This window comes from Bacillus sp. BHET2 (assembly GCF_005938125.1).
Lineage (GTDB): Bacteria > Bacillota > Bacilli > Bacillales > Bacillaceae_B > Rossellomorea.
Map to the genome: position 1 here is coordinate 1 of NZ_VCQN01000010.1, position 57,671 is coordinate 57,671.

A 57,671-nucleotide genomic window follows, 5' to 3' on the forward strand; every position below is an offset into this window, starting at 1 on the left:
TTTCCCATCACGTAAGTGAGTAAGATCCCTAGAAGATGACTAGGTAGATAGGTCAGAGATGGAAGCATGGCGACATGTGGAGTTGACTGATACTAATCGATCGAGGACTTAACCACAAATGAACAACGATTGGTCGATATTCGGCTTTCTTGACATCAATTCTTTATCTAGTTTTGAAGGAACAACCCTTCAATTAAATATTCGTCTGGTGATTATGGCGAAGAGGTCACACCCGTTCCCATGCCGAACACGGAAGTTAAGCTCTTCAGCGCCAATGGTAGTTGGGGGATCTCCCCCTGTGAGAGTAGGACGTCGCCAGGCAATATGTGAAAGAGTAGCCCGTTGTGGTTACTCTTTTTTTGATTTTCATTAGATGGAATGTTGGTTCGAAGATCATGTGTTTGTTATTTCTCCTCGACAGCACTGCGAGGGTAGGGAGGAGCAAGAAGGTCGAGGACGCGAAGGAGTGAAGACCGGAGTGTGGTTTCCACACGAGGATCTGAACGAGTGAAGCGGACGAAGAGATTCGCCGCTCATCACTAGCCGCAGCTTTCAGCGCCAATGGTAGTTGGATCTCCCCCTGTGAGAGTAGGACGTCGCCAGGCGATATGTGAAAAGAGTAGCCCATGTGGTTACTCTTTTTTTGATGGAATGGTCAGCTTTTGAGATGGGGATCATGATGGGTATAATTGGTAAAATACGCATAAGTGGATCAGAATGACGCAAAAATGAAAAAAACGACGCATAAACGGTTGGAAATGACGCATAAAATGAAAAACTGATGTAATAACACGTGAAACTGACGCATAAACACCTCAAAACGACGCAATCCTCACAAAAGAGAGTCTAAGTTTCAACGCAACCAGATGTTCAAAAGTCGAGAATAGGACCCATTCACCCCTTTCCCGATCCACCCCATCTTAATAACATCCCATTTAACTGATTCGTATCCTAATTCAGCACATTTACCACAGTACATTTTCATCTCTCAAACTAATACATTCGCAATCAACCATATCCGATAGTGAGTATACCAACATCTTTTCACAATCTTTTTTATGGAGACATACACAGATGGGGGAATTGTAACATAAGATAAATTACACTTGATTATTCTGTCAGTTTAAATGTTTTAAATTATGTATACAATTCGTTAATTTGAGGCAGAATAGATTGTATGGAGGTGGAGAGCCCTATATGGTAAATCCGGAACGTAAGGCGGCTTTAGAAGAGTGTATCGTTTGTCACGTTGAAAAGAAGGTCGGAATCCATCTATACACATCGTTTATCTGCACAGAATGTGAAAAAGAAATGGTTCAAACAGAAACAAATGATCCTTTGTATAAAACGTTCATCCAAAGATTAAAAAAAGTGAATACTCCTCAAATCTACTCATAACCAGATCGTATACATGGTTATGATTTTTTTTGCTCTGATTAGTTGTGAGGAGTGAATCAAAACGAAAAAGGCATTCCATTGTATAGGTTAAGATTTTACTAGCCTACAGGCAAAGCTTTTATGCATTCTCTGAAACATGGAATCCCGTTGTTATGGTACGATATGAATGGATAATTTTTGTTGAGGAGATTGAATGAATGAAACGAGATCATAGGAGAACCCCTCTTATAGAAGCGATAGAAACTCACCGATCCGTCAAGCCAATTTCTTTTCATGTGCCTGGCCATAAAAATGGTCTGTTGATGGTGAATCAACGATTTTATCAATATGATCTTACAGAATTGACCGGGCTGGACGATTTACATGATCCCCGTGAGGCGATACAGGAAGCGGAAGAGTTGCTGAGGGATGTATATGGGTCGTTGAAGAGTTATTTTCTAGTGAACGGAAGTACCGTCGGGAATATGGCGGCGATTCTTGCTTCTTGTTCTCATGGAGATGTAGTGTTTGTTCAAAGGAATTGTCATAAGTCGGTGTTAAACGGAATCAAGCTTGCAAAGGCTGTTCCGGTCTTTATAGAAACCGAGTGGAATGAAGAGGGAACTGCCCTCGGGATACGGTTCGATGCAGTAAAGGAAGCATTGAATGTCTATCCTCATGTAAAGGCATGTGTTCTCACGTATCCAACTTATTATGGATTTACTTATACTATTGATCGAATCATAGAAGAGTTACATAAATATGATGTAACATGTATCGTTGATGAGGCTCATGGGGCTCATTTTACATTAGGCTCACCGTTTCCCCCTTCTTCCATTGAGTGCGGGGCAGATATTGTCATTCATTCGGCTCATAAGATGCTCCCGGCCATGACGATGGGTTCGTATTTACATATCATAAACCCGGGGATTAGTGAGCATAAGGTGAGTGAATACTTATCGATGCTTCAATCAAGCAGTCCGTCGTATCCAATTATGGCCTCATTGGATTATGCAAGATCATATGTTGGAACGTTCACGAAAGAGGACCTGGATGAAAATCTATTGGAAATTTGCGCATTTGTACAAGCCATTGGAGTCATCCATCCTCAACTGAGTGTCAAACGGACTCATGACCCATTAAAACTCATCATTCAGTTGGAGGGAAGGACAGGGTATTATCTTCAAAGACTATTAGAGTCAGAGGGCATATATTCAGAGCTTGCTGACCCAGCTAATGTATTGTTGATTTTACCTTTAGTGAAGAGAGGACTTTTGTTTCCTTATAAAGAGGCAATCAGCCGATTCGAAAAGGCTTTAGAGGGTGAGGGGGTGCTTGAAGTGATCCCTAAGAAAGAGACGAGTGTATCAAAAAGGGAAAACTATTTTTCTTCTTTGGCTTTAACCTTCGAGGAGATGGATGGGAAAGAAGAAGTTCTAGTTTCGATTGATGTAGCAGTAGGAGGTATTTCCGCCGGGATGGTTACCCCCTATCCACCAGGTATTCCTCTATTGGTACCAGGAGAACAAATAACGCCTGATGCGATTGAGCGATTAAAGGAATATGTAGACAATAAGGCAAGCATACAGGGTCATCATCGCTTGGATGAGCGCTGTGTGTATGTGTATCGATAAGCAAGTGGAGGGAAAGACATGACAAAAGGATTATTCATTACAGTTGAAGGGCCGGAGGGAGCCGGTAAATCAACGATATTAACTAAATTATATCAGCAATTACTAGAAGATGACTTTGATGTGATTCAGACGAGGGAGCCTGGGGGCATTTCCATCGCTGAACAGATAAGAGAAGTGATTCTAAATACAGAGAACACAGAAATGGATAAACGGACAGAAGCACTATTATATGCTGCTGCAAGAAGACAGCATTTAGTGGAGAAAGTGATTCCAGCTCTAGAAGCAGGGAAAATGGTGATTTGTGATCGTTTTATTGATAGTTCCCTTGCTTACCAAGGGAATGCACGTGGGATCGGGATGGAAGAAGTCATGAAAATTAATCAATTTGCGATTGAGGATAAGATGCCAGATCTGACCCTTTATTTTGACATCGACCCTGAGGAAGGCTTAAAGAGGATTGCCAAGCATAGTGGAAGAGAAGTGAACCGATTGGATCTTGAGTCGATAGAATTCCATACAATGGTCCGGCGGGGATATCAGGAATTGATTAGTAGGTACCCTGATCGAATTCAAATCATCGATGCCAGTCAGTCTATAGAAACTGTATTCGCTGAAGCTTATAAAGTAATGACAGAATACTTAAAGAAGATGGACTGTACAACTTGAAAAAAGGGAGAGGCGTACTTCTAAGCAAGAATGATTGCCAAGAAGTATGCCTCTTTTTTAGATGAAACATGTATGCAGAGTCTGTTCAATGATATAATAGAAGGAAGTAAATGGTTGTTAAACGGAGGAATTCATTCATGAAGGTAATTATGGCAGTTGTACAAGATAAAGATAGCAATCGTTTGTCTAATGCACTGATGGATCATAATTTTCGTTCGACAAAATTAGCGAGTACAGGCGGATTTTTAAAGTCTGGAAATACCACTTTTATTATTGGTACAGATGATATCCGAGTAGATAAAGCATTACAGGTTATTAAAGAAAACTGTCAGACACGTGATCAAATGGTTGCCCCTGTATCCCCTATGGGCGGGAATGCAGATTCCTATGTGCCATATCCGGTCGAAGTAGCCGTTGGTGGAGCGACCGTATTCGTGCTACCTGTTGAACAATTTCATCAGTTTTAAAGTGAGGATATAAGCTATGAAAATTAACCAAGATCACCGAGTGTCCTTAGATAATGTATCAAAAGATCAGAGAACAGGTGGAACTGGACAAGCTAAATTCGGTCAGCTTGTTCAGAAACAAGATCAGAAAATGCAGATGGACCAGCTCAATAAGCTCCTTGGAACTATAGAAGATGCCGGTAATCGTTTAGCCCAATCGAGAACATTCAAAGATCTTGCCAAGTATAAAACGTTGGTCAAGAAGTTTGTCCGGGAAGCTGTAGATTTCGGAATGGACCTGAAGCAATCCCATACATGGAATCAATATGGTGAGGGACGGAAGCTCAATATTGTGGAAACCGTTGACCGAGAGCTTGTCGGATTAACTGAGGATGTAATGGATAAAGAAAAGAAGTCCATTGATATATTAGGGAAAATTGGAGAAATAAAAGGATTACTTATTAATCTTTATATGTAAGAGAGTGATGTTAAGACATGTTGTTTGAAGAGATATACCCATTTCAGCCCATCGTCCTTCAGATGCTTCAGAATAGCATTTTGAAGCATCGAGTTGCTCATGCTTATTTATTTGAGGGGGAAAAAGGGACACGGAAGAAAGAGATGAGCATCCTGTATGCGAAAGCATTGCTATGTGTAAATCGCGTAGAAGGAAAGCCGTGTGAAAGCTGTTCTAACTGCAGGCGGATCAATAACGGGAATCACCCGGATCTGCATATGGTGGAGCCGGACGGACTTTCCATTAAGAAGGATCAAATTAAAAGTTTACAAGAAGAATTCTCGAAAACAGGTGTAGAATCCAAGAAGAAAATCTACATCATTGTGCATGCAGATAAAATGACGGCAAATGCGGCGAACAGCCTGCTTAAGTTTCTTGAAGAGCCGTTAGCGGATACAACTGCGATCCTGATTACAGAAAATATTCATCGGATCCTCCCTACAATCATTTCCAGGTGCCAGACGATCTCATTTAAGCCTTTGCCGAAAGAACAGCTGGCCAAACAATTACTGGAAGAGGGAATTCCACCTCATTTAGCCATGTTAGCGGCCAACTTGACGAACCATTATGAGGACGCTGTAGAAATATGTCAAAATGAGTGGTTTGCACAAGCAAGAATAATAGTGTTAAAATTATATGAAGTCCTCCAAAAAAGTCCCTTCCAAGCAATGGTCAAAATACAAGAGGATTTTGTACAGCACTTCAAAGAAAAAGATCAAGTCGATCGAGCATTAGATCTTTTACTTCTAATATATAAAGACTTACTTCATATCCAGTTAGGAAAAGAAGGACAGCTCGTGTACCCGGACCAAAAGGAAAACTGGAAATCCAACGCACTTCAAGTATCAACAAATCGTCTTTCTACTAATATGACGGTGATCCTTGAAGCGAAAAGAAAATTAAACGCCAATATGAATTCGCAGCTGCTAGTAGAACAGCTTATGCTAAAACTGCAGGGGTGATGGTCCTTTGTACGATGTTGTAGGAGTTCGCTTTAAAAAAGCGGGTAAAATCTATTATTTCGATCCCGGAGAAATGGACATTCAGAAAGATTGCTATGTAATCGTTGAAACCGTCCGCGGAGTCGAATTTGGAAAAGTAGTCGTAGAGAGAAAGCAAGTTGGAGAAAACGATGTAGTGCTTCCATTGAAAAAAGTGATTCGAATCGCTGATCAAAAAGATCGTTTAATCGTAGATGAGAACAAGTCATCTGCAACGGAAGCGTATAATGTATGTTGTGATAAAATCAATCAGCATCAATTAGATATGAAACTGGTAGATGTAGAGTATACATTTGATCGTAATAAAGTCATATTCTATTTTACTGCTGATGGACGAGTTGATTTCCGAGAGCTGGTGAAAGATCTAGCTTCCATTTTCCGTACGCGCATTGAACTTCGTCAGATTGGCGTTCGAGACGAAGCAAAAATGCTGGGTGGTATTGGTCCATGTGGCCGTATGCTATGTTGTTCGACCTTTTTAGGAGATTTTGAACCGGTATCCATTAAAATGGCGAAGGATCAAAATTTATCCCTTAATCCAACAAAGATTTCAGGTTTATGCGGACGATTAATGTGCTGTCTTAAATATGAGAATGACGAGTATGAAGCAGCCAAAGAAGAATTACCTGATATCGGGGAAGTGATTAAGACACCTCATGGAAAAGGAAAAGTGGTAGGTCTTAACATTCTGGAACGTATTCTTCAGGTCGAAATCAAAGAAGAAGAACAGGTCCTGGAATTCACATTAGATGAAATCAAGAATGCGGGTGCCGTATCATTCCAAGCCACAGAGTAACGGGGTGTAGTGTCGTGGATAAAAAAGAGTTCTTTGATTCAGTCAGTAACATGGAACAACAAATCGGTGATTTATATCATCAATTAGGTGAGCTCAAACAATGCCTAGCTGAAATGTTAGAAGAGAATAACTCTCTTAAGCTAGAAAATGAACATTTGCGCCGTAGACTGGAACAAACAGAGAACTCACCAAAAAAGGTACAAACAACAAGCGATGCGGGTACGACGAGCGAGTCAGACTTAGAAGATAAAACACTGGATATTGGAGAGGGCTATGACAACCTTGCTCGATTATACCAGGAAGGATTCCATATTTGTAATATACATTTCGGAAGTCCACGGAAGGATGAAGACTGTTTATTCTGCCTTTCTTTCTTAAACAAGAAATAAAGAATATCTGTTATCCTTCATTTTAAAAAAGAATACAGATTAAAAAGGGCTGATCCAAGAAAAAGGATTGGTCCTTTTTAATCGAAAAGCTAGGGGCTTATGGCCTCGAGCACCTAAGCTCTAGAGCTGGACAAATTGAAAAGCGTAACCACATATAATAGAAGGAAAAATGGAGGAAAGGCATGGTTCAGTTAAAAGAAGATGAACGTTTAGATTATTTATTAGCTGAAAATATGAGGATCATTCAAAGTCCTTCTGTTTTCTCATTTTCAACAGATGCGGTTCTTTTAGCTCACTTCAGCTATTTACCGATACACAAAGGGAAGGTAGTTGATTTATGTTCGGGTAACGGCATTATTCCTTTATTACTTAGTGCAAGAACAAACGTCCCTATCACAGGTGTGGAAATACAAGAGCGGCTATTGGATATGGCACAAAGAAGTGTCGAGTATAATAATCGTCAAAATCAGATTTCCATGAAATTGGGAGACGTGAAGGAGATTGATCGACTGCTCCATCATTCACATTATGATGTGGTCACATGTAATCCACCCTATTTCAATACTCCTCCTGGAGATAAGAGAAATGTGAACGAGCATTATGCAATTGCCCGTCACGAAATCTTATGTACCCTTGAGGACACCATTAAAGCATCAAGCTACCTGTTGAAACAGGGAGGGAAGGCTTCCTTCGTTCATCGTCCAGGTCGTTTGATGGATATTCTCTCATTAATGAGGAAGCATCGTCTTGAGCCGAAACGATTGCGCTTTGTCTATCCAAAGCCGGGAAGAGAAGCGAACACCATATTAATAGAAGGAATAAAAGATGGGAAGAAAGACTTGAAGATACTGCCACCCCTCTATGTATATGATGAACATAACCAATACTCACAGGAAGTACATGACATGCTTTTTGGAAACAATGAAAATGAACAGTCTACAAAAGGAAACTAGGAGGTGAGCTGTACAATGAATCAACAGAAAAGCTTTCAAGAAAGTGATAAAGGAAGTCTGTATCTTGTCCCAACCCCTATTGGAAATTTAGAGGATATGACATTTCGCGCCATTCGAATGATGAAGGAAGCGGCAGTGATTGCGGCTGAAGATACGAGAAACACTAAAAAATTATGCAACTACTTTGAAATTGATACGCCGATCATCAGTTATCATGAGCATAATAAAGAAACGAGCGGACAGAAACTGATTGAACGGATGGAAAAGGGTGAGCTCATTGCCCTAGTTAGTGATGCAGGGATGCCATCTATATCGGACCCGGGATACGAACTAGTGAAGGAAGCGATTGATCATTCCATAGCTGTCATTCCCCTGCCGGGAGCCAATGCTGCTCTTACTGCATTAATTGCATCAGGGTTAGCTCCACAGCCATTTTATTTCTATGGATTTTTACATAGAGGAAAAAAAGAAAAGCGGGCAGAATTAGAAACTCTGAAAAAGATTGAAAATACATTTATCCTCTATGAATCACCGCACCGACTTAAAGAGACGTTAAAAGAGTTACATGCCTCTCTCGGAAATAGAAAAATGGTCATCTGCCGAGAACTTACGAAGAAATTCGAGGAATTTATCCGAGGATCAATTGAAGAAGTAATGGAATGGGCAAACACCGGGGAAGTACGTGGCGAATTCTGCTTATTGATTGAAGGAGCAGGTCCATTGGAAATAGAAGAAGGAGACGCGTGGTGGAGCAGTTACTCCCTTCAAGAACATGTCGAGTACTATGTGAATGAAAAAAGCATGTCCTCCAAAGAAGCCATCAAAGAAGTCTCAAAAGAACGTTCCCTCCCAAAACGGGAAGTGTATCAGGCGTACCATGTAGAATAAATAAACTGATGGCGTCTTGATTGCAGCGGAAATCACCACCTACCTTTAAAAAGAAACAAACCTTACGAAAACACCCTTTTAATAAACGCATAGAGCCCAAATAAAAAAAGGTCTGAGTCAATTCGACTCAGACCTTTCATATATAAACAACAAATTATTTTGATTGTAATGAATCTTGGATTTCTTTTAGTAATTGATCTGCACCTTCACGGCTAAGAACCAATTTACCATTAGCAAGCTTGATGTTGTCATCTGAAACTTCTCCAGTGATTTGGCAAGTCATGCTTGGCTTATATTTCTTTAAGATGATTCTTTCATCATCAACATAAATTTCTAAAGCATCTTTCTCAGCAATACCTAATGTACGACGTAATTCGATTGGAATAACGACACGACCTAATTCATCAACTTTTCTTACAATACCTGTAGATTTCATTTGAAAATCTCCTCCAAATAAATATTATTTATCTCTCTCTAGTTCGTCAATATTCGACAAATTTCTTTTACTGCTACTATCATACCAACGATTGGGAATAACGTCAATAATTAAATCTGTAAATTATTAAGAAAAAATGGATAAATAAACACTGTGTTCATAAGCTTTACGCATTGTTGTAAAAAATTGTATTACCAATTAAATATTATTGCAATAAAAGTAATAGTAAATCAATTTGTCGAATTTCCTTTAATAGATGACTTCATTCGACTTATTTCGACAAAAAACTGCCTGGATTTCGACAAATTGGAAGGATTGCATTGTTTAGTTGCAGAAACCCTATATTTTAGGTATATTTTGATGAGATAAGAGGTTAAGATGATAGGTAAGACAATCCTGCAGAGAGACTGGATGTTTATAGAAACAATACCACTAAAGACCATTCGTGAGCTTGTATGGCTTTATGGGGGTAAATGAAAAAGAGGAGGAATAGAAAGTGGAAGAAAAGTTGAACACCTTCTATATTACAACACCGATTTATTATCCAAGTGGAAATTTACATATTGGACATGCCTACACCACGGTTGCTGGTGATGCCATGGCCCGTTATAAGAGAATGCGTGGATTCGACGTCATGTACCTAACCGGAACGGATGAGCATGGCCAGAAAATTCAGCGTAAAGCTCAAGAGGAAGGAATCACTCCCCAAGCATATGTGGACGGAATTGTGAGCGGAATTAAGGATTTATGGGGGAAATTAGATATTTCTTATGACGACTTCATCCGTACGACTGAAAAGCGTCATAAGGATATCGTAGAAAAGATTTTTAATCAGCTTGTAGAACAAGGCGATATTTATTTGGACCAATATGAGGGATGGTATTGCACACCGTGTGAGTCCTTCTTTACAGAAAGACAATTAGAAAACGGAAATTGCCCTGATTGCGGGCGACCAGTTGAAAAAGTGAAGGAAGAATCATATTTCTTCAAGATGAGTAAATACGTTGATCGACTTCTTGCTTATTATGAAGAAAACCCTGAGTTCATTCAACCTGAGTCACGCAAAAATGAAATGGTGAATAATTTCATAAAGCCTGGTTTGGAAGATTTGGCTGTTTCCCGCACGACCTTTGATTGGGGAGTGAAGGTGCCCGGTGATCCAAAGCATGTGATTTACGTGTGGATCGATGCGCTTTCTAACTATATTACCGCTTTAGGCTATGGCAGTGACAAAGATGCGAATTACTTGAAGTATTGGCCTGCAGATGTTCATTTAGTAGGGAAGGAAATTGTACGTTTCCATACGATCTACTGGCCAATCATGTTAATGGCTTTAGATCTTCCTCTTCCTAAGAAGGTCTTTGCTCATGGTTGGCTTCTGATGAAGGATGGGAAAATGTCTAAATCCAAAGGGAATGTCGTCGACCCTGTTACCTTGATCGATCGCTACGGCCTTGATTCTCTTCGTTATTATCTGTTAAGAGAAGTACCATTCGGATCTGATGGCGTTTTCACTCCAGAAGGTTTTGTTGAGAGAATCAATTTTGATCTTGCCAATGATTTAGGAAATCTGTTAAATCGTACAGTGGCCATGATCAATAAATACTTTGACGGAGTCATTCCAACCTATGTTGATTCTAATGGTGAATTTGATCAAGCTCTGCTTGATATGAACAAAGAAACCTTACGGAAATATGAAGATGCGATGGAAAACATGGAATTTTCAGTTGCGTTATCTAGCCTTTGGCAGTTGATCAGCCGAACGAATAAATACATTGATGAAACTCAGCCATGGGCTCTTGCGAAAGACGAAAGTAAAAAGGATGAACTAGGAAGCGTAATGAGTCATTTGGCTGAATCATTACGCAGAGTTGGTGTGCTATTACAACCTTTCTTAACGAGAACGCCTAAGAAGATTTTTGAACAACTGAACCTTCATGATGAAAAGATGCATACATGGGAAAGCTTGGAGAGTTTCGGAGCGATACCAGGAGGCACTGAAGTAGTCAAAAAAGGGGAACCGATTTTCCCACGTCTTGAACTTCAAGACGAAGTAAACTTCATTAAGGAAAAAATGCAGGGGTCTGCTCCTTTTGTGGAAGAAACGAAGGAAGAATCAGTGGAGGCGAAATCCGAAGAGATCGGCATTGATGATTTCATGAAGGTTGAGCTTCGAGTAGCTGAAGTTATAGGAGCGGAGCCGGTTAAAAAAGCGGATAAGTTGTTGAAGCTGCAATTAGATCTTGGATTTGAAAAGCGTCAAGTTGTATCAGGAATTGCTAAGTTTTATCAACCTGACGATCTGGTTGGAAAAAAAGTGATTTGTGTGACTAACTTGAAGCCGGTGAAATTACGTGGAGAGCTTTCTCAAGGGATGATTCTTGCTGGAGAAGAAAATGGTACACTTTCTCTTGCATCTATTGATCAGTCTTTACCAAATGGAACGAAAGTAAAATAAATGTATTTAGTTGATTTCATCCTTAAAGGGATGTTCCACGTGGAACATCCCTTTAGTATTTCCGTATAATGTTTTACGTTGCTTCATAAGTGTTTCGCCTGTATTTTTATTATATTTAAATAATGAAAGAAGAGTAAGAAACAGATTGTTTTGGATCTCAGGTAAAAATCGATAAAATGAATGGTAACTGTGAGTGAAACACCGTAAATAAAATTTACCCATTAAAACCATAATATGTAATATGAATGTTACATGGCTGTGATGCTTGTCATCCTTTTTTATATTAAACTTATCTTTATTACAAGGAGTGTCTTTACATGCTATTTGATACACATGTTCATTTGAATGCTGAACAATTTGACGAAGATCTGGAGGAGGTAATTTCAAGAGCAAGAGAAGCTGGAGTTGAACACATGGTTGTAGTTGGCTTTGATCGTCCCACGATTAATCGGGCGATGGAACTCATTGGTCAATATGAATTTTTATATGCCGCAATTGGATGGCACCCAGTGGATGCAATTGATATGAAAGAAGAAGATTTATCTTGGATAGAAGAGCTTTCCGCTCACCCTAAAGTGGTTGCATTAGGGGAAATGGGCCTTGACTATCATTGGGATAAATCACCGAAAGATGTTCAGAAAGAAGTATTCCGGAAACAGATTCAATTAGCTAAGAAAGTGAAGCTCCCGATCGTGATTCACAACCGTGATGCCACACAAGATATCGTGGACATCCTTAGGGAAGAAAGAGCAGAAGAAGTTGGGGGAATCATGCATTGCTTCAGCGGAAGTCCTGAAATCGCTCAAGAATGTGTAGAAATGAATTTCTATATTTCTCTAGGTGGTCCCGTCACCTTTAAAAATGCTAAAAAGCCAAAAGAAGTAGCAAAAGAGATTCCGTTAGAAAAGCTTCTGATTGAAACAGATTGTCCTTATTTAGCGCCACATCCGAATAGGGGGAAGAGAAATGAACCTGCTTATGTCAAGCTTGTAGCTGAACAAATCGCTGAACTGAAAGAAATGTCAATAGAAGAAGTAGCGAACATTACAACAGAAAATGCAAAAAGAGTATTCAACATAAACTGACAGCAGGTTTTGTCGAGAATTGAGAGAGCTTGTCCTAATAGCCAACAAAAACAAAAAGTTCTACATAGGATTCTTGTTTCATAGGATAACCATGTCGACAACTCTCTCTTTTCTTTTTGACTTCTTTTATGCATAATATGTTTTATGTTCCCTGGGTTGCAATATTTTGCTAGATTAGGTTGAGAGAAGTAAGGGTTGACAGTCACTGGATTACTCTATATAATCACTCCGAGAAAAGGAGGCGTTTTTCATGAACTTTAAAACCATGAAAAGCCTGTTTTCCAAGTCTTTGAGTCGAAGGAAATGGATTGTTACAATCGGAACATTGGTAACATCTGCAGCTGTATTTGGAATTCTTTTTTATGAAGGATCAAAGAACACTGTAGCATTGACCCTAGACGGCGAGCAAAAAGAGATTAGGACGCATGCAAACACGATTCAAGATATATTAAAAGAATTAGAGATTTCACCCCGCTCAGAAGACTATTTGTACCCCTCGGGGAATACGAAGGTCTCAAATAACATGAACATTGTTTGGGAACCGGCAAAACAGGTAGGGATCGTAGTAGGAGACCAGAAGAAAATGATCTGGACTAATGCTGATACAGTAAAAGAGTTACTCTCTGAAAATGAAATTAAAGTAGGAGAACATGATAAGGTCCAACCCGGCTTATCAGAAAAAGTAACAGGGAACATGAACGTAAAGATTGATACAGCATTTTCACTGAAGTTTGTAAACGGTGGAAAAGAACAAAAAGTATGGTCTACTTCGACTACGGTCGCTGACTTTTTAAAGCAACAAGGAATTACACTAAAAGATTCAGACCGTGTTGAACCAAGTTTAGGCGAAATTGTGAAAGCAAATGATGTCGTAAATGTCGTTCGAGTTGAAAAAGTCACCGATGTAGTGGAAGAGACAAAGAATTTCACCGTCATTTCCAAAAAGGATTCTGATCTTTCGAAAGGGAAAGAAAAGGTTATCCAAGAAGGGAAACACGGGAAGATAGAAAAGAAGTTTGAAATTGTAAAAGAAAACGGTAAAGAGGTTTCGAGAAAATTAGTGAGTGAAAAGGTAGTCGAAGAAAGCCAGGATAAAATCGTCAATATCGGCACAAAGGTTCTAGTGGCTCAGGTTTCACGTGGAAGTTCATCGTCCAGTTCATCAGCATCGGCAGCCCCGAGTGACGGAAGAGAATTCTATGTGAGCTCCACAGCTTATACTGCCTCATGTAACGGGTGCTCTGGTCGTACAGCTACAGGCATTAATTTAAAATCGAATCCTAATGTAAAAGTGATTGCGGTCGATCCGTCTGTTATTCCTTTAGGAACGAAAGTATATGTAGAGGGATATGGCTACGCAGTAGCAGCGGATACAGGTGGGGCAATCAAAGGTAATAAGATTGATGTATTCTTCTCGTCTAAATCAGACGCTTATCGTTGGGGAAGAAAAACAATCAAAGTGAAGATATTGAACTAAGTGCAGGGGTATTCTCCTGCTTTTTTTTATTTCTTGATAAAAACCGTTATAATAACTTTAGGTCTTCACTTATTAGACGAAATGGAAATCAAAAATGTTTCAACTTTTTTGGAGGAATTATGAAAATCAAAGAAATCATCGTAGTCGAAGGCAAGGATGATACGGTAGCCATTCAGCGTGCTGTAAATGCAGATACGATTGAAACGAATGGTTCGGCGGTGTCTCCTGCTACTATAGAGAAAATCAAACATGCTCAGGAAAAAAGGGGCGTTATCATATTTACGGACCCGGATTACCCAGGGGAGCGGATTCGAAAGATTGTGAGCGAAGCGGTACCGGGCTGTAAGCATGCCTTTGTTCATAAGAGGGATGCCCTCCCAAAATCGGGGAGGGGGATAGGCGTAGAACATGCCGCACCCGAGGTTATACGAGAATCTTTAAGCGAGGCTCATGTATTGGATGTAGAGCAGGAAGAGCTCATTTCAAAAGAAGATTTAATCGATGCAGGTTTAATCGGAGGGGCTCAGTCAAAGGAACTGAGAATGGCTCTTGGAGAGAAGCTTAGAATCGGATACACTAATGGAAAACAGCTGCATAAGCGATTACGTATGTTCAATATACAAAAAGAAGAGTTTAGGCAAGCTTTAATGGAAATTATTCAGGAGGAACAAAATGCATAAAGATATTGCAACACCGATACGTACGAAAGAGATATTAGGTAAGTATGGTTTTTCGTTTAAAAAGAGTCTTGGTCAAAACTTTTTAATTGACCCCAATATCCTACGAAACATAACCGAATACGCAGGGTTATCTGAGAAGACAGCTACAATTGAAATCGGACCCGGCATTGGAGCGCTAACAGAGCATCTCGCCCGTACTTCAGGTAAGGTGGTTGCATTTGAAATTGATCAACGTCTGATTCCGATCCTTGGAGACACGTTATCCCCTTACGATAACGTGAAGATTATTAATGAAGATATCTTGGAAGCAGATGTCGAATCCATTATTAATGAAGAATTCGCAGGGTTTGAGGACATCATGGTGGTAGCCAATCTCCCTTATTATGTGACTACACCTATTATCCTGAAACTGCTTATGGAGCGACTTCCGATCAGGGGAATATGCGTCATGCTTCAAAAAGAAGTAGGTGACCGCATTTCAGCTCAGCCAGGGACAAAGGCATACGGATCTCTTTCGATTGCAATCCAGTATTACACAGAGGCTGAGATGGTCATGACTGTCCCGAAAACGGTCTTTATGCCACAACCGAATGTGGACTCAGCCGTCATCCGTTTAACGAAGCGTGAGAAGCCTCCTGTCGAGGTGATCAGTGAAGACTTCTTCTTTACTGTTACCCGCTCTTCCTTTGCCCAGAGAAGAAAGACAATCTTGAACAACTTAACGAGCCAGCTTCCTCAAGGGAAGGAAAAGAAAGAACTAATTCTCGCAGCTTTATCCGCGGCCGGCGTTGAACCTACCCGACGTGGAGAGACACTGAGTATTCAGGAATTTGGTCTGTTAAGCGATGAGTTATACCCGAATTTTAATTAAACCTGATTGGATGACTAAACGCTCCTATGCGTTTAGTCATTTTTTTATTGGGTGACTGGGCGAAGCCCCTCCGCTTTTCATTGTCCAGCTCCAGCGGCTAGTCCCTCGAGGTCATAAGTCAAAAACCCCAAAAAGGCAAAGAACGCCTTTCCGGTGTTCTCGCCTTATGCTTGTCGGGCCTGAGCAAGCCGCCTCCGCTTTTCTAATTGTCCAGCTCCGGGGCTTAGAGGCTCGAGGTCATAAGCTAAATAGACCAAAAAGGCAAAAAGCGCCTTTCCGGTCTATTCATCTTATGCTTGTCGCCTCTGGGCGAAGCCGCCTCCGCTTTTCTTGACACCGAATTCTCATGGCTTGCATAGGTTATCACAGGGAATATTTACTTAATTGATGATAAGGAAAGGGTGGAGAAGGGTTTGGCGGAAGCTGATCCTCCTCGGTTTATTCATTTCCTTTTTTGATTTTTTAACGAATGTTTAGCCTATGGGAGTGACTGATGTGAATATCGAAATCAATGATGTCGTAGGTCGCCTTTCGTATCAATGTGATATCTTATTCAGGGTAATAGATATCCGCATGATAGATGGTCATAAAACGGCAGTACTGTATGGTGAAGATTTTCGATTAATAGCGGATGCTCCTTTTCATGATTTGAAGAAGATGAACCCTAGAGAGCAGAATCGTATTACGGAGGAGTTTCGTTCCAAAGAGGAACAATCTCTTGGCCTATTTCGACAGGATATAGAGTTACTCAAGTATAAGCAAGAGTACAAGGTGACGAATGCTTATCGAGACGATTATAACTATTTCCAAGTTCCAGGGAAAGTTCTTCATCTTGACGGAGACCCTAGCTATTTAAGAAAGTGCCTAGATCTTTATGAGAAAATTGGTGTACCGGTAAAAGGCGTTCACTGCAGTGAAACAGAAATGCCTCAACAAATCGGACCCCTTATCGATAAATATAGACCGAACATTATCGTATTAACAGGTCATGATGCTTATTCAAAGGCAAAAGGGGCCAAGGGAGATATTAACGCTTATCGACATTCAAAGTATTTTGTTCAAGCAGTGAGGGAAGCACGGAGTAAATCCCCTCACTTAGACCAGCTTGTAATCTTTGCAGGGGCTTGTCAATCTCACTTTGAATCCCTGATTCATGCCGGTGCTAATTTTGCCAGCTCTCCTTCGAGAGTCAATATCCATGCACTGGATCCGGTGTATATTGTGGCTAAGATTTGTTTTACAGGCTTTAAAGATTCTGTGAATGTGTGGGATGTTATTCGAAATACGCTGACAGGAGACAAAGGATTGGGTGGAATTGAAACGAAGGGTGTCCTCCGTACAGGGATGCCTTATAAAATTTCTGAAGAAGAATAAGGAATGTTCGACAAAAACCAAATGACTTTGCCATATTCAAAATAATGGCAAGGTCTATTTAGTTTTTTTGAGCATACACTGATAAGGTGGAGTTTTTTTCCGGTACTAAAAAGTCTAAAATGCCTGTCTGGTGTCCTTATCTTTTGCCTGTTGGGCCTAAGCAATCTATCTCCGTTTTTATTGTTTACATAATTTTTCAATATCTGGGGAAAGGTAGGGATGTAGAAAAAACGTATTTTTTGTTGAATAAAATATATTGACAGGTGTTCATGATTCTTGATAAAATAATAAATTTATTTGACTAAAATTACATAATGTGTTATATTTGATTATAGTGAGGTGGAAGCGAAATGCCAAAAACATTAGCCGACATTAAAAGATCCCTCGATTCTAATCTTGGGAAACGTTTAATGCTTAAAGCAAACGGTGGACGTCGAAAAACAATTGAACGTTCAGGCGTTCTAGCCGAAACGTATCCTTCTGTATTCGTAGTTCAACTGGATCAAGAAGAGAATGCGTTCGAAAGAGTTTCTTACAGCTATGCAGATGTTCTCACTGAGACAGTTCAATTAACATTTTATGATGAAGCAACAGGAAATCTCATCTTTAGCCAGCAGTAGACAATCGTTTGCTGCTTTTTTATTTGTCTAAAAATACATGTTTTACATATTATTCTTTCCTCATTTTTTCACCTCTCGTACACATACTAAGCATGTGGTACATCTAAAGGAGGTAGACGATGAGTAGAAGAAGAGGAATCATGTCGGATCAATTAAAAGCGGAAATCGCTCAGGAATTGGGATTCTACGATGTTGTTCAGAAGGATGGTTGGGGCGGAATCACGTCTCGGGATGCTGGGAGTATGGTGAAGCGGGCAGTTGAAATCGCAAGCAGACAGCTTTCTCAAAATCATCCACACTAACTCTTTTCTTACAAACAGGATTACATCTTTGATCAGTACCATATACAAGGGTCGTCTAAAAAGTGCAGAGCTTTTATGGCGGCCCTTATTTAGTATGGACAAGACATTCTTTCCTATCACTCAGTTACATGGTAAAATAACTTACTTGTAAGAGTATGTTTAGAAGTTAACACTCTCAATAATAAGGGTATGATACAATATAACAAAGAGTATTGGTAAGAAGGTGATGAGATGAGGTTATTAGTGAAGGCGCCGGCAAAAATTAACCTATCACTTGATGTTTTACATAAACGTTCAGATGGTTACCATGAAGTTGAGATGGTTATGACGACAATTGATTTAGCGGATAGAATTGAACTTACGAATCTTTCTGATGACACGATAAAGATTCTTTCGCATAATCGATTTGTCCCGGACGATGGAAGAAATCTTGCCTATCAGGCAGCCCAGCTTTTAAAGACGAGACTGAATATCAAAAAAGGAGTAGCGATCTCCATTGATAAAGTCATTCCAGTCGCAGCAGGTTTAGCAGGTGGAAGCAGTGACGCTGCTGCCACTCTTAAGGGATTGAATCGCTTATGGGATTTAGGCCTTAGTATGGACGAACTGGCTGATTTGGGTGCTGAAATTGGTTCTGATGTATCCTTCTGTGTCTATGGAGGTACTGCATTAGCATCGGGTAGAGGTGAGAAGATCAAGCATCTTCCTGCCCCGCCGAATTGCTGGGTAATACTGGCGAAACCTACAATAGGTGTTTCAACAGCAGATGTTTATAAAAATTTAGATCTGAAAAACGTTAACCACCCGAATACAAACGGGATGGTTTCTGCTTTAGAACATGGAAATTATCATGATATATGCTCCAATCTAGGGAATGTACTCGAATCGGTCACTCTGGATATGCATCCTGACGTGTTACACATCAAAGATCAAATGGAGAGGTTTGGCGCAGACGCTGTGTTAATGAGCGGCAGTGGCCCGACGGTATATGGATTAGTGCAATATGAATCAAGACTTCATCGAATCTATAATGGTTTAAGAGGTTTTTGTGATCAAGTGTTCGCTGTACGAATGCTAGGAGATTAACAACTCTTGCCGAAATCCGTATATTAATGATATATTTACATTATAATATTCGGATTTAGGAGGTTTATTTGGTGAAGTTTAAGCGTAGTGAACGATTAATTGATATGACCCATTATTTATTGGAACGTCCCCACCAACTCGTTCCTTTAACTTTTTTCTCTGAACGGTACGGTTCTGCAAAGTCTTCGATCAGTGAGGATTTAACGATTGTTAAGGAAACATTTGAAGGTCGGGGTGTTGGTACGGTTCAAACGGTCCCTGGCGCAGCAGGTGGTGTGAAATATGTTCCAAAGGTAAATAATCAGGAAGCGAAAGAAATGATTGAAGAGCTTCGAGTGAACTTGGAAAGCTCAGACCGTTTGCTTCCAGGTGGTTATTTATATATGACGGACCTACTTGGCAACCCCCAGCTTATGAAGAGTGTCGGGAAGTTACTGGCTTCAGCCTTTGCTGAGAAAGATATTGATGTCATTATGACAGTGGCTACAAAAGGGATACCGATTGCGAATGCGATTGCCTCCTACCTCAATGTTCCAGTGGTGATCGTGAGACGGGACAGTCGCGTAACGGAAGGATCGACTGTGAGCATTAATTATGTATCTGGTTCATCGAAGAGAATTCAGTCTATGGTTCTTTCTAAGAGAAGCTTGAAAGAAGGGTCCAAAGTATTGGTCGTCGATGATTTCATGAAGGCAGGGGGAACCATCAATGGTATGAAAAACCTATTGGATGAGTTCTCTGCTACATTGTCCGGAATCGGTGTACTTGTTGAATCCAATAGTATGGATGGTCGACTTGTGGACGATTATGTGTCGTTGTTAAAACTGTCAAATGTAAATGAAAAAGACAAACAGATTTCATTGACTGAAGGAAATTATTTTCAATCCAATGTAACATTTCTACCATAAGGGGAGGCATTTACTATGCGTGTAGTTTCTACTAAGCAAGCACCAGCAGCAATTGGTCCTTATTCTCAAGGTATTGTCGTTAATAATCTGTTCTATAGTTCAGGTCAGATCCCATTAACAGCAGAGGGCTCGATGATTGAGGGGGATGTTGCAGAACAAACCCATCAAGTGTTTCGTAATTTGCAAGCCGTATTATCGGAAGCAGGCGCGTCACTCGAAACGGTTGTAAAAGCGACGGTCTTCATCAAGGATATGAATGATTTTGGTACGATCAATGAAGTGTACGGGGAATATTTTAGTAGTCACAAGCCAGCTCGCTCTTGTGTAGAGGTGGCACGCTTACCTAAAGATGCCAAAGTTGAAATCGAAGTAATCGCACTCGTGAAGTAATTTTCACGGGTGTTTTTTTGTATCACAAAGGGAGTATAGTTCAAATGAAACAGAAGAAAAGATGAGAAAAATAAAACTTTTCAAAAAATTTTACAATTTAAGAAGGAATATGTAAATAATTCGTTGAATACATAGAGTAGATTTCATCTAGGGAAAAAGGTGGTGAACAGAATGGAAGTAACAGACGTAAGATTACGCCGAGTAAACACCGACGGTCGCATGAGAGCTATCGCATCTATTACGCTGGATAATGAATTTGTTGTTCATGACATTCGCGTTATTGATGGTAACAACGGCTTATTCGTAGCGATGCCAAGTAAGCGGACTCCTGATGGAGAATTCCGTGACATTGCTCACCCAATTAATTCAGGGACTCGCGGCAAGATCCAAGATGCCGTTTTAGCTGAATATCATCGATTAGGTGAGTTAGAAGAAGTTGAGTTAGAAGAAGCTGGGGCTTCCTAATAGAATCTGTCGCATCAAGAGCCTACTTTTGTAAGGCTCTTTTTTTTGTCTATAGAGCCCTTCAGTTCTTACGTTTTTTGTATACCCCGAATTTGAGAGGGTTGAAACCTTACAATTACAATTATTTTGCAAGTTTAGTAAAAAATCTTCAAATAACAATGAAATCCTCATCAAAGTCAATGTTTGGCATGATGGAGAGCACATTTTTAGGTTGGAAAACAACCTTATTGGGCCACTTTTGGACTTAATCGGGCCACTTTTACGATTTATTGGGCCATTTTCGGCATTTATCGGGCCACTTTTCCAATTTATTATGCCAAAATGTGAACGACTATAATGATTATCGCTAAACTAGGAGAAGAGGCCTAGATAGAAATATGCTCCTCTGGCCTGACCGAGCCCCTTCCGCTTTTCTAATTGTCCAGCTCCGGCGGCTAGTCCCTCGAGGTCATAAGCTAAATTGACCAAAAAGGCAAAGAGCGCCTTTCCGGCCAATCAATCTTATGCTTGTCGGGCCTGAGCAAGCCGCCTCCGCTTTTCTACATGTCCAGCTCCAGGGGCTTGGGGCTCGAGGTCATAAGCCAAGTAACCCAAAAAGGCAAAGGACGCCTTTCCGGGTTACTCGTCTTATGCTTGTCGCCCCAGGGCGAGCCCCTTCCGCTTTTCTACATGTCCAGCTCCGGCGGCTAGTCCCTCGAGGTCATAAGCTAAATTGACCAAAAAGGCAAAGAGCGCCTTTCCGGCCAATTCATCTTATGCTTGTCGGGCCTGAGCAAGCCGCCTCCGCTTTTCGTTTGACAAATATATGTACTTTTATATGAATCCTTGAAATGATAACGTTTTTAGGATATATTCGATATGGATAAAAAGGTTATTGGAGGACCAAAAATGACAAATCGATATGCCGTTATATTAGCTGCCGGACAAGGTACGAGAATGAAGTCTAAGCTTTATAAAGTTCTTCATCCTGTGTGTGGCAAGCCGATGGTGGAACATGTGGTCGACCAAATTTCAACACTACATATAGAGAAGACTGTCACAATCATTGGTCATGGTGCTGAGCTTGTAAAGTCGCATTTAGATGGTAAGAGTGATTTCGCTCTTCAGGCTGAGCAATTAGGTACAGCTCATGCTGTCATGCAGTCTGAAGATGTCCTTGGTGACATGGAAGGGACGACTTTAGTGGTATGTGGTGATACGCCACTCATTAAAGGAGAAACGATGGAAGCGTTGGTGAAGCATCATGAGGGCCAAGGTGCCAAAGCGACCATTTTGACGGGTCACACAGAATCTCCTGATGGATACGGACGAATCATTCGTAATCAAGAAGGATTAGTGGAACGCATTGTTGAGCATAAAGATGCATCTGAACATGAGCGAAGTGTGAAAGAAATCAACACTGGAACCTATTGTTTTGATAATAAAGCGTTATTTGAAACATTGAAGAAGGTTTCAAATGATAACGTACAAGGTGAGTACTATTTACCGGATGTGATTGAGATTCTTCAATCGGAAGGTGAAATCGTCAGTGCTTACCAAACAAGTGACTTTGCTGAGACGTTGGGTGTGAACGACCGTGTCGCACTTTCTCAAGCAGAGATCACAATGAAAAAGCGCATCAATGAATACCATATGCGAAATGGTGTAACGATAAAAGATCCAAACAACACGTATATCGATGCGGATGTAATGATTGGAAGAGATACGGTGATCCTTCCAGGAACCGTTCTTAAGGGAAACACCGTTATCGGCGAAGATGCTATGATTGGACCACATTCTGAGGTGAAAGATTGTCAGATCGGAGACCGAACCGTATTGAAGCAGTCTGTTGCCCATGACAGCTCGATCGGATCGGATGTTCAGATTGGGCCATTTGCTCACATTCGTCCGGCTTCTACCATTGAAGATGAAGTGAAGATTGGTAACTTCGTTGAAATTAAGAAGGCTTCGTTTGGTAAAGCAAGTAAAGCATCCCACTTAAGCTACATTGGTGATGCTGAGGTTGGAAGTGACGTCAACATTGGATGTGGATCGATCACGGTGAACTATGATGGAAAGAATAAGCACCTGACAAAGATTGAAGATGGTGTATTTGTAGGCTGTAATTCAAATCTGGTCGCGCCTGTTAAAGTTGGAAAAGGTGCATACATTGCTGCTGGTTCTACGATTACTGAGGATGTTCCAGGAGAGTCTCTTTCGATTGCAAGAGCTCGCCAGGTAAATAAAGAAAACTATGTTCAAAATCTAAATCATAAGAAATAATTGGAGGTCCACAATGCCAAACTCTTATATTAATTCCAAATTGAAAATCTTCTCTCTTAATTCAAACTACCATCTTGCCAAGGAAATCGCTGATGAGGTAGGAGTAGAATTAGGTAAATCGTCTGTTAAACGCTTTAGTGATGGTGAAATCCAAATCAACATCGAGGAAAGTATTCGTGGTTGTGACGTTTTCGTCATTCAGTCTACTTGTCAGCCTGTAAATGAAAACCTTATGGAGCTTTTAATCATGGTAGATGCGTTAAAGCGTGCGTCTGCTAAAACAATTAACATTGTTATGCCTTATTACGGTTATGCCCGTCAGGACCGTAAAGCGAGAGCACGTGAGCCTATCACGGCTAAATTAGTGGCAAACCTGTTGGAAACAGCCGGTGCTACCCGCGTAATCACACTGGACCTGCATGCTCCTCAAATTCAAGGTTTCTTTGATATCTTAATCGATCACCTGATGGGTGTTCCTATCTTAGCGGATTACTTTGAAGAAAGAGGATTCAATAACGAAGATCTTGTAATCGTATCCCCGGACCACGGAGGAGTGACAAGAGCCCGTAAGCTTGCGGAACGCCTGAAAGCACCTATCGCGATCATTGATAAGCGTCGTCCGAAACCAAACGTGGCAGAGGTTATGAATATCGTTGGTAATATTGATGGGAAGATTGCAATCTTGATCGATGATATCATCGATACTGCAGGTACGATTACGCTTGCAGCCAATGCCTTGGTAGAAAACGGAGCGAAAGAAGTCTTTGCTTGCTGTACCCATCCGGTTCTTTCCGGTCCAGCAATCGAGCGCATCGAAAACTCTAAGATTAAAGAACTGGTTGTAACGAACTCGATCCCATTAGGAGAAGAGAAAATGATCGGTAAAGTGAAGTCGCTATCTGTGGCCCCATTGATCAGTGAAGCGATCATCCGTGTCTATGAACAACAATCGGTCAGCACGCTTTTTGATTAAGAATTAATATTTGTAGTTTGTGCATAAGAAGAAGAGCCTGTCCTTTTAAGTGAGGAGGGCTCTTCTTTTTGTGCTGTTTTCTTAATCTTTGTTGCTTTTCATTATCGAACGTAAATACCGTTCAAAGCTTTACTAAAACACCTCACCTTATTCTGCCTTTCAAGTTGCCTCCTTGTGAAAACCCCATCTACCAACAATCCTAAAGCACGCTTCCCCTCATAAATTGCTTTTTGTATGTTTATTTCAAATGCGAATAGGGTAATTACTATATATAGAACTTAACTAACATAAACGATTAGGGAAGGTGTTGGATTAGACATGGCAACAGAATTAAAAGCAAATACGAGGAAAGATTTTAAGCGATCTTCATTAACACAGCTGAGACACGAAGGGAATATTCCTGGAGTTGTGTACGGCTACAAAGCAGACAATACACCTATTATGGTAGATGCGATTACGTTTATCAAAACGATTCGTGAGGTTGGAAGAAACGGAATCATTTCATTAAACGTGGATGGCAATAAACAAAATGTTATTTTAAGTGATTATCAGCAGGATCATCTGAAGGATGCTGTCACTCATGTTGATTTCCTTGCTGTGAATATGTCAGAGGAAATTGATGCAGATGTACGTATCGAGCTTGTCGGTGAAGCTGTAGGAGTGAAAGACGGAGGAGTCCTGCAACAGCCATTGCATGAGGTATCTGTAACAGCGAAACCGAATGATATTCCAGAATCAATTGACGTGGATATTGTGGATCTTCAAGTTGGAGATACGGTAACAATCAGTGATATCCGTGACAAATATAGCGTCACTCTAAATGAAGAGGACGATCGTACAATCGCTTCTATCCTTGCTCCAAGACAAGAAGAAGAGATTGAGAGCGGAGAAGAGCAGGAAGCTGGTACCCCTGAGAATGAAGAAGGAAGAGAATCAGAAGCCAGTGAAGAAAGTGAATCTACGAAAGAATAAAAAATCAATCTTTTTTGGCGTAACCTTTTGCAGGTTGCGCTTTTTACGTTATTCTAGAGTTATAAGGTCAGAAGAGGTGTTAGAAGAATGAAATTAATCGTTGGATTAGGGAACCCGGGATCGCAATATGAGAAAACACGACATAATATCGGGTTTGTTATTATAGATGCTTTAGCCGAGCGATTGGGTATTTCGTTGAACCAGTCTAAGTTTAAAGGGGTTTATGGCACATACCATTATAAGGGTGAAAAAGTTGTACTTCTAAAGCCACTTACCTATATGAATTTGTCTGGTGAAAGCATTGTCCCGCTTATGAATTATTTCGACATTGAAGATGAGGATTTGCTTGTCATCTATGATGACCTTGACTTACCGGTGGGGAAATTACGATTGCGGCAAAAAGGGAGTGCAGGCGGGCACAATGGAATTAAATCAACCATTGCCCATTTAGGGTCTCAGCACTTTAACCGCCTTCGTGTTGGAATTGATCGCCCAACCAATGGGATGAGCGTTCCTGATTACGTTCTTGGAAGGTTTTCAAAAGAGGAACAGGGTGAGCTGGATAAAGCCATTTCAAACAGTGTAGAAGCATGCGAGTCATGGTTCGAAAAACCTTTTCTCGAAGTCATGAATAAATTTAACTAGGCTTTTCATATACTAAATTTCCAAGAACAATTCATACCTTTAATGAAAGTATTCATCATCCTAACAGATGTTGAATAGCTCCCTTCAAACAAGTTCATACTAATTGTATAAATGTGTATGGAGGGAAAGGTATGACAATTCAATATCAGTGCCGACATTGTGGTACAAATGTAGGGACACTTTCAAATGTCACTGTTCATTCGGAACAGCTAGGGCTTCATATGCTGACCGAGGAAGAGCGGTTACACATGGTCCATTACCAGGACAACGGAGATATACACGTCAAGACGATCTGTGAAGATTGTCAGGAGAGTCTGGAAAGGAACCCAGACTATCACCAATTAGATCATATCATTCAGTAAGAACGCTTTGGTTTGGAGCCAAAGCATTTTTCTGTTTACAGTTGAGATATAAAGAAAGATCCATAGGGGAGGAGCGTACACTTGAAAGGTATTTTAAAGCAGGTTCATCAAAGTGAAGAAATTCAGTCCATCATCACAGGCGTGGAGGAACAATTGTCGGAACAACTTGTCGCAGGTTTGTCAGGCTCATCCCGAACTGCCTACATTGCAGATGTCTACTTACAAACGAATAAATCTACCATAGTGGTTACCCATAATTTATTTCAAGCACAGAAAATCTACGACGATCTCATTCAGTTTCTATCCGAGGATGAAGTGTATTTATATTCTGCTAATGAGTTAATCGCGGCAGAGTTGAGTGTCGCGAGTCCTGAACTGAGAGCACAACGGATCGAAGTGTTGAATAAGCTTTCTCAGAATCACCAGGGGGTGTACATTGTACCCGTTGCAGGATTAAGAAAAATCCTTCCCCCAAAAGCGATGTGGGAAACGAATCAGATCCGTTTTCGATTAGGTGAAGATATCGATTTGGATGAGGTATTGAATCAATTGGTGCAGATGGGGTATCAACGGACAGGCATGGTCAGCACGCCTGGCGAATTCAGCCTTCGCGGGGGAATCGTTGATGTCTTCCCTTTAACGTCACAGAATCCAGTAAGAATTGAATTATTTGATACAGAAGTCGATTCGATCCGCCTCTTTTCTGTTGAGGACCAGCGCTCAATTGATAAAATGAATGAAGTGGAAATAGGCCCTGCCACAGAGGTCTTATTGAAGTATGAGAATATTGAAAGGCTCATACAACAAATTGAGACGGGACTATCCGCAAGCTTAAAGAAGATCAAGGCAGCAGCCGTAAAGGAGAAGATAACCGAGTACATAGGACATGAAATCGATCAACTTCATAACGGTCAGGTTCCTGAGCAGATTTTCAAATATCTATCCCTGGCGTACGAGAGTCCTAGTAGTTTACTAGATTATTTGCCACATGACGGTGTTCTATTCTTTGATGATTTCAGTCGGGTACAAGAAATGAGTGAATCTCTTGAGAAAGAGGAGGCAGAGTGGTATACCTCATTGCTTCAAGATGGGCAGATTATTCATGACGTGCCCGTATCTCATATGTTTTCCAGACTAATTAGTGAGACGAAGTTGCCGAAGGTATATTTTTCCTTGTTCCTGCGCCATATCCCAAATACGAGTCCGCAGAACATCTTTAATGTGTCTACAAAGCCCATGCAGAATTTCCATGGACAGATGAATGTCTTAAAGGCTGAATTGGACCGTTGGAAAAAAGGGAAGTATACGGTAGTCCTACTGGGACCGGATGAAGAACGGGTCAAAAAGCTTCAAAGGGTTCTCGATGATTATCAAATCGAGATCGCTTTCGTAGAAGATGGAGATCAATTGTTACCTGGTACGATCCAGATGATCAACGGAAGCCTGACGAGCGGGTTTGAGCTCCCCTTACAGAAGCTTGCTGTTATTACAGAAGAGGAACTGTTCAATAAGAAAACACAAAAGAAGCCGAGAAGACAAAAGCTTTCGAACGCAGAGAGAATCAAAAGTTATTCTGAGCTGAAGGTCGGGGACCATGTGGTTCATGTGAATCACGGAATCGGTAAATTTCTTGGAATTGAAACACTCGAAATAAATGGAGTTCATAAAGACTATCTTCATGTGAAATATCAAGGAAATGACAAACTCTATGTACCTGTTGATCAAATTGAGCTTGTCCAAAAATATGTTGCCTCAGAAAACAAAGATCCAAAGCTTTATAAGCTAGGCGGAAGCGAATGGAAAAAGGTGAAGTCGAAGGTACAATCTTCTGTGCAGGATATAGCGGATGATCTTATCAAGCTCTATGCTGAACGGGAAGCGGCTAAAGGGTATGCCTTTTCTCCTGATGGGGACATGCAAAGAGAATTCGAGATTGCGTTCCCGTATGAAGAGACAGATGATCAGCTCCGCTCTGTAAGTGAAATCAAGCACGATATGGAAAGAGAACGGCCGATGGATCGATTATTATGCGGAGACGTAGGTTATGGAAAGACCGAGGTAGCCATCCGAGCCGCCTTTAAAGCCATTGCAGATGGAAAGCAAGTCGCGATCCTTGTACCAACGACGATCCTTGCTCAACAGCACTACGAAACAATGAAAGAGCGTTTTCAGGACTTTCCAGTGGAAATAGGCTTGTTGAGCCGTTTCAGAACCAGAAAGCAGCAGCAGGAGACAACGAAAGGTCTTAAAAATGGAACGGTCGATATCGTGGTGGGGACTCACCGTCTCCTTTCAAAAGATATTCAGTACAGTGATATTGGACTATTGATCATCGATGAAGAACAGCGATTCGGGGTTACCCATAAAGAGAAAATTAAGCAATTAAAAACGAATATCGATGTGTTGACACTAACAGCGACACCGATCCCCCGTACACTTCATATGTCAATGCTCGGGGTAAGGGACCTATCAGTTATTGAAACACCGCCTGAGAATCGGTTCCCAGTACAGACCTACGTGATGGAATACAACGGTGCTTTGATCAAAGAGGCGATTGAAAGGGAAATGGCCCGAAACGGTCAAGTGTACTTCCTCTATAATCGAGTCGAGGATATTGAAAGAAAAGCGGATGAGATTTCCATGCTTGTACCAGACGCACGCATAGCCTACGCACACGGTCAAATGAGTGAAAACGAGCTTGAAGCCGTCATCTTAAGCTTCCTTGCAGGAGAATACGATGTATTGGTGACCACGACCATAATTGAAACGGGAGTCGACATCCCTAACGTCAATACGTTAATTGTCTTTGATGCAGATCGAATGGGCTTATCCCAGTTATATCAATTAAGAGGTCGGGTAGGACGTTCGAACAGGGTAGCCTACGCCTATTTTACCTATCGGAAAGACAAGGTACTAACGGAAGTGGCAGAAAAACGATTACAGTCAATCAAAGAATTTACAGAGCTTGGATCAGGATTCAAAATTGCCATGCGTGACTTAACGATTCGAGGAGCAGGAAACCTCCTTGGAGCCCAGCAGCACGGATTCATTGATTCTGTTGGCTTCGATTTGTACTCTCAGATGCTCAAGGAAGCAATTGAGGAACGAAAGGGAGACCTTCACAAGCAGCCTGAGTCGAGCTTTGAAGTCGATATTGAAGTGGATGCCTACATTCCCGATGATTATATTAAAGATGGTCATCAAAAGATCGAAATGTACAAACGATTCCGCTCCCTTTCTTCCCTTCCTGAAATCGAAGAGCTGGAAGAAGAGATCCTGGACCGATTCGGTGAATACCCGGAAGAAGTCGGCTATTTATTCTTAATATCGGAGCTGAAAATATACGCTAAAAATACAAAGCTTGAATCCATCAAGCAAGATAAGAAAACCGTGAATATCTTTATGTCGCAAGAAGGAACGGCACAGATTGACGGATCGAAAGTATTTAATTTGTGCAACAAACATGGTAGGGCTGTCGGTCTCGGAATGGAAGGGTCCAAGCTGAAAATATCCATTAATACATCCCGGCTAGAAGCATCCAAATGGTTTAACATGGCGTATGACATCATCAAGCATCTGGATGAAGCAATAAAGGTAGAAGAAAATGCGAAATAATGGAACCTTTTCCGGTAGATAATGTGGCATTTCTTCCCTTCGTTATAATAATGTAACCAAAATGTAAACGCGTGAATTGTTTTACTTTACTATGATAAGGGTATTAGTATTTATGCAGCTGCCAACATTGGAAAAAGATACCTGCATTAGAATTTTAGTGAAATTAAAGAAAAAAACTTGAATGTGTATAGAACTTCTAAGTTGTAAGATACTAAACTCAACAATGGTAAAGTATTCATTTATAGGTGGATACATTGCCAAATAAAATCATCTGATGAAAGTGAGGCAACTATAGATGAAAGCAACTGGTATTGTTCGTCGTATTGATGATTTAGGGCGTGTCGTAATTCCAAAAGAAATTCGTAGGACATTAAGGATTCGCGAGGGAGATCCCCTGGAAATCTTCGTTGATCGTGACGGAGAAGTCATCTTGAAGAAATACTCCCCAATAAGTGAACTTGGTGACTTTGCTAAGGAATACGGCGAAGCGTTATACGACAGTTTGGGAAGTGCTGTGTTAATTTGTGATCGAGATACAGTCATTGCAATCTCTGGCGCTTCAAAGAAAGAGTATTTGAATAAAAATGTGAGTGAGCTGGTTGAGAAAGTGATGGATGACCGCACGTCTCTTTTACACACTCAACAAGGACAAGCTGAGCTTGTCGATGGGCATGATGAGGAATTAGCTTCCTATACGATTGCTCCGATTGTTGCAAATGGTGACCCGATTGGTGCCGTTGCGATCTTCTCGAAGGAACGTACAGTAGGCGAAGTAGAACAAAAGGCAGTAGAAACGGCAGCTGGCTTTTTAGCAAGACAAATGGAGTCGTAACTTGAAGGAGTGGCATTCTAGCCGCTCTTCTTTTTTTTGCCTGTTAACGAGGCGTTTGGAGAAAACAGAGTGTTCTTTATGGTAAAATGGCCAGTACATAAATGATTTGTCTTTGTCAGCTGTGAGGCTTCAGGGACATAAAGAAAAGTGTTATAGAAAGGCAGGAAAACTGGTTGAGTAAGAAGTACTCCTCCAACCAATTTTTGAGAGGGGCCATGGTCTTAACGATGGCGGCATTGGTAACGAAAATATTGAGTGCCGTTTACCGGGTTCCGTTTCAAAACATTGTTGGAGATATCGGATTTTATATTTATCAGCAGGTGTATCCGTTTTACGGGATTGCCATTGCGTTATCTACATATGGGTTTCCTGTCATCATATCCAAGTTAGTAGCTGAGAAATTAAAGGAAGAGGGTGAGGAGGGGGCAAAGAATGTGGCCGTCACCTCCTTCCTGTTCCTCTGTATTGTAGGAGTTACCTGGTTTCTTCTCGTCTACTTCGGTGCCGGGGTGATTGCAGGTTGGATGGGAGATCCTCTCCTTACGCCATTACTTCAAGTGATTTCTTTATCATTCCTACTGTTAGCCCCTCTGTCTGTCATGAGAGGATATTATCAAGGGAAGGAAGATATGGTGCCTACCGCTGTGTCACAGGTGACGGAACAGGCGATTAGAGTCGTGACGATTCTCGTATTTTCAACGATCTTGGTGTCTCAAGGATATTCCTTATATATGACGGGAAACGGAGCGCTATTCGGTTCGATAACCGGTGGTCTTGGAGGCTTAGTGATTCTTATTCTCTTCATTACGATACGCAAGGAGAAGCTGTTTTCACGAAAATATCTTGTTTTACCTAAGGGTTATTTACACATATGGTCACGATTAGCAAAGAATGGAACAGCCATTTGTGTAAGTGCCATGCTGTTGGTCTTATTACAGTTTGTCGACTCTCTGAATGTATATTCCCTCCTGTTATCATCAGGAATAGAAGAAGAGAGTGCGAAAACGATGAAAGGGATTTATGATCGGGGTCAGCCCTTCGTCCAGCTCGGAACAGTGGTGGCGACATCCATTTCATTAACGATCGTCCCATTGGTGACAAATGCCTATTTAAAGCACAGAGAAGCGTTGGTGAGGGAGTATAGTCAGCTATCTCTTAAAATCAGCATTACCATAGGGTTTGCTGCTACATTAGGCATCATTAATATCATGGTCCCGACCAATACAATGTTATTTGAAAATGCCTTCGGTTCAAAGGTCATTGCGGTATTCTGTCTATCGATTTTCTTTAGTTGTCTTATTCTCACCTTCGCAGGCATTTTTCAAGGGATTGGAAAGATATATTATCCAGCCGCCTGCATTTTAATCGGCATTATAGTCAAATATGTGGGCAATGCCTGGCTTATTCCTGTCATGGGGATTATGGGGGCATCGGTTGCAACCGTGGCTTCCTTAAGCTTTATGACCATCGTGATGGTAGTGAAACTAAGAAGGCTGTTTCCGATTCGATTTTTCACCTTTTCTTTTTATAAAACCCTATGTATGAGCGGTCTGGCGATGACGATTGGATTGCAGGGCTGGTTGCAGATTTATGATACACTTTTAGATAAAGGAATGCCCGAAAGGCAGCTTTCTGTCCTATTTTCCTTAGGGGGAGCGTGTATTGGGGGGCTTATTTTTCTAATTGTCTTTTTAAGAGGAAATGTCCTTTCAAGAGAAGATATCAGTTACTTACCTTTTGGTAGTAAATGGATTTGGTTGATGAATAGACTTCAATCAACGAATAAACAGTAGCGAGGAGAGAAACATGCATACTATAACAATTGTCGGTTTAGGTGCAGGCGATATAAATCAGCTTCCTTTAGGAGTTTATCGAGTCATTAAGAGCAGTGCACACCTTTACCTGAGAACGGATAAGCACCCGGTTGTAAAGGATTTAACATCAGAAGGAGTCGAGTTTCAAACCTTTGATTCTGTATATGAAAAACATGATCAATTCGAACATGTCTATGACGAAATCGTCCGTGAGCTGGTTTCGGAATCTGAAAGACACTCACTTGTCTATGCAGTTCCTGGTCACCCACTAGTGGCTGAAAAGGCAGTTCAAATGCTTCTGGAGCTTAAAGAAGAAGGGAAAGTACAGGTAGAGATCGGGGGAGGACAAAGCTTTATTGATCCTTTATTTGCTTCTGTCGGGGCGGATCCGATCGACGGCTTTCAGTTATTGGATGGGACAAGCTTAAACCTTCACGATATCCATATGAACCAACAGCTCATCATCGGGCAAGTCTATGATGCATTTATTGCTTCTGAAGTAAAGCTCACTCTAATGGAGCTTTATCCGTATGATTACGAAGTTAAGCTCGTAACGGCTGCTGGTAGCAAGGAAGAAAAGGTAGAACGGGTTCCTCTGGTCGAGCTTGACCGTGTAGCCAACTTGAGTAACCTGACCAGTCTTTATGTTCCGGCTGTGAAAGAAATGGAATCCACTTATAAGCAATATGCCACATTAAGAGAAATCATTTCAACATTGCGGGGACCAAGTGGCTGTCCTTGGGATAAAGAGCAAACCCACCAATCCCTCAAGAAGTACTTACTCGAAGAAACATACGAGTTATTAGAGGCAATTGAAGAAGAGGATCTGGATCATATAATTGAAGAGTTGGGGGATGTCCTTCTTCAGGTCATGCTCCACGCTCAAATTGGCGAAGATGAAGGAATGTTCACAATGGAGGAAGTGATAGAAGGTCTTGCTTCCAAAATGGTCCGAAGACATCCTCATGTCTTTGGGACGGTTCAAGTAGAGAACACCGAACAGGTCAAAGCAAATTGGGATGAAATTAAAAAGCAGGAAAAACCTGAGGGGCATGAACCGCTGCTCAAGAACACAGCAAAAGGAATGCCCGCACTCATGAAGGCGTACGAATACCAGAAAAAAGCCTCCAAAGTAGGGTTTGATTGGGAAGATCCTAAAGGGGCATGGGAAAAAGTATGGGAAGAAATGAAGGAGTTTGAAATTGAAGTCGAGAATTATAGTGAAAACCAAATGAAAAAAGAATTTGGTGATTTATTATTCGCTCTCATCAATGTGGCAAGATTCTACAAGATCCTTCCTGAGGAAGCGTTAGCCATGACGAATACGAAGTTTTATCGCCGCTTTTCCTATGTGGAAGGCCAGGTTCTGGCAACCGGCAGAAGCTTTGAGGATTTCTCATTAAAAGAACTGGATCAATTTTGGAATGAAGCGAAAAAGATGAATATTGAATAAGGGGGAAATGTATAATGGTTTCGATGAGATTAGATAAATTTTTAAAAGTATCCAGGCTGATCAAAAGACGAACCTTGGCGAAAGAAATTGCCGACCAGGGACGTATATCAGTAAACGGATTACAAGCAAAAGCGAGCTCTAACGTTAAAGTTGGTGACGAATTAAGCGTAAGGTTTGGTCAAAAGATTATGAGGGTAAAGATAGAAAGGCTTCTTGAAACAACAAAAAAAGAAGAAGCGAGTGGACTTTATTCCGTCCTTTCAGAAGAAAGAGTGCAAGAAGAAGCGGAATGAGGTTACAGGATCCGAGACCTCTAATTTAGTTCTATTTTTCTCCCTGACACATAAACATAGTTACAAAGCTTGTACTATGGGAATGTGAGGGATGGATATGAATCAACAATATGAAGGAAACAAAGATAAAACAACCTTTCAGGAACATGACGTCATGATGAGAGGCCGCAAGCTTCTCGACATCACGGGTGTGAAGCAGGTGGAAAGCTTTGATAACGAGGAATTCCTCCTTGAAACGGTGATGGGATTCCTATCTGTCAGAGGTCAAAATCTTCAAATGAAAAATTTAGACGTGGATAAAGGGATTGTGTCCATTAAAGGAAAGGTGTTTGATCTCGTTTACCTCGATGAGCAAAATGGGGAGAAGGCTAAAGGCTTCTTTAGCAAGCTGTTTCGATGACCCTCTCAACCCAGTTCTATACCATGCTTTCCATGATCGGTATGGGAGCTTTATTTGGTGCGACACTCGACACCTATTCTCGGTTTTTAAACCGGTCTGAGAGAAACAGATGGCTAGTATTCGTCAATGACATCCTGTTCTGGGTGTTACAAGCTCTTTCCATTTTTTATATTTTGTTTGTCGTCAATTTTGGTGAAATCCGTTTTTATATTTTCCTTGCTCTGCTTTGCGGATTTGCTGGGTATCAAGCGTTGATCAAGCAGCATTATCTGTCCTTTTTGGAGAGGGTGATATTGTTTTGTATCTCCCTCTATAATTTCGGTGTAAAAATGGTGAAGAATTTGATTTATTCTCCGATAAAATGGATGTTAATGCTTGTATTAACACTTGTTCTTTCTTTGGGAAAAGGGCTCTTATCCGTCATATTATTCCTTTTAAAGGCCATACTTAACGTGGTTCATTGGGCGGTTAAGCTCGTAATCACTCCAATATGGTGGATATTAAAAGCTATTTGGAATTTATTGCCGAAAAATCTTACAAAAAGAGTCGAGAAGTTATATAATAAAGTAGCAGGGATTTTTAAGGCGTACATCAAAAAAGTATATAGAGTGGCAAAAAGGTTCTCAAAGAAACCGAAAGACAAGGATTAGGTCTTAAAGGTTCGCCACTCCATATTGTAAGGAGGTTTGGAAATGAGAAAAAACGTGACACCAATGGAAAATGAATATGTCCGTCATCAGGAGCATATGCATAAATCTTCTTCTAAGAGAAAAAAGCGTTTGGTCCGTCGATTAGCAGTTTTCTTTGTTTTAGTTTTGGCAATTAGTGGATTTTTAATCTCGACCCTCATTTCCAGAGCCCAAGTTTTAGAAGAAAAACACACGGAAAAAGCACAATTAGAAAAAAAATTAATACACTTAAAAGACAAGCAATCCGCATTGGAAGAAGAGATTGTAAAGCTTAACGATGATGAATATATAGCCAAACTGGCGCGCCGGGATTACTTTTTGTCGAATGAAGGTGAGATTATTTTTAACATACCTGAAACAGATAAAGAGAAAGAAGAAGAGGTGTCTTATTGACACTCTTTTTTTTAATTGGCTATAATATATAGTAGGTTTATCTTTTATAATTTTAAGGAGGAGCATTTCTTTTATGTCAATCGAAGTAGGCAGCAAGTTACAGGGTAAGGTAACAGGTATCACAAATTTTGGAGCGTTCGTGGAATTATCGGAAGGTTCAACAGGTTTAGTTCACATTAGTGAGGTTGCAGACAACTACGTTAAGGATATTAATGAACACCTTAAAGTCGGCGACGAAGTAACGGTAAAGGTTATTAATGTTGAGAAAGATGGAAAGATCGGTTTATCCATCCGTAAAGCAAAAGAGCAACCACAACGCCCACAGCGCCCTCAGCGTCCTCAACGCCCGCGTAGTAATAACAAACCGACCGACACACGTACTAAAGAGAGTTTCGAACAAAAGATGGCGCGTTTCTTGAAAGACAGTGAAGACCGCTTATCATCTTTAAAGAAAAACACTGAGTCTCGTCGTGGTGGAAAAGGGGCGAAAAAAGGTTAACTTGCTGTCTATTAACTCATATAGCAGGTTGTGAACAGAAAACAGGCATACTCATGATCATGAGTATGCCTGTTTTTTTAGTTTCTATAAGACTGTTCACGAACAAAATAATTAGACAATCCACACAGGACTTTCTCCTTTCCGGATCGAATACATAAGCATAAATATCTTTGTGGAGGCAGCGAATATGAAAAAAGATCAGATGATTGATCATCATGAATCGTTTAAGGTATGGCTGAATGAATTGAACATGATAAATAAAGATGAGTGGTTCCAACCTATGGAAGAGAGTAAATGGTCGATTGCGGCGAATGTTTCTCATATCATCAAATGGGATCAATATTCCTTGAGGGAGATTCTTCCTAGTGCCTCAGAGGGAGCAGAGCTGTCACCCTTTCCGGATTTTCAGCGCTTTAATGGGGAAGCTGAAGAATATGCTCACCTTGTGGTTAATCAAGAAGAATTGATAGTAGAAGGGATGAAAGCTCGGGATCTGATTATTACCTACTTAAAAAACGTATCGGACGATGATCTTCATCAATCGTTTAAAGTTGGAGATCAAAGCTTCACCCTTGAAGAGTTTTTCGAAGACTTCATCGGTCACGACAAACATCATCAAGAGCAGATAGAAGAGGTAGTGTCTCTAGATGAAAGAAAAAGGCATTAAGATGCAGAGGAAATCGGAAAAGAGCAATTAAAAAAAGACTATCGTAAACGATAGTCTCAGGCTGTCGAGAAAGTCTCGACAGCCTTTATTTCATTTGATTACTTTAACTATTCACCGCGTTAATTTGATATAATATAAGTATCAACTAAAGGTGGGTGTTATCATGTTTCACACTAGAAAAGATGCACAAAATGAACTCGAATTTGTTTCAATTGAAGACCTTGTTCCTCAAGACCATCTCCTTAGAAAAATAGAGACATACATAGATTTCTCCTTCATCCTCGAAAAAGTTCGACCTTATTATTCAGAAGATAATGGACGCCCTTCACTCGATCCCCTCGTACTTTTCAAAATGATGTTCATTGGTTATTTCTATGGTGTTCGATCAGAGCGTCAATTAGAAAAAGAAATCCAAATGAACATTGCCTATCGATGGTTTCTTGGTTTACGCCTACAAGATCCCGTGCCCCATCACTCTACTATCAGTTGGAATCGCAGAAAACGATTTAACGAAACGAATATCTTTCAGGAAATCTTTGATGAAATAGTTTTACAAGCAATGAATCATAAAATGGTTGGTGGAAGAGTTTTATTTACCGATTCGACTCATTTAAAAGCGAATGCCAATAAAAATAAATTCACTAAGAAATCCGTAGAGGTTGAAACAAGATCATATGTTCAAGATCTTGATAAAGCGATTGAGGAAGATCGAAATGAAAACGGAAAAAAGCTCTGAAGGCACGAGAGGAGGTGACAGAAACCAAAGAAGTTCGTAAAAGCACGACCGATCCGGATAGTGGATTTATGTCTCGGGAACAGAAACAGGAGATGTTTTGTTATCTTGATCATCGTACGACCGACATGAAATTTAATATTATTACGGATGCCTTTGTCACACCGGGAAATGTCCATGATTCTGTCCCTTATCTTCAACGACTTGATCGCCAAATCGAACGTTTCAAATTGAATGTAGAAGCTGTCGCCTTAGATTCTGGATATCTAACCAACCCCATATGTAAAGGATTATCTGACCGAGGATTATTTGGTGTAATCGCACATAGAAGATACCACCCAACGAAAGGTCTCTTTCCGAAGTGGAAATTCAAATATAGCCTAGAGGAGAATCAGTATCTTTGTCCCAATGGACAAGTTTTACCGTACCGCACAACGACAAGAGAAGGATATCGGGAATACAAATCGGATCCACAACAATGTGTTCAGTGCCCTCTTCTTCAGGAGTGTACAAGATCCAAGAACCATCAAAGAGTGATCACGAGGCATGTGTGGGAAGATCACAAAGAAAAGATACGAGAAAACCGACTCTCGAAATCCGGTAAAATGCTTTATAAATACCGAAAAGAAAAAATAGAGCGAAGCTTTGCAGATTCAAAACAACTGCATGGGCTTCGCTACTGCCGGTTGAGGGGCATACACAATGCGAGTGAGCAAGTCCTTCTCACCGCAGCGTGTCAGAACATGAAAAAGATTGCCACACACCTAGCAAAGCTGGGCTAGGTGTGTGGCAATCTTTTTCTCTAAGAGAAATCACTTTATATTTGTATTTTCGTTTCAACAATAAAAAAAGCTTGTAGAAAAACACTGGGTTTCTCTACAAGCTGAGACTATCGTAAACGATAGTCTTTTTTCTATGACCCGTACGGGATTCGAACCCGTGTTACCGCCGTGAAAGGGCGGTGTCTTAACCGCTTGACCAACGGGCCAAAAGAATATGGTAGCGGCGGAGGGGATCGAACCCCCGACCTCACGGGTATGAACCGTACGCTCTAGCCAGCTGAGCTACACCGCCATAAATATGAGCCTTTTAGGCACAAAAACTATAATACCTAGAAAGAATTATCTTGTCAATATCGTATAGTAAAGATTTTGTCAAAATCCCCTTAAGTCTTTTCACACAAGTATTTCAATCGAAAAAATAGAGAAAAGGAAAGAAGTAAGAATGAAATATTCTGAATATTTTACCGGAAACAATAGAAAGCCGTCGAAACTTTCTTTATTGTCATTCCCTCATTTTGACAAAGTTTTAAACTTGTACCATTTATACTAAACAAAAAAGAAATGGGGAGTGTTTCATACATGGGGAAAGCCGATCAATCGATCATCGAACCTGTCCAGAATGTAGACATTGAACACACTAGGGTGGAACTGTCCAAGGGAATCAAGTCTATTTATTCGAAGCTTGAGTGGTTATTCATAGAGAAGGGAATTGCCTTATTCGTAATCGGATTTTTACTTGGAAGAGCGTTGATCCTATCTCATTTAACACCATTTGCCTTACCGTTCTTTGCAGCTGTTTACATCATTCGTAGAGAGAAGTCTCCCATTGCACTCATCGGTTTGCTTACAGGGGCGCTTACATTATCTCTTCCTAGTATCAGTTATACGTTTGTAAGTGCAACAATATTCCTATTAGCGTTTCGTTTATCACAGAAATATCACAAGAATAATTTGAGAGTCGTGGCATTCTACGTGTTCTTCACAGTCATGATCGCAAAGCTTGGATTCGATTATATCCAGCAGGGACAAGCTTTGACGGTTTATAACGGAGTCATGGCGTTAATAGAAGCGAGTCTTGCCTTTCTCTTAACCTATATTTTTATCCAAAGCGTTCCACTCGTCACGGTTCAGCGAAGAAGAAGGTCACTGAAAACAGAAGAAGTGGTCAGCCTGATCATATTATTGGCATCAATCATGACAGGAACAATCGGGTGGTCTGTGTACAACTTGTCGGTGGAACACGTGCTATCAAGATACTTGGTACTGCTATTTTCCTTTATGGCAGGGGCTACAGTTGGTTCAACAGTAGGGGTTGTGACTGGTCTTGTTTTCAGTTTGGCTAACGTTTCAAGCTTTTATCAAATGAGCTTGCTTGCTTTCTCGGGCCTTCTGGGCGGACTTATGAAAGAAGGGAAGAAATTTGGAGCGGCAATCGGTTTGTTAATCGCTACATTATTAATGGGGATGTACGGAGAGGCAGACACGGTCATAACGAAAACCTTATATGAGTCGGGGGTAGCGATTTTGCTCCTATTTTTAACCCCTCAAAGTTTAACATCCCAAATTGCAAAGCATATTCCAGGTACAGCTGAATACCAGCAGGAGCAGCAGGGGTATATGCGTAGGGTTAGAGACGTGACAGCCAATCGGGTCACGCAATTCTCGTCTGTATTTCAAGCATTATCCAATAGCTTTCAACAAATAGAAGAACGATTTGAAGAGGAGGAAGATAAGGAGTTTGACTATTTTTTAAGCAACGTGACGGAGAAGACGTGTCAAACCTGCTTTAAGAAAGATCAGTGCTGGTCCCGTAATTTTGATAAGACTTATAACCTGATGAAAGAAGTGATGACCGAGTATGATCAAGGCCGAGTCCCCCTTTCACAGAAACTTGCTAGAGAAGTAGAGAAGCATTGTACGAGAGAGAAAAAATTGAAAGAAACGATTTACCAGGAGCTTACCTTTTATCAAGCCAATCTAAAATTGAAAAAACAGGTTCAGGAAAGCAGAAGATTAGTGGCTGATCAACTGCTCGGAGTATCGGAAGTTATGGGCAATTTTGCGAAAGAAATCCAGAGAGAGAGGGAGAATCATCATATTCAGGAAGAACAAATCCTATCGAGTATCGGCGAGTTTGGAATCGAAATTGAAAACATTGAAATTTATAACCTGGAACAAGGCAATGTGGATATCGAAATGACCATGCCTTATTGCGGTGGACACGGACAGGGTGAAAAGCTAATCGCCCCGATGTTATCGGATATATTAGGTGAAAATATCATTGTTCAAAAGGAGGAGTGTGCTCAATTTTCAAACGGGCAATGCCATGTGACCTTTCAATCTGCCAAGAAATATGTCGTGGATACCGGCGCTTCACATGCCGCTAAAGGGGGAGGGCTGGTGTCCGGGGACAGCTACTCCATGATTGAACTGGGAAGGGGGAAGTATGCCGTTGCGATCAGTGACGGGATGGGGAACGGTGAACGTGCCCACTATGAAAGCAACGAAACACTTAGACTCCTAAAGAAAATCCTTGAGTCTGGAATTGAGGAACAGGTAGCGATCAAGTCCATCAATTCGATTCTATCTCTCAGAACGAATGATGAAATATTCTCAACACTGGATTTAGCTATGATTGATCTTCAGAATGCATCATCAAGATTTTTGAAAATAGGTTCAACCCCAAGCTTCATTAAGCGGGGAGATAAAATTATCAAGGTGGAAGCAAGTAATTTACCGATGGGGATGCTCCAGCAGGATTTCGATGTGGATGTCGTGTCTGAGCAGTTAAAAGCGGGAGATCTTCTCATTATGATGAGCGATGGAGCATTTGAAGGGCCGAAACATGTAGAAAATTATGATCTCTGGATGAAGAGGAAGATCAAGGAACTTGAAACCGAAGAGCCGCAAGAAGTGGCAGATATTCTAATGGAGGAGGTCATCCGCTCGAGCTCCGGATTAATAGAAGATGATATGACGATTGTGGTTTCGAAAATTAAACATAATATACCGAAATGGTCATCTATCCCGATGCAGAAACCGAAAACAAAGGATAAAAAAAGAATTTCTTAATGCGCAGAATTCCTCTATAAAAATAGTTAACTAGAGTATAAATCCCTCCTGATTCGGCGAAAATGGTATCAACTTTAGAATGAGGAGGGGAGTCTGATGAAGCCAGGTACACTTCGTCAAATTCTTTTAATTACAGATGGTTGTTCGAATCAAGGAGAAGATCCTATTGCGATGGCAGCTCTTGCCAAGGAGCAGGGAATCTCTGTGAATGTGATTGGGGTTATGGACAATGATGTGATTGATGATAACGGCATGCAGGAGATTGAAGGTATTGCTCTATCGGGGGGTGGAGTGAGTCAAATTGTATATGCGCAACAACTTTCTCAAACCGTACAGATGGTCACCCGTAAAGCGATGACACAAACCTTACAGGGAGTTGTGAATAAAGAGCTGAAACAAATCCTTGGAAAATCCGCGTCCATGGAGGAGCTTCCTCCTGAACAACGGGGAGAAGTCATGGAGGTCGTGGATGAACTGGGTGAATCCGTAGATATGGAAGTGTTGATTCTTGTCGATACATCTGCAAGTATGAAGCATAAACTTCCAACGGTTAAGGAAGCTCTATTAGACCTTTCTTTAAGCTTAAATGCACGAATGGGCGATAATAAATTCTCTGTATTCGTATTTCCCGGGAAACGACAAGATGTCGAAAAATTGTTGGATTGGACTCCAAGACTTGAAACATTGACGAGTATTTTCTCTAAATTGTCTCCGGGTGGAATTACTCCAACAGGACCGGCGATCTCAGAAGCCATTACCCACTTTAAGAAAAAACGTTCATTAAGGGGATTGCTCTCTCGTGGCGATGATGAACAATACTTCGAAGAAACCATTTAGTTTCACCCCTGGAACAGTAATTAGAGGCAAGTGGTATAAACATATTTATACGATAGTTAAGGAGCTTGGGTACGGTGCCAATGGTATTGTATACCTGGTCCAAGGGTCATCGGGCTACCAGGCATTAAAGATGAGCGACAGCAATGTATCGATCACCTCAGAAGTCAATGTATTAAAAGCTTTCTCAAAGGTCCAAGGCTCACCCCTTGGACCAAAGCTTCTTGATGTAGATGATTGGGATAATAGAGGACAGAAGATCCATTTCTATGTAATGGAATATATACAAGGAACCGATTTGCTGTCATTTGTTCAATCGAAGGGATTTTCCTGGGCAGGTGTACTCGTTGCTCAACTTCTGACAGATCTGGAGCGAATTCATAAGGAAGGATGGGTATTTGGGGATTTGAAACCTGAAAACTTAATCGTGACAGGCCCTCCTTACAGAATTCGCTGTATTGACGTTGGCGGGACGACCATCAATGGACGGGCCATCAAGGAATTTACGGAGTTTTTCGATAGGGGATATTGGATAGGGGGATCGCGAAGGGCTGAACCATCATATGACCTTTTCTCGGTTGGGATGATTCTTATTAATTTGGCCTATCCATCACGTTTCACGAAGACTGGAAACGGGAATATGCAACAATTAAGGCAGGCGATCGGCTCCAAGTCTCAATTGAAAAAGTTTGAAGGAACGATAGTGGATGCGTTGGAAGAGAATTTTCAATCTGCCAATGAAATGAGAGTAAGCCTTTTAAATGGACTTTCCCACTCTCAACAAATGCACCAGCCAAAACCGAAGCCAAAAGCCCAAAGATCGGTCCCGCAAAGCTCAACTGTCAGGACGGCTACTCCCAATCCAAGTCGGTATCAAAACCAGCGAAAGCAAAAATCCAGCCATTTTCTGGAGACTGTTCTTGTAGTAATGATTGTATCGTTACTGTATGTTTTATATATCTACGGGGAACTGATGTAGCATAACAGTGTAAGAATGCAGGAGAAATTGATACAATGGGAAAAAAGGTTTTAGGAAGAGGACGCACTATGTTAGAGCATACAACGAAAGAATTTATTCACGCTCATCAGCTTATTCATAATGGAGACCGTATCGTTGTAGCAGTGTCTGGAGGCCCTGATTCTTTAGCGCTTCTCCATTTTTTGGACTCGAACAAAGGGGAGTGGGGCGTGGAAGTCGTGGCTGCTCATCTAGATCATATGTTCCGAGGAGACGAGTCTTATCAAGAGCTATTGTTTGTGGAGGAATTCTGTAATAGCAGAGGCATCCCTTTCTACGGGGAGAGAATGAATGTGTCGTGGGAGATCGAAAGGACAAACGGAAGTCTTCAGGACAAAGCCCGACAACTCCGCTATGAATTTTTAATGGGTGTCATGGACGAGGTGTCCGCTACCAAGTTAGCTCTTGGTCATCACGGGGATGATCAAATTGAAACCATCCTCATGAAAATGACAAGAGGGGCATCAGGGCGAAGCAGAGCCGGAATTCCTTTGAAACGTCCCCTTGCAGGTGGAGAAATCATCCGGCCTTTCCTCTCCGTTACAAAAGAGGATATTGAAGAATATTGTGAAAGACACATTCTTTCCCCAAGAAGAGATCCCAGCAATCAGAAGGAAGCGTACACAAGGAACCGGTTCAGAAAAAAGGTTCTCCCGTTTTTAAAAAAGGAAAACCCTCATGTTCATCTCCAATTTCAGCGATTCAGTGAAGAATTGGAAGAAGATGAGTCATATTTAGAGGAATTAACAAGGGCCGAGTTGAATAAGGTATGGAATAACACTGGAGATTTCTCATCTTTACATATCGATGGTTTTCTTACAATGGCTCAGCCTTTACAAAGAAGAGGGATTAATCTAATATTAAACTATCTTTACAAACTTAGACCACCTTCCCTATCGTCTATACATATTTACGATGTATTGGGTATTTTAAAAGGAAAAACGCCAAATATCAGCATAGATTTACCAAAAGGGCTTAAAGTAACAAGGGCGTATCATACATGTTATTTTCATTTTGGAGAGTTAGCTTTAGCTAAGGCACCGTTTTGTTACGAGTTGCCTGTGAATAAAAGGCTTGAAATCCAAGGTGAATATCAGTTTCTTCTTTTTTCCTCCACGTCTTGTGAGGAGCAGTCAGGTGATAGAATCTATCTTGATCCAGATGAGGTCACGCTCCCTTTATACGTGCGATCGAGAAGAAATGGAGATCGAATGGCAGTGAAGGGTTTGGAAGGCTCTAAGAAGCTTAAAGCACTCTTTATAGACAACAAAATCCCTGTTCACCTCCGGGAGGGGTGGCCAATTGTAGTGGATGCAGACAACCATATACTTTGGGTGCCAGGAATGAGGAAGTCTATTTACGATTTGGGAGAAGAGAAAGAAAATAGTTTAGTACTACAATTTAAGAGCAATCATCTTCTAGGAGGCAGTTGAACATTGTTAAACCAAGATATTGAGAAAGTGTTAATTTCAGAAGAACAGCTTCAAGAAAAGATTAAAGCATTAGGTGCACAATTAACAGAGGAATATCAAGATCGTTTTCCTTTGGCAATTGGCGTTTTAAAAGGCGCAATGCCGTTTATGGCTGACCTTTGTAAACGCATGGACACGCATATGGAAATGGATTTCATGGACGTATCCAGCTACGGGAACTCTACTGTCTCTTCAGGAGAAGTAAAGATTGTGAAAGATTTAGATACGAAAGTGGAAGGTCGGGATATCCTAATCCTTGAAGATATCATCGACAGTGGATTGACTTTAAGCTATCTAGTGGAACTATTCCGCTATCGTAAAGCGAAATCCATCAGTATTGTCACTCTGCTTGATAAGCCGACAGGCCGTAAAGTAGATATCAAAGCGGACTACGTAGGCTTCATTGTTCCTGATGAGTTCGTTGTCGGATATGGTCTTGATTACGCTGAAAGATATCGTAATCTGCCGTATATCGGAGTTTTAAAACCAAGAGTGTATACAACTGGAGAATAAGTATATTCTAAACAGGAATCTTGTAAGTGCAATTTGTTGTAATGCCATGATTTTCTATGATACTATTTTACTTAGTTTGTTTACCGTGGGAGGAGGTAAGGGATGAACCGTATCTTTCGAAACACCATATTCTATTTACTAGTCTTTTTAGTGATTATAGGTGTGGTGAGTTATTTCAGTAATAACAACGAGCCAACCAAAAATATCGAGTACAGTACGTTTATTAATAACCTTGAAGAAGGAGACGTTTCCTCTTTTTCAATTCAGCCTGGTAGAGGCGTTTATGAAGTGAAAGGACAGATGGAAGGGGCTAAAGAAGGAGAGTACTTCTTAACCTATGTCCTTACTACAGATGGGAAGTTAATGGATAAGGTCAATGCGGCAGCATCAGAGCAAGGCATTGATGTGGAAGTATTACAGGCCAAAGAAACAAGCGGCTGGGTATCATTTTTCACAACGATCATTCCGTTTGTCATTATCTTCATTCTGTTCTTCTTCTTACTTAACCAAGCTCAAGGCGGTGGAAGCCGTGTCATGAACTTTGGTAAGAGTAAGGCTAAGCTTTACAGTGAAGAGAAGAAAAAGGTTCGCTTCAAGGATGTAGCCGGAGCGGACGAAGAGAAACAAGAACTTGTAGAGGTAGTGGAATTCTTAAAGGATCCACGTAAATTCTCTGAAGTGGGTGCCCGTATTCCAAAGGGTGTCCTTCTAGTAGGACCTCCAGGTACAGGTAAAACCTTACTTGCACGAGCAGTGGCTGGAGAAGCAGGAGTTCCTTTCTTCTCAATCAGTGGTTCCGACTTCGTTGAAATGTTTGTCGGTGTCGGTGCATCTCGTGTACGTGATTTATTCGAAAATGCAAAGAAAAATGCGCCTTGTATCATCTTCATCGATGAGATTGATGCAGTGGGTCGTCAACGTGGAGCAGGCTTAGGCGGAGGACACGATGAGCGTGAACAGACTCTTAACCAGTTACTTGTTGAAATGGACGGATTCGGAGCGAACGAAGGAATCATCATCGTCGCTGCAACAAACCGACCTGACATTCTTGACCCTGCATTATTACGTCCAGGCCGTTTTGACCGTCAGATTACAGTCGATCGACCTGACCTTAGAGGGCGTGAAGCAGTTCTGAAGGTTCATTCTCATAATAAACCGCTTGATGAATCGGTTGATTTAAAATCGATTGCGATGAGGACTCCAGGCTTCTCTGGAGCAGATTTAGAAAACCTTCTGAACGAAGCGGCTCTTGTGGCAGCTCGTGAGGATAAGAAAAAAATAGATATGCGCGATATCGACGAAGCAACAGACCGTGTCATTGCAGGTCCTGCTAAGAAGAGCAAAGTCATATCTGAAAAAGAACGTAAAATCGTGGCTTTCCACGAAGCGGGTCACACCGTTATCGGATTGGTTCTTGATGAAGCGGATATGGTACATAAGGTAACCATCGTTCCTCGTGGGCAAGCTGGCGGATACGCCGTTATGCTTCCAAAAGAAGATCGTTACTTTATGACGAAGCCTGAGCTTCTAGATAAGATTACCGGTTTACTTGGTGGTCGTGTAGCAGAGGAAATCATCTTCGGTGATGTTTCAACTGGTGCGCATAATGACTTCCAACGTGCTACTGGAATTGCCCGTAAGATGGTCACTGAATACGGTATGAGTGATAAGCTCGGACCACTTCAATTCGGTCAATCTCAAGGTGGTCAAGTGTTCTTAGGACGCGACATCAATAGTGAACAAAACTATTCAGATGCCATCGCTTACGAAATTGACAAAGAAATGCAGCGTCTAATCAAAGAAAGCTATGAGAGAGCGAAGCGAATTCTTACTGAAAATCGTGATAAGCTTGAACTCATTGCCAAAACATTATTAGACATCGAAACATTAGATGCGGCGCAAATCAAGCATTTAATGGATCATGGAAAATTACCGGAGCGTACGTATGAATCCGATCAGGAAAACAAAGACGTGAAAGTAAATATCCAAAAGAAAAATGAAGAAAACGTGATTGAAGAAGACACGACTTCAAAAGAAGACAACTCTGACTCTGATCGCACGTAATATAGAAGGATGCATCCAATCATGGGTGCATCCTTTTTGTTTTGGTTTTTTGCTTCTTGCCACACAGATTGCCCTTGCGCTTTTATCGCATCCAGCTCCACCGCCTAGTCCCTCGAGGTCATAAGTCAATTACACCAAAAAGGCAAAGAACGCCTTTCCGGTGTAATCGCCTTATGCTTGTCGGGCCTGACCAAGCCGGTTGCGCTTTTATACCTATTCTAAATAAATTATGGTATGATGTTGGCAGTGTGAAAACAATTGGCTTAGTAGGTGAGGATATTGATTTTTGTAATGGATGTAGGGAATACCAATATTGTGTTTGGTGTATATGATAATGACCATTTAAAATATCATTGGAGAGCTGAAACGAATCGTCATAAAACGGAAGATGAGTTCGGGATGCTCGTAAAGAATCTGTTTGAGCATGTGAATCTGACGTTTAAGGAGATTGACGGAATTATCATTTCCTCCGTTGTCCCTCCAATCATGTTTAGTTTAGAACGCATGTGTGAGAAGTACTTTAATATTACTCCACTCGTCGTTGGACCTGGTATTAAGACAGGCCTAAATATTAAGTATGAAAACCCACGGGAAGTCGGTGCGGATCGAATCGTAAATGCCATCGCTGGCATCCACGAATACGGAGGCCCACTAATCATCGTTGACTTTGGGACAGCGACGACGTATTGCTATATCAATGAAGAACGACAATATATGGGTGGAGCGATTGCCCCGGGAATCGGCATCTCAACCGAAGCCCTATACTCAAAGGCAGCGAAACTGCCAAGGATTGAAATTGCCCGTCCTGAACAGATCATAGGGAAAAATACCGTCACTGCCATGCAGGCAGGTATTCTCTACGGATATGTTGGACAGGTAGAAGGTATCGTTCATCGAATGAAAGTACAAAGTAAGAAGGAACCAACCGTCATTGCAACGGGAGGACTAGCGACACTGATTTCGAAAGAATCCAATAGCATCGACGTAGTAGATCCTTTCCTGACATTAAAAGGCTTAAAATTAATCTACAAGAGAAACATGAACTAAGTGAAAGGAGCTTTAACCATGAGCGACTATTTAGTAAAAGCACTGGCCTATGACGGCCAGGTTCGCGCGTATGCAGTAAAAAGTACAGAAACTGTTGGAGAAGCACAGAGAAGACATGGAACTTGGCCGACTGCCTCAGCGGCACTCGGCCGAAGCATTAGTGCCGGAGTCATGATGGGGGCAATGCTGAAAGGTGATAATAAATTAACGATTAAAGTGGAGGGTGGAGGACCAATCGGAGCCATCCTTGTGGATACTAATGCAAAAGGTGAGGTCAGGGGATATGTGACCAACCCACAAGTCCACTTCGATTTAAACGAGCACGGAAAGCTTGATGTCCGTCGTGCAGTTGGTACGACCGGGACGTTATCGATTGTGAAAGATATTGGCATGAGAGACCATTTCTCCGGTCAGGTTCCGATTGTTTCAGGAGAACTTGGTGAAGATTTCACCTATTATTTTGTTACTTCTGAACAGGTTCCTTCATCTGTGGGTGTCGGAGTGTTAGTAAACCCTGACAACTCCATCCTTGCAGCAGGCGGATTCATCCTTCAACTTATGCCTGGGACCGATGATGAAACGATTACGAAGATCGAGGAACGGTTAGCAAAGATCCCACCAATTTCGAAATTGATTGAAAAGGGCCTTACGCCTGAAGAAGTATTAGAAGAGGTGCTTGGTAAAGGGGAAGTCAAAGTACTTGAAACACTTCCGGTTGCATTTAAATGTCAATGCAATAAAGAGCGTTTTTCCAATGCCATTATCAGCTTAGGGGAACAAGAGATACAAGAGATGATTGATGAAGATGGAAGTGCAGAAGCGAGCTGTCATTTCTGTAATGAAATATATGTGTTTTCTAAAGAAGAATTAGAAGAACTGAAAACGAGCGCAAAGCGGTAATCCAGGGAGAATGGGAGAAATGAGAATTAAACGGTCTGTACTCATGGTTTTGATTGTGGTCTTACTTGTGACAAACATCATAACACTCGTGTGGCATTGGTCATCTGGCGCAATTGGGAAGCCGGAAGTCGTAGCTACGATTGGTGGAGAATCTGTTACCCGGGAAGACTGGTTGTACTCACTCGAGCAAAAACATGGTAAAGAAGAGCTGAAGGAATTGATCAACCAAAAGGTGATTGACCATTTAGCCAAGAAATACGATATTTCTGTTTCAGATAAAGAAGTCGAACAGGAATATTATCTTATCCAGTCGGTTTATAATGCATACGATGAAGAAAACCTAGAGGATGAAGATACCCTTAGGGCTCAAATTAAATCTGAATTGTTGTTAGAAGAGCTCATTACCAAGGATGTGCAAGTCCCTAACAAAGAGCTGGAGAGCTTCTATAAACAAAATGAAGATCAGTATTCGATTCCAAAAATGTACAAGCTAAAGCAGCTGGAAGTGACGAATTCTTCAGATGCAGAACAGGCACTCGATGAGCTTGATTCAGGCTCTAACTTCGAAGCGTTAGCTATGGAGCGCTCAACGGATGAGCAAAGCGCTCATTTAGGGGGAGACATGGGGTATGTTCCTCTGGATGGAGATCTTCTTTCCAGAGAAGCGAGAACGGAAGTCGAGGCTTTATCACAAGGTGAATGGACAAAGCCGATTCAGCAGGATTCGGGGTATGTTATTTATTATGTAGACGATATTCTGAAAGAAAGACATTTTGCTTTCAAAGATGTTAAGTCCCAAATTCGCAGGCAGATAGCTCTAGAGCAAGTGGAAACGCCACTCCAACCCGAATCCTTTTGGGATGAGGTGAAAGTGGATTGGTTTTACGGTAAACAGGAGTAAAGAAGAAGCTGGCCAGGATTAGGTCAGCTTCTTTTACATACATCGAAGTGTTTTAACGAAACATAGGATAAGTAAATTGGGCATATATATATAGGTGAGTGATACGTGATGGCTAGAAACGAAATCGATGCCAACTTCTTAAGCATGCTTTCCTCAAGTGCATTATTATTGACAAATTTATTGAATATTGTTACATTTTTATCAAAACCAACAAATTTACTTGGGATTAGGAGTGATGAATGAATGGTGAGAGTAGCCAATTCAATTTCGGAATTAATAGGTCAGACTCCAGTGGTTAAACTGAATCGATTAGTAGATGAAAACAGTGCGGATGTTTATTTGAAATTAGAATATATGAACCCGGGCAGCTCTGTAAAAGATCGAATCGCCTTAGCGATGATCGAAGCTGGGGAAGCAGCAGGTACGATTAAACCAGGCGATACGATTGTCGAGCCGACTAGCGGAAACACAGGAATTGGCTTAGCAATGGTGGCTGCTGCAAAAGGATACCGTTCGTTGCTCGTCATGCCTGACACGATGAGTATGGAGAGACGAAATCTGTTACGTGCATATGGCGCAGAGCTGGTATTAACTCCCGGAGCTGAAGGTATGGGTGGTGCCATTCGGAAGGCAGAAGAACTAGCGAAGGAAAAAGGTTACTTCATGCCTCAACAATTTACAAATAAGGCGAATCCTAAAGTGCATCGAGAAACGACCGGGCCGGAAATTGTAGAGCAGATGGGCGATCAACTGGACGCATTCATAGCAGGAATAGGTACTGGTGGTACGATTACCGGTGCTGGCGAAGTACTGAAGAAGCACTATCCATCGATTGAACTTTACGCTGTAGAACCATCAGATTCACCAGTGTTATCTGGAGGGAAGCCTGGTCCGCATAAGATTCAAGGGATAGGTGCCGGATTCATTCCTGATATTCTGGATACAGAAGTGTATGACCATATTATTCAGGTTGAAAAAGATTCCGCATTTGACTATGCAAGAAGAGCGGCAAAAGAAGAAGGGATCCTCGGTGGGATTTCCTCAGGGGCAGCCATCTATGCTGCCATTGAAGTAGCTAAGAAGTTAGGGAAGGGTAAGAAAGTACTTGCGATCATTCCTAGTAATGGAGAGCGTTATTTAAGTACTCCTCTTTACCAATTTGATGAAGAATAATAAAGATATGGGAGATCCTGAAGGTAGTACTCTTCGGGATCTTTTTTTTGTTTTGCTAAAGATGAATGGTGATAGTAGGCTTCAACATGAGTGTTGTTGGATATTTCAAATTTTTAACGGTGAAACCATCTTGAAGTTCATGTATCATGAAAGGAGATAAAGATTAGGAGTGTGAAGGGTCAGTGCAGCACCTATATTTTCATAAAAACGAAACAACAAAAGAGAGCTTTTTTGCAGCGTATGAACACCTAAGTCAACAACAGTCACATCATATTTTGTTAGAAAGTGGCCGGGGTGGACGATATAGCGTTGCTGGACTTGAACCTAAAGTGTTACTACAGAGTGTACCGGAAGGCCTTAGAATCCAGGATGCTTCTGGAATGGAAATAATAAATGGAGACCCCTTAATTCAGCTGGAAAAGTGGATGGAGCCCCTTCGAACGGAACGTAAGGAAAATTTGCCTGACTTCCAGGGAGGTGTGATCGGATTTCTTAGCTATGATTATGCAAGAAACATTGAGAAGCTGCCCTCTTTAAGTCTTGATGATCTTGAGGTTCCGGATCTTTACTTCTACTATCTGGATGAATGGGTGGTCTTCGATCATCAAGAAAACATCGTCTGGACAATGATTCTTTCTGCTGAAGAAGCTTATGTAGCTGAGAGGAAGCTTGAGAAGTGGACCTCTTTATGGAACAAAGCCTATTCCTCAACCGGAGAGCGGGAACAAGATCAATTGCACGGGAATAAGGCAGATATTGAGGTGTCCATGGATGAAGGGGAGTTCGGAGAGGCTGTGGGGAAAATTCAGTCCTATATCTCTCAAGGGGACGTCTTTCAGGTAAATTTATCTGTGCGTCAATCCCAGGAGCTTAGAAGCGATCCTTACACGGTATATAAAAAGCTTCGGGACTTAAATCCTTCTCCGTATATGAGTTATATTCATAGCCCCGACTTTCAAATCGTATCCGGCTCACCGGAATTGCTTGTAAAGAAACAAGGGACGGAAGTAAGTACAAGACCGATTGCCGGAACCCGCTCACGTGGGAAGGATGCGGAAGAGGACGAGAAGCTTGCTCTTGAACTGATCCATAACGAGAAAGAACAGGCTGAACATGTGATGCTTGTGGACCTTGAAAGAAATGACTTAGGAAGGGTGTGCGAGTACGGGACAGTGGAGGTCAATGAATTTATGGTCATCGAAAAATACTCCCACGTCATGCACATTGTATCAAATGTTAGAGGAACACTAGATGATACCAAATCAGGAGCAGACCTCATAAGATCCGTTTTTCCAGGGGGAACGATCACAGGTGCGCCCAAAGTAAGAACGATGGAAATCATTGAGGAGCTTGAGCCGGTCAGACGGGGTATCTACACAGGATCCATAGGCTGGATTGGAGTGAACGGTGATATGGAATTAAATATCGTCATTCGAACCATGCTCGTCAAAGAAGGAAAAGGCCATATTCAAGCAGGAGCCGGAGTCGTGATTGATTCTAATCCAAAATACGAATACAAAGAATCCCTAAAGAAAGCAAAGGCCCTTTGGGTGGCGAAAGCAAGGGCGGAAGGGGAAAATTTATGATTCTCATGATAGATAACTATGATTCATTCACTTATAATCTTGTTCAGTTTCTAGGAGAGCTTGGGGAAGAACTGATCGTGAAACGAAATGACGACATCAGTCTGGATGAAATTGAGGCGTTGGCTCCTGATTATCTGATGATTTCTCCGGGTCCATGCAGTCCGAACGAAGCAGGTGTGAGTCTAGACGCAATCAGCACCTTTGCAGGCAGGATTCCAATCTTTGGCGTTTGTTTAGGTCATCAATCCATTGCCCAGGTCTTCGGAGGGGAAGTGGTTCGTGCCGAACGGTTGATGCACGGGAAAGTCTCTCCTATCTTCCATGACGGGAAAACGATTTTCGAAGGAATGCCCGTTCCTTTTGAAGCAACAAGATACCACTCCTTGATTGTAAAGAGGGAAACCCTTCCCGAATGCTTCGACATATCAGCCGAAACGGAGCAAGGGGAAATCATGGCAATCCGACATAAGAAGTTGCCGATAGAAGGGGTTCAATTTCATCCTGAATCCGTCATGACGGAGCAAGGGAAACAGCTACTCCTGAACTTTTTGAACTCATATAAGAAAGTAGAGCTAGCATTATAATGTATCTCTACTTTAATGATGAATTTGTACACGCATCAGAAGCGGCCATTTCTCCATTTGATCACGGCTATCTGTACGGACTGGGAGTATTTGAAACCTTTCGTACCTATGGAGGTCATCCTTTTTTGTTAAAGGATCATTTGAAGAGACTTGAGAACGGATTAAAGGAATTAAATATTGCAGTTGAACTAGATGAAGGAAAGATTCGAAGTGCCATTAAGGCCCTGCTAAATCGAAACGGCTTGAAGGACGCATATTGCCGGTTAAATGTTTCTGGTGGTGAGGGGGAGATAGGTCTAAAGACGACTCCATATGAGGAGCCGACCGTGATTCTTTTTCAAAAGGAATTGCCGCCGTCAATCCCGTTAAAAGAAAAAGAAGCTGTCTTCCTCAACCTCAGAAGAAATACACCGGAAACCGGGGAACGATTGAAATCCCATCATTATCTGAATAATATGGCGGCAAAAAGGGAAATCGGAGCATCTTCTAACCAGGAAGGAATTTTTCTTACGAAAGAAGGATATCTTTGTGAAGGGATCACTTCAAATCTGTTCTGGATCAAAGACGGGGGCCTGTATACCCCTGGTTTGGAAACGGGGTTATTAAACGGGATTACCCGTCAGTTCATCCTTGCACTGGCAGCTCAATTGGATATCCCGGTCAGGATAGGAGAGTTCGGGAAGGAACGTTTGTTGGAGGCGGATGAGGTCTTTTTTACCAACTCTGTCCAAGAAATCATTCCGGTGAACAGAATTGATTCTATGAACTTTCCTGGGGGCTACGGCGTACATACCGCACGGCTCCATGCTCAGTACACTCAGTACAAAGGGTACTTACATTCAATCGAGGAACTATAGCAGGGGGAATCATATCATGAAATGCGGAAAATATGAGCTGGACTTTTCTAAGAAAACCCTCATTATGGGGATTTTGAATATCACTCCCGATTCGTTTTCAGACGGGGGATCATTCAATGAATTAGATCGTGCAGTGGAGCGAGCGAAAGAAATGGTAGAGATGGGGGCAGACATTATTGATATCGGTGGAGAGTCGACTCGACCGGGCCATCAAGTGATAGGGGTGGAAGAAGAGATTTCACGTGTGGTTCCTATTATTGAGGCCATTGCCCAGGAAGTGAATGTTCCGATTTCCATCGACACATATAAGGCTGTGACTGCCCAAAAGGCATTAGAAGCGGGAGCAAGCATCATTAACGACGTATGGGGTGCCAAAAAAGATCCTGAAATGGCGGGTGTTGCCGCTGAAACGGGTGCCCCTATCATTCTTATGCATAATCGGGATAATAAGGAATATATGAATTTTGTACGAGATTCAATCCAAGATTTACAGGAAAGTATTTTCTTGGTAAAGGGTGCCGGTGTACGGGACGAACAAATCATTCTGGATCCTGGAATCGGTTTTGCCAAAACTGTACAATTAAACCTAGATATGATGAGGCATCTGGATGTCATTGTTTCTCTCGGGTATCCAGTGCTCCTCGGAACGTCTCGGAAGTCTATTATTGGACATGTACTCGATCTACCAGTAGAGGAACGGATGGAAGGGACAGGTGCGACGGTATGCTACGGAATTCAGAAGGGTTGTCATATTGTACGGGTACATGATGTAAAGGAAATGGCACGAATGGCCAAAATGATGGATGCCCTTGTAGGAAAGGAGAAAATGTATGGATAAGATTCTATTAAACGAGATGGAGTTTTACGGCTATCATGGAGTATTTCCAGAAGAAAACAAGCTTGGACAACGTTTTCGTGTTAGTGTAGAGTTGCATTTGGATTTAAAGAAGTCCGGCCAAAGTGATCAGCTTGAAGACTCCGTAAACTATGGGGAGGTCTATTCGATCACCAAATCTGTGGTCGAGGGAGAGCCGAAGAATTTAGTCGAAGCGGTAGCTGAGGGTATCTCTTCTGAAATCTTAGCTACATTTCAAGTCGTGAAGAGCTGTAAAATTACACTAATCAAGCCTGATCCACCTATTCCTGGTCATTACCAATCGGTGGCGGTGGAGATTAATAGGAGTCGGGTAGGATGAATATTGCATACATTTCCCTTGGTTCTAACATGGGAGACCGGGCAGGTTATTTACAAAAAGCCATAAACACCTTAGCCAGTCATGGTAAGATAGAGGTAACAAAACGGTCCTCTCTGTATGAAACAGACCCTGTAGGATTTACAGAACAAGGTAAATTTTTGAATATGGTCATTGAAATTCGTACCAGTTTAAGTCCAGAAACTCTATTACATCAATGCTTGCAGGTGGAGATTGACCTTGGAAGGGAAAGGGAGTTCAAATGGGGTCCCCGGATAATAGACCTTGATATTTTACTCTATAATCACGAAGATATCCAATCAGAGAATCTTCTCGTGCCTCATCCAAGGATGCAAGAAAGAGCATTTGTTTTAATTCCGTTATTAGAGGTTGCTCCACATATCGAGCATCCGTCCTTTAACGCCCCGTTCGTTGAATTTCTGGACGAAATACCTGACAAAGAAGGAGTTCGGTTATGGAAACAGATAAATGGGGAAGACGCATTCGTGCATTCAGAAAGCTAAAAGGATATACTCAGGAAGGCTTGGCAAAGGAGCTTTCCATCTCTGTTTCGGTTCTTGGAGAAGTGGAGAGAGGGAGTCGTATACCAAAAGAGGAGTTCTTGGTGAACGTGGCAGAAGTGCTGAAGATACCATTGCATGACCTTATCCCTGAGGAAGATTATGAACGTAGTGAGTGAATGTCAACATAGTCGAGAATTATATAGATAGACAGCTGGCAGATAAGCGGGTTCTTTACATGATCGTACCTCCGTATAAATGTATGAGGGTAAAGCTGAATGGACTACGATGAGAAGTGAAGCAACCCGTTATGACCCCTGTCCTTGAGGATGGGAATCTAATGCCACTGTATTTCTTTAAGTAATATGTTATTCTAGACAAGGCTAGAACCAATTCGTGACACAGTCACCGAGTTGGATTCGGCCTTTTTTAGATTTTTTCAATATCAATTTGCGTTTTTAACCCCCGTTTCTGAAATTACCGATACTTTAGGGGTGTTACAAACATAGATATTGTGTAAAATAGTATGGTATATAATCGTATTAGTCTAGTAAAGCAAGCAGATAGAATAGGAGTGAAACATATGAGTCACGAAGAAATCAATGACCAGCTTCGAGTCAGACGTGAAAAGATGGAAACCATCCGTGAAAAAGGACAGGATCCATTCGGTAAACGTTATGACCGGACACACAGTTCATCCGAAATCAAAGCAAAATTTGATGATTTTTCGAAAGAAGAGCTAGAAGAGAAAGATATCACTGTAACCATCGCAGGTCGTATCATGACAAAGCGTGGAAAAGGAAAAGCAGGATTTGCTCATCTTCAAGATTTAGCTGGACAAGTTCAAATCTATGTTCGTAAAGACGCGATCGGTGAAGAAGCTTATGAGTTATTTAACACAGCGGACCTTGGGGATATCGTAGGGATCACTGGTACAGTATTCAAGACGAAGGTAGGGGAACTTTCTGTCAAAGCAAAGGAATTCCACCTTCTAACAAAAGCGCTGCGACCATTACCTGAAAAATTCCATGGCTTAAAAGATGTTGAACAGCGTTACCGTCAGCGTTACCTGGATCTGATCACAAGCCAGGAGAGCAAGGAAACGTTCATTGCACGCAGTCGTATCATCCAGTCTATGAGAAGATACCTCGACAACAATGGTTACTTAGAAGTTGAAACACCAATGATGCATGCGATCGCTGGTGGAGCATCTGCACGGCCGTTCAATACACATCATAATGCTCTAGATATGCCATTATTTATGCGTATCGCAATCGAACTGCACCTAAAGCGCCTTATTGTCGGCGGTCTTGAAAAAGTATATGAAATCGGTCGAGTATTCCGTAATGAAGGAGTGTCCACAAGACATAATCCTGAGTTCACAATGATTGAGCTTTACGAAGCATATGCAGATTACCGTGATATCATGGCTCTTACCGAAAATCTTGTCGCTCACATAGCGAAGGAAGTATTCGGTTCAACTACCGTACAGTATGCAGACTACGAAATTAACCTTGAGCCTGAGTGGACACGTCTTCATATGGTAGACGCGGTTAAAGAACAGACGGGTGTGGACTTCTGGAAAGAAATGTCCGATGAAGAAGCACGTGCCCTTGCGAAAGAACACGGCATCGAAATCAAAGGCAATATGCAATACGGCCACGTCGTAAATGAATTCTTCGAACAAAAAGTAGAAGATAAGCTGATTCAGCCTACCTTCATTTATGGTCATC

58 protein-coding genes, 2 tRNA genes and 2 rRNA genes (1 of these 62 running past the window's edge) are annotated in these 57,671 nt (G+C 41.4%); 59 read left to right on the forward strand and 3 right to left on the reverse strand.

From position 1 onward, the window contains the following. The 12 genes from FGG79_RS20400 to rsmI all read left to right on the forward strand — a co-directional run. A 23S ribosomal RNA gene (locus FGG79_RS20400) occupies positions 1–116 on the forward strand; the annotation flags it as partial. Between the two features lie 88 nt (positions 117–204). Next, positions 205–321: ribosomal RNA gene (rrf, locus tag FGG79_RS20405) — 5S ribosomal RNA — on the forward strand. 876 nt (positions 322–1,197) lie between these two features. Continuing rightward, positions 1,198–1,398 (forward strand): sigma factor G inhibitor Gin, encoded by a 201-nt coding sequence (locus FGG79_RS20410; protein ID WP_138781701.1) that lies wholly within the window; start codon positions 1,198–1,200, stop codon positions 1,396–1,398. A 197-nt stretch (positions 1,399–1,595) separates the two neighbouring features. Then, positions 1,596–3,011 carry an aminotransferase class I/II-fold pyridoxal phosphate-dependent enzyme gene (locus tag FGG79_RS20415; RefSeq protein WP_138781702.1) on the forward strand — a complete coding sequence of 472 codons (1,416 nt, stop codon included), beginning with the start codon at positions 1,596–1,598 and terminating at the stop codon, positions 3,009–3,011. 18 nt (positions 3,012–3,029) lie between these two features. Continuing rightward, positions 3,030–3,677, forward strand: a complete 648-nt coding sequence (tmk, locus tag FGG79_RS20420; protein ID WP_138781704.1) for a dTMP kinase — start codon at positions 3,030–3,032, stop codon at positions 3,675–3,677. 137 nt (positions 3,678–3,814) lie between these two features. After that, positions 3,815–4,144 carry a cyclic-di-AMP receptor gene (locus tag FGG79_RS20425; protein ID WP_138781793.1) on the forward strand — a complete coding sequence of 110 codons (330 nt, stop codon included), beginning with the start codon at positions 3,815–3,817 and terminating at the stop codon, positions 4,142–4,144. Positions 4,145–4,160: 16 nt separating this feature from the next. Continuing rightward, positions 4,161–4,601 (forward strand): YaaR family protein, encoded by a 441-nt coding sequence (locus tag FGG79_RS20430; RefSeq protein WP_138781706.1) that lies wholly within the window; start codon positions 4,161–4,163, stop codon positions 4,599–4,601. A gap of 17 nt (positions 4,602–4,618) precedes the next feature. Continuing rightward, positions 4,619–5,602, forward strand: a complete 984-nt coding sequence (gene holB / locus FGG79_RS20435) for a DNA polymerase III subunit delta' (RefSeq protein ID WP_138781708.1) — start codon at positions 4,619–4,621, stop codon at positions 5,600–5,602. A 7-nt stretch (positions 5,603–5,609) separates the two neighbouring features. Continuing rightward, positions 5,610–6,437: a PSP1 domain-containing protein gene (locus FGG79_RS20440; protein ID WP_138781710.1), complete on the forward strand. Its 828-nt coding sequence runs from the start codon at positions 5,610–5,612 to the stop codon at positions 6,435–6,437. Positions 6,438–6,451: 14 nt separating this feature from the next. Continuing rightward, complete coding sequence (gene yabA / locus FGG79_RS20445) at positions 6,452–6,826, forward strand: DNA replication initiation control protein YabA (RefSeq protein ID WP_138781712.1); 375 nt, start codon at positions 6,452–6,454, stop codon at positions 6,824–6,826. A gap of 182 nt (positions 6,827–7,008) precedes the next feature. Next, positions 7,009–7,779 (forward strand): tRNA1(Val) (adenine(37)-N6)-methyltransferase, encoded by a 771-nt coding sequence (locus FGG79_RS20450; protein ID WP_138781714.1) that lies wholly within the window; start codon positions 7,009–7,011, stop codon positions 7,777–7,779. Positions 7,780–7,794: 15 nt separating this feature from the next. Further along, positions 7,795–8,667, forward strand: a complete 873-nt coding sequence (gene rsmI / locus FGG79_RS20455) for a 16S rRNA (cytidine(1402)-2'-O)-methyltransferase (protein ID WP_138781716.1) — start codon at positions 7,795–7,797, stop codon at positions 8,665–8,667. A gap of 154 nt (positions 8,668–8,821) precedes the next feature. Here rsmI and FGG79_RS20460 read toward each other — a convergent pair whose 3' ends face one another. After that, positions 8,822–9,103, reverse strand: coding sequence for an AbrB/MazE/SpoVT family DNA-binding domain-containing protein (locus FGG79_RS20460; RefSeq protein ID WP_138781718.1), 282 nt, complete (start codon positions 9,101–9,103; stop codon positions 8,822–8,824). Between the two features lie 496 nt (positions 9,104–9,599). Between FGG79_RS20460 and metG the strand changes: the two genes are divergently transcribed. The 28 genes from metG to FGG79_RS20600 all read left to right on the forward strand — a co-directional run bounded on the left by metG (position 9,600) and on the right by FGG79_RS20600 (position 38,203). Continuing rightward, positions 9,600–11,561 (forward strand): methionine--tRNA ligase, encoded by a 1,962-nt coding sequence (gene metG / locus FGG79_RS20465; RefSeq protein WP_138781720.1) that lies wholly within the window; start codon positions 9,600–9,602, stop codon positions 11,559–11,561. A gap of 317 nt (positions 11,562–11,878) precedes the next feature. After that, the gene (locus FGG79_RS20470; protein ID WP_138781722.1) at positions 11,879–12,646 is read left to right on the forward strand and encodes a TatD family hydrolase; all 768 of its coding nucleotides are present in this window, start codon (positions 11,879–11,881) and stop codon (positions 12,644–12,646) included. A gap of 250 nt (positions 12,647–12,896) precedes the next feature. Then, positions 12,897–14,123 (forward strand): G5 and 3D domain-containing protein, encoded by a 1,227-nt coding sequence (locus tag FGG79_RS20475; RefSeq protein WP_138781724.1) that lies wholly within the window; start codon positions 12,897–12,899, stop codon positions 14,121–14,123. 119 nt (positions 14,124–14,242) lie between these two features. After that, positions 14,243–14,803, forward strand: a complete 561-nt coding sequence (gene rnmV / locus FGG79_RS20480) for a ribonuclease M5 (protein ID WP_138781726.1) — start codon at positions 14,243–14,245, stop codon at positions 14,801–14,803. Continuing rightward, on the forward strand, positions 14,796–15,674 hold the full coding sequence (rsmA, locus tag FGG79_RS20485) for a 16S rRNA (adenine(1518)-N(6)/adenine(1519)-N(6))-dimethyltransferase RsmA (RefSeq protein ID WP_138781728.1): 879 nt from the start codon (positions 14,796–14,798) through the stop codon (positions 15,672–15,674). Before rnmV ends, rsmA begins: the two co-directional genes overlap by 8 nt. Before the next feature lie 495 nt (positions 15,675–16,169). Next, positions 16,170–17,048, forward strand: coding sequence for a sporulation peptidase YabG (gene yabG / locus FGG79_RS20490; RefSeq protein WP_171051025.1), 879 nt, complete (start codon positions 16,170–16,172; stop codon positions 17,046–17,048). Positions 17,049–17,398: 350 nt separating this feature from the next. After that, entirely contained in the window at positions 17,399–17,668 is a 270-nt protein-coding gene (veg, locus tag FGG79_RS20495; RefSeq protein WP_138781732.1) for a biofilm formation stimulator Veg, read from the forward strand. 119 nt (positions 17,669–17,787) lie between these two features. Further along, positions 17,788–17,970 carry a small, acid-soluble spore protein, alpha/beta type gene (locus tag FGG79_RS20500; RefSeq protein ID WP_138781734.1) on the forward strand — a complete coding sequence of 61 codons (183 nt, stop codon included), beginning with the start codon at positions 17,788–17,790 and terminating at the stop codon, positions 17,968–17,970. 231 nt (positions 17,971–18,201) lie between these two features. After that, positions 18,202–19,056 (forward strand): 4-(cytidine 5'-diphospho)-2-C-methyl-D-erythritol kinase, encoded by an 855-nt coding sequence (gene ispE, locus FGG79_RS20505; protein WP_138781735.1) that lies wholly within the window; start codon positions 18,202–18,204, stop codon positions 19,054–19,056. A gap of 71 nt (positions 19,057–19,127) precedes the next feature. Further along, positions 19,128–19,964 (forward strand): pur operon repressor, encoded by an 837-nt coding sequence (gene purR, locus FGG79_RS20510; protein WP_138781736.1) that lies wholly within the window; start codon positions 19,128–19,130, stop codon positions 19,962–19,964. 15 nt (positions 19,965–19,979) lie between these two features. Then, the gene (locus FGG79_RS20515) at positions 19,980–20,354 is read left to right on the forward strand and encodes a RidA family protein (protein WP_138781737.1); all 375 of its coding nucleotides are present in this window, start codon (positions 19,980–19,982) and stop codon (positions 20,352–20,354) included. A gap of 171 nt (positions 20,355–20,525) precedes the next feature. Then, the gene (gene spoVG / locus FGG79_RS20520) at positions 20,526–20,819 is read left to right on the forward strand and encodes a septation regulator SpoVG (protein ID WP_032085215.1); all 294 of its coding nucleotides are present in this window, start codon (positions 20,526–20,528) and stop codon (positions 20,817–20,819) included. Positions 20,820–21,707: 888 nt separating this feature from the next. Then, positions 21,708–23,081, forward strand: coding sequence for a bifunctional UDP-N-acetylglucosamine diphosphorylase/glucosamine-1-phosphate N-acetyltransferase GlmU (gene glmU, locus FGG79_RS20525; RefSeq protein WP_138781738.1), 1,374 nt, complete (start codon positions 21,708–21,710; stop codon positions 23,079–23,081). A gap of 13 nt (positions 23,082–23,094) precedes the next feature. Next, a complete protein-coding gene (locus FGG79_RS20530) occupies positions 23,095–24,054 on the forward strand; it encodes a ribose-phosphate diphosphokinase (protein ID WP_138781739.1) in 960 nt (319 codons plus the stop codon). A gap of 318 nt (positions 24,055–24,372) precedes the next feature. After that, entirely contained in the window at positions 24,373–25,026 is a 654-nt protein-coding gene (locus tag FGG79_RS20535) for a 50S ribosomal protein L25/general stress protein Ctc (RefSeq protein WP_138781740.1), read from the forward strand. A gap of 87 nt (positions 25,027–25,113) precedes the next feature. Beyond that, positions 25,114–25,671, forward strand: a complete 558-nt coding sequence (gene pth / locus FGG79_RS20540) for an aminoacyl-tRNA hydrolase (RefSeq protein WP_138781741.1) — start codon at positions 25,114–25,116, stop codon at positions 25,669–25,671. 131 nt (positions 25,672–25,802) lie between these two features. After that, positions 25,803–26,033, forward strand: a complete 231-nt coding sequence (gene fin, locus FGG79_RS20545; protein ID WP_138781742.1) for an anti-sigma-F factor Fin — start codon at positions 25,803–25,805, stop codon at positions 26,031–26,033. Between the two features lie 81 nt (positions 26,034–26,114). After that, positions 26,115–29,648 carry a transcription-repair coupling factor gene (mfd, locus tag FGG79_RS20550; RefSeq protein WP_138781744.1) on the forward strand — a complete coding sequence of 1,178 codons (3,534 nt, stop codon included), beginning with the start codon at positions 26,115–26,117 and terminating at the stop codon, positions 29,646–29,648. A 295-nt stretch (positions 29,649–29,943) separates the two neighbouring features. Continuing rightward, positions 29,944–30,480 (forward strand): stage V sporulation protein T, encoded by a 537-nt coding sequence (spoVT, locus tag FGG79_RS20555; protein ID WP_138781746.1) that lies wholly within the window; start codon positions 29,944–29,946, stop codon positions 30,478–30,480. A gap of 173 nt (positions 30,481–30,653) precedes the next feature. Beyond that, a complete protein-coding gene (locus tag FGG79_RS20560) occupies positions 30,654–32,273 on the forward strand; it encodes a putative polysaccharide biosynthesis protein (RefSeq protein WP_240794347.1) in 1,620 nt (539 codons plus the stop codon). 13 nt (positions 32,274–32,286) lie between these two features. Next, positions 32,287–33,747 (forward strand): bifunctional methyltransferase/pyrophosphohydrolase YabN, encoded by a 1,461-nt coding sequence (gene yabN / locus FGG79_RS20565; RefSeq protein ID WP_138781748.1) that lies wholly within the window; start codon positions 32,287–32,289, stop codon positions 33,745–33,747. Positions 33,748–33,770: 23 nt separating this feature from the next. Further along, positions 33,771–34,040, forward strand: coding sequence for an RNA-binding S4 domain-containing protein (locus tag FGG79_RS20570; RefSeq protein ID WP_138781797.1), 270 nt, complete (start codon positions 33,771–33,773; stop codon positions 34,038–34,040). Positions 34,041–34,137: 97 nt separating this feature from the next. Further along, positions 34,138–34,440: a sporulation protein YabP gene (gene yabP, locus FGG79_RS20575; protein ID WP_138781750.1), complete on the forward strand. Its 303-nt coding sequence runs from the start codon at positions 34,138–34,140 to the stop codon at positions 34,438–34,440. Beyond that, a complete protein-coding gene (gene yabQ / locus FGG79_RS20580) occupies positions 34,437–35,090 on the forward strand; it encodes a spore cortex biosynthesis protein YabQ (protein ID WP_138781752.1) in 654 nt (217 codons plus the stop codon). The genes yabP and yabQ overlap by 4 nt, the downstream gene beginning before the upstream one ends. A 42-nt stretch (positions 35,091–35,132) precedes the next feature. Next, positions 35,133–35,522, forward strand: a complete 390-nt coding sequence (locus FGG79_RS20585; RefSeq protein WP_138781754.1) for an FtsB family cell division protein — start codon at positions 35,133–35,135, stop codon at positions 35,520–35,522. A 73-nt stretch (positions 35,523–35,595) separates the two neighbouring features. Then, on the forward strand, positions 35,596–36,021 hold the full coding sequence (locus FGG79_RS20590; protein ID WP_138781756.1) for a S1 domain-containing RNA-binding protein: 426 nt from the start codon (positions 35,596–35,598) through the stop codon (positions 36,019–36,021). 187 nt (positions 36,022–36,208) lie between these two features. Further along, entirely contained in the window at positions 36,209–36,688 is a 480-nt protein-coding gene (locus tag FGG79_RS20595; RefSeq protein ID WP_138781758.1) for a DinB family protein, read from the forward strand. Between the two features lie 163 nt (positions 36,689–36,851). Continuing rightward, a protein-coding gene (locus FGG79_RS20600; protein WP_138781760.1) for an IS1182 family transposase occupies positions 36,852–38,203 on the forward strand; the annotation gives its coding sequence in 2 pieces (ribosomal slippage) (positions 36,852–37,419 and positions 37,419–38,203; 1,353 coding nt in all). Positions 38,204–38,337: 134 nt separating this feature from the next. Here the strand turns inward: FGG79_RS20600 and FGG79_RS20605 are convergent. Beyond that, a tRNA-Glu gene (locus FGG79_RS20605) sits at positions 38,338–38,409 on the reverse strand. A 9-nt stretch (positions 38,410–38,418) separates the two neighbouring features. Continuing rightward, positions 38,419–38,495, reverse strand: a tRNA-Met gene (locus tag FGG79_RS20610). A gap of 287 nt (positions 38,496–38,782) precedes the next feature. On the opposite strand from FGG79_RS20610, the gene spoIIE reads away from it, so the two are divergent. From spoIIE to lysS, 19 genes are all read left to right on the forward strand, one after another. After that, positions 38,783–41,275, forward strand: a complete 2,493-nt coding sequence (gene spoIIE / locus FGG79_RS20615) for a stage II sporulation protein E (RefSeq protein ID WP_138781762.1) — start codon at positions 38,783–38,785, stop codon at positions 41,273–41,275. Positions 41,276–41,371: 96 nt separating this feature from the next. Further along, entirely contained in the window at positions 41,372–42,112 is a 741-nt protein-coding gene (locus FGG79_RS20620) for a VWA domain-containing protein (RefSeq protein ID WP_034762994.1), read from the forward strand. Continuing rightward, positions 42,081–43,088, forward strand: a complete 1,008-nt coding sequence (locus tag FGG79_RS20625; protein WP_138781799.1) for a protein kinase domain-containing protein — start codon at positions 42,081–42,083, stop codon at positions 43,086–43,088. The genes FGG79_RS20620 and FGG79_RS20625 overlap by 32 nt, the downstream gene beginning before the upstream one ends. 68 nt (positions 43,089–43,156) lie before the next feature. Beyond that, positions 43,157–44,560 carry a tRNA lysidine(34) synthetase TilS gene (gene tilS / locus FGG79_RS20630; RefSeq protein ID WP_138781764.1) on the forward strand — a complete coding sequence of 468 codons (1,404 nt, stop codon included), beginning with the start codon at positions 43,157–43,159 and terminating at the stop codon, positions 44,558–44,560. A gap of 3 nt (positions 44,561–44,563) precedes the next feature. Continuing rightward, positions 44,564–45,112 (forward strand): hypoxanthine phosphoribosyltransferase, encoded by a 549-nt coding sequence (gene hpt / locus FGG79_RS20635; RefSeq protein WP_138781766.1) that lies wholly within the window; start codon positions 44,564–44,566, stop codon positions 45,110–45,112. Positions 45,113–45,214: 102 nt separating this feature from the next. Continuing rightward, positions 45,215–47,176 (forward strand): ATP-dependent zinc metalloprotease FtsH, encoded by a 1,962-nt coding sequence (ftsH, locus tag FGG79_RS20640; protein ID WP_138781768.1) that lies wholly within the window; start codon positions 45,215–45,217, stop codon positions 47,174–47,176. A 279-nt stretch (positions 47,177–47,455) separates the two neighbouring features. Then, positions 47,456–48,223, forward strand: a complete 768-nt coding sequence (locus tag FGG79_RS20645) for a type III pantothenate kinase (RefSeq protein ID WP_171051026.1) — start codon at positions 47,456–47,458, stop codon at positions 48,221–48,223. A gap of 18 nt (positions 48,224–48,241) precedes the next feature. Continuing rightward, a complete protein-coding gene (gene hslO / locus FGG79_RS20650; RefSeq protein ID WP_138781770.1) occupies positions 48,242–49,123 on the forward strand; it encodes an Hsp33 family molecular chaperone HslO in 882 nt (293 codons plus the stop codon). A 19-nt stretch (positions 49,124–49,142) separates the two neighbouring features. Next, complete coding sequence (locus FGG79_RS20655; RefSeq protein ID WP_171051027.1) at positions 49,143–50,024, forward strand: peptidyl-prolyl cis-trans isomerase; 882 nt, start codon at positions 49,143–49,145, stop codon at positions 50,022–50,024. A gap of 105 nt (positions 50,025–50,129) precedes the next feature. Beyond that, the gene (locus FGG79_RS21955; protein ID WP_171051028.1) at positions 50,130–50,267 is read left to right on the forward strand and encodes a hypothetical protein; all 138 of its coding nucleotides are present in this window, start codon (positions 50,130–50,132) and stop codon (positions 50,265–50,267) included. After that, complete coding sequence (cysK, locus tag FGG79_RS20660; protein WP_138781774.1) at positions 50,268–51,197, forward strand: cysteine synthase A; 930 nt, start codon at positions 50,268–50,270, stop codon at positions 51,195–51,197. It abuts the gene before it with no gap. Between the two features lie 182 nt (positions 51,198–51,379). Next, a complete protein-coding gene (pabB, locus tag FGG79_RS20665) occupies positions 51,380–52,783 on the forward strand; it encodes an aminodeoxychorismate synthase, component I (RefSeq protein WP_138781776.1) in 1,404 nt (467 codons plus the stop codon). Then, entirely contained in the window at positions 52,780–53,367 is a 588-nt protein-coding gene (pabA, locus tag FGG79_RS20670) for an aminodeoxychorismate/anthranilate synthase component II (protein ID WP_138781778.1), read from the forward strand. The genes pabB and pabA overlap by 4 nt, the downstream gene beginning before the upstream one ends. Then, positions 53,367–54,224 (forward strand): aminodeoxychorismate lyase, encoded by an 858-nt coding sequence (gene pabC, locus FGG79_RS20675; protein WP_138781781.1) that lies wholly within the window; start codon positions 53,367–53,369, stop codon positions 54,222–54,224. The genes pabA and pabC overlap by 1 nt, the downstream gene beginning before the upstream one ends. 16 nt (positions 54,225–54,240) lie before the next feature. After that, a complete protein-coding gene (gene folP, locus FGG79_RS20680; RefSeq protein ID WP_240794348.1) occupies positions 54,241–55,062 on the forward strand; it encodes a dihydropteroate synthase in 822 nt (273 codons plus the stop codon). Further along, positions 55,055–55,420, forward strand: a complete 366-nt coding sequence (gene folB / locus FGG79_RS20685; protein ID WP_138781785.1) for a dihydroneopterin aldolase — start codon at positions 55,055–55,057, stop codon at positions 55,418–55,420. Before folP ends, folB begins: the two co-directional genes overlap by 8 nt. After that, entirely contained in the window at positions 55,417–55,941 is a 525-nt protein-coding gene (folK, locus tag FGG79_RS20690) for a 2-amino-4-hydroxy-6-hydroxymethyldihydropteridine diphosphokinase (protein WP_138781787.1), read from the forward strand. Before folB ends, folK begins: the two co-directional genes overlap by 4 nt. Further along, positions 55,893–56,117, forward strand: coding sequence for a helix-turn-helix domain-containing protein (locus FGG79_RS20695; protein ID WP_138781789.1), 225 nt, complete (start codon positions 55,893–55,895; stop codon positions 56,115–56,117). Before folK ends, FGG79_RS20695 begins: the two co-directional genes overlap by 49 nt. A gap of 395 nt (positions 56,118–56,512) precedes the next feature. Continuing rightward, positions 56,513–57,671 carry the 5' portion of a lysine--tRNA ligase gene (gene lysS, locus FGG79_RS20700; RefSeq protein ID WP_171051029.1) on the forward strand. It continues 338 nt past the right edge of the window, so only the first 1,159 of its 1,497 coding nucleotides appear in the window; the start codon lies at positions 56,513–56,515; the stop codon falls past the right edge of the window.

What these genes read in the sequence shown, in the direction of transcription:
- yabP (WP_138781750.1), top strand. Translation starts at nt 34,138, where the DNA reads ATGAATCAACAATATGAAGGAAACAAAGATAAAACAACCTTTCAGGAA.
- fin (WP_138781742.1), top strand. Translation starts at nt 25,803, where the DNA reads ATGACAATTCAATATCAGTGCCGACATTGTGGTACAAATGTAGGGACA.
- FGG79_RS20410 (WP_138781701.1), top strand. Translation starts at nt 1,198, where the DNA reads ATGGTAAATCCGGAACGTAAGGCGGCTTTAGAAGAGTGTATCGTTTGT.
- folK (WP_138781787.1), top strand. Translation starts at nt 55,417, where the DNA reads ATGAATATTGCATACATTTCCCTTGGTTCTAACATGGGAGACCGGGCA.
- pabC (WP_138781781.1), top strand. Translation starts at nt 53,367, where the DNA reads ATGTATCTCTACTTTAATGATGAATTTGTACACGCATCAGAAGCGGCC.
- yabQ (WP_138781752.1), top strand. Translation starts at nt 34,437, where the DNA reads ATGACCCTCTCAACCCAGTTCTATACCATGCTTTCCATGATCGGTATG.
- FGG79_RS20695 (WP_138781789.1), top strand. Translation starts at nt 55,893, where the DNA reads ATGGAAACAGATAAATGGGGAAGACGCATTCGTGCATTCAGAAAGCTA.
- folP (WP_240794348.1), top strand. Translation starts at nt 54,241, where the DNA reads ATGAAATGCGGAAAATATGAGCTGGACTTTTCTAAGAAAACCCTCATT.
- spoVG (WP_032085215.1), top strand. Translation starts at nt 20,526, where the DNA reads ATGGAAGTAACAGACGTAAGATTACGCCGAGTAAACACCGACGGTCGC.
- FGG79_RS20460 (WP_138781718.1), bottom strand. Translation starts at nt 9,103, where the DNA reads ATGAAATCTACAGGTATTGTAAGAAAAGTTGATGAATTAGGTCGTGTC.
- yabN (WP_138781748.1), top strand. Translation starts at nt 32,287, where the DNA reads ATGCATACTATAACAATTGTCGGTTTAGGTGCAGGCGATATAAATCAG.
- glmU (WP_138781738.1), top strand. Translation starts at nt 21,708, where the DNA reads ATGACAAATCGATATGCCGTTATATTAGCTGCCGGACAAGGTACGAGA.
- FGG79_RS20450 (WP_138781714.1), top strand. Translation starts at nt 7,009, where the DNA reads ATGGTTCAGTTAAAAGAAGATGAACGTTTAGATTATTTATTAGCTGAA.
- FGG79_RS20620 (WP_034762994.1), top strand. Translation starts at nt 41,372, where the DNA reads ATGAAGCCAGGTACACTTCGTCAAATTCTTTTAATTACAGATGGTTGT.
- hslO (WP_138781770.1), top strand. Translation starts at nt 48,242, where the DNA reads ATGAGCGACTATTTAGTAAAAGCACTGGCCTATGACGGCCAGGTTCGC.
- spoIIE (WP_138781762.1), top strand. Translation starts at nt 38,783, where the DNA reads ATGGGGAAAGCCGATCAATCGATCATCGAACCTGTCCAGAATGTAGAC.
- rsmA (WP_138781728.1), top strand. Translation starts at nt 14,796, where the DNA reads ATGCATAAAGATATTGCAACACCGATACGTACGAAAGAGATATTAGGT.
- FGG79_RS20425 (WP_138781793.1), top strand. Translation starts at nt 3,815, where the DNA reads ATGAAGGTAATTATGGCAGTTGTACAAGATAAAGATAGCAATCGTTTG.
- FGG79_RS20535 (WP_138781740.1), top strand. Translation starts at nt 24,373, where the DNA reads ATGGCAACAGAATTAAAAGCAAATACGAGGAAAGATTTTAAGCGATCT.
- FGG79_RS20515 (WP_138781737.1), top strand. Translation starts at nt 19,980, where the DNA reads ATGCGTGTAGTTTCTACTAAGCAAGCACCAGCAGCAATTGGTCCTTAT.
- ispE (WP_138781735.1), top strand. Translation starts at nt 18,202, where the DNA reads ATGAGGTTATTAGTGAAGGCGCCGGCAAAAATTAACCTATCACTTGAT.
- veg (WP_138781732.1), top strand. Translation starts at nt 17,399, where the DNA reads ATGCCAAAAACATTAGCCGACATTAAAAGATCCCTCGATTCTAATCTT.
- rsmI (WP_138781716.1), top strand. Translation starts at nt 7,795, where the DNA reads ATGAATCAACAGAAAAGCTTTCAAGAAAGTGATAAAGGAAGTCTGTAT.
- cysK (WP_138781774.1), top strand. Translation starts at nt 50,268, where the DNA reads ATGGTGAGAGTAGCCAATTCAATTTCGGAATTAATAGGTCAGACTCCA.
- pabA (WP_138781778.1), top strand. Translation starts at nt 52,780, where the DNA reads ATGATTCTCATGATAGATAACTATGATTCATTCACTTATAATCTTGTT.
- pth (WP_138781741.1), top strand. Translation starts at nt 25,114, where the DNA reads ATGAAATTAATCGTTGGATTAGGGAACCCGGGATCGCAATATGAGAAA.
- FGG79_RS20625 (WP_138781799.1), top strand. Translation starts at nt 42,081, where the DNA reads ATGATGAACAATACTTCGAAGAAACCATTTAGTTTCACCCCTGGAACA.
- folB (WP_138781785.1), top strand. Translation starts at nt 55,055, where the DNA reads ATGGATAAGATTCTATTAAACGAGATGGAGTTTTACGGCTATCATGGA.
- FGG79_RS20470 (WP_138781722.1), top strand. Translation starts at nt 11,879, where the DNA reads ATGCTATTTGATACACATGTTCATTTGAATGCTGAACAATTTGACGAA.
- holB (WP_138781708.1), top strand. Translation starts at nt 4,619, where the DNA reads ATGTTGTTTGAAGAGATATACCCATTTCAGCCCATCGTCCTTCAGATG.
- FGG79_RS20415 (WP_138781702.1), top strand. Translation starts at nt 1,596, where the DNA reads ATGAAACGAGATCATAGGAGAACCCCTCTTATAGAAGCGATAGAAACT.
- FGG79_RS20500 (WP_138781734.1), top strand. Translation starts at nt 17,788, where the DNA reads ATGAGTAGAAGAAGAGGAATCATGTCGGATCAATTAAAAGCGGAAATC.
- ftsH (WP_138781768.1), top strand. Translation starts at nt 45,215, where the DNA reads ATGAACCGTATCTTTCGAAACACCATATTCTATTTACTAGTCTTTTTA.
- rnmV (WP_138781726.1), top strand. Translation starts at nt 14,243, where the DNA reads ATGAAAATCAAAGAAATCATCGTAGTCGAAGGCAAGGATGATACGGTA.
- FGG79_RS20430 (WP_138781706.1), top strand. Translation starts at nt 4,161, where the DNA reads ATGAAAATTAACCAAGATCACCGAGTGTCCTTAGATAATGTATCAAAA.
- FGG79_RS20590 (WP_138781756.1), top strand. Translation starts at nt 35,596, where the DNA reads ATGTCAATCGAAGTAGGCAGCAAGTTACAGGGTAAGGTAACAGGTATC.
- FGG79_RS20570 (WP_138781797.1), top strand. Translation starts at nt 33,771, where the DNA reads ATGAGATTAGATAAATTTTTAAAAGTATCCAGGCTGATCAAAAGACGA.
- FGG79_RS20585 (WP_138781754.1), top strand. Translation starts at nt 35,133, where the DNA reads ATGAGAAAAAACGTGACACCAATGGAAAATGAATATGTCCGTCATCAG.
- tilS (WP_138781764.1), top strand. Translation starts at nt 43,157, where the DNA reads ATGTTAGAGCATACAACGAAAGAATTTATTCACGCTCATCAGCTTATT.
- tmk (WP_138781704.1), top strand. Translation starts at nt 3,030, where the DNA reads ATGACAAAAGGATTATTCATTACAGTTGAAGGGCCGGAGGGAGCCGGT.
- FGG79_RS20530 (WP_138781739.1), top strand. Translation starts at nt 23,095, where the DNA reads ATGCCAAACTCTTATATTAATTCCAAATTGAAAATCTTCTCTCTTAAT.
- spoVT (WP_138781746.1), top strand. Translation starts at nt 29,944, where the DNA reads ATGAAAGCAACTGGTATTGTTCGTCGTATTGATGATTTAGGGCGTGTC.
- FGG79_RS20655 (WP_171051027.1), top strand. Translation starts at nt 49,143, where the DNA reads ATGAGAATTAAACGGTCTGTACTCATGGTTTTGATTGTGGTCTTACTT.
- FGG79_RS20595 (WP_138781758.1), top strand. Translation starts at nt 36,209, where the DNA reads ATGAAAAAAGATCAGATGATTGATCATCATGAATCGTTTAAGGTATGG.
- FGG79_RS20475 (WP_138781724.1), top strand. Translation starts at nt 12,897, where the DNA reads ATGAACTTTAAAACCATGAAAAGCCTGTTTTCCAAGTCTTTGAGTCGA.